At 55.3% G+C, this 57,671-nt stretch carries 39 protein-coding genes and 1 pseudogene (1 of these 40 running past the window's edge); 17 read left to right on the top strand and 23 right to left on the bottom strand.

Features of this window, described 5'->3' with window-relative positions:
* Nucleotides 1-1,539: the final stretch of a peptidylprolyl isomerase gene (locus AB1L30_RS14450; protein ID WP_367014143.1), read on the top strand. 1,881 nt of this gene lie to the left of the window's left edge; the window shows 1,539 of its 3,420 coding nt (coding positions 1,882-3,420); its start codon lies beyond the left edge, outside the window; its stop codon occupies nt 1,537-1,539.
* A gap of 30 nt (nt 1,540-1,569) precedes the next feature.
* Here the strand turns inward: AB1L30_RS14450 and AB1L30_RS14445 are convergent, their stop codons facing one another.
* Both AB1L30_RS14445 and AB1L30_RS14440 read right to left on the bottom strand, forming a co-directional pair.
* Nucleotides 1,570-2,976, bottom strand: a complete 1,407-nt coding sequence (locus AB1L30_RS14445) for a porin (protein ID WP_367014142.1) — start codon at nt 2,974-2,976, stop codon at nt 1,570-1,572.
* Between the two features lie 197 nt (nt 2,977-3,173).
* A complete protein-coding gene (locus tag AB1L30_RS14440) occupies nt 3,174-4,532 on the bottom strand; it encodes an outer membrane beta-barrel protein (RefSeq protein ID WP_367014141.1) in 1,359 nt (452 codons plus the stop codon).
* A gap of 72 nt (nt 4,533-4,604) precedes the next feature.
* On the opposite strand from AB1L30_RS14440, the gene AB1L30_RS14435 reads away from it, so the two are divergent.
* The 3 genes from AB1L30_RS14435 (at nt 4,605) to AB1L30_RS14425 (ending at nt 15,293) form a co-directional block, all read left to right on the top strand.
* A complete protein-coding gene (locus AB1L30_RS14435; protein WP_367014140.1) occupies nt 4,605-4,952 on the top strand; it encodes a hypothetical protein in 348 nt (115 codons plus the stop codon).
* 398 nt (nt 4,953-5,350) lie between these two features.
* Complete coding sequence (locus AB1L30_RS14430) at nt 5,351-13,981, top strand: cadherin domain-containing protein (RefSeq protein ID WP_367014139.1); 8,631 nt, start codon at nt 5,351-5,353, stop codon at nt 13,979-13,981.
* Between the two features lie 208 nt (nt 13,982-14,189).
* The gene (locus AB1L30_RS14425) at nt 14,190-15,293 is read left to right on the top strand and encodes a Xaa-Pro peptidase family protein (protein ID WP_367014138.1); all 1,104 of its coding nucleotides are present in this window, start codon (nt 14,190-14,192) and stop codon (nt 15,291-15,293) included.
* 66 nt (nt 15,294-15,359) lie between these two features.
* Here AB1L30_RS14425 and AB1L30_RS14420 read toward each other — a convergent pair whose 3' ends face one another.
* Together AB1L30_RS14420 and AB1L30_RS14415 are read right to left on the bottom strand one after the other, a co-directional pair.
* Complete coding sequence (locus AB1L30_RS14420) at nt 15,360-15,914, bottom strand: YqgE/AlgH family protein (protein WP_345085852.1); 555 nt, start codon at nt 15,912-15,914, stop codon at nt 15,360-15,362.
* A 32-nt stretch (nt 15,915-15,946) separates the two neighbouring features.
* Nucleotides 15,947-16,957 carry a ketoacyl-ACP synthase III gene (locus tag AB1L30_RS14415; protein WP_367014137.1) on the bottom strand — a complete coding sequence of 337 codons (1,011 nt, stop codon included), beginning with the start codon at nt 16,955-16,957 and terminating at the stop codon, nt 15,947-15,949.
* 492 nt (nt 16,958-17,449) lie between these two features.
* Here AB1L30_RS14415 and AB1L30_RS14410 point away from each other — a divergent pair, with 492 nt between their 5' ends.
* From AB1L30_RS14410 to AB1L30_RS14400, 3 genes are all read left to right on the top strand, one after another.
* Nucleotides 17,450-17,899: a hypothetical protein gene (locus AB1L30_RS14410; protein WP_367014136.1), complete on the top strand. Its 450-nt coding sequence runs from the start codon at nt 17,450-17,452 to the stop codon at nt 17,897-17,899.
* Nucleotides 17,900-18,263: 364 nt separating this feature from the next.
* A complete protein-coding gene (locus AB1L30_RS14405) occupies nt 18,264-19,241 on the top strand; it encodes a DUF1559 domain-containing protein (RefSeq protein ID WP_367014135.1) in 978 nt (325 codons plus the stop codon).
* Nucleotides 19,231-19,659: a hypothetical protein gene (locus AB1L30_RS14400; RefSeq protein WP_367014134.1), complete on the top strand. Its 429-nt coding sequence runs from the start codon at nt 19,231-19,233 to the stop codon at nt 19,657-19,659. The genes AB1L30_RS14405 and AB1L30_RS14400 overlap by 11 nt, the downstream gene beginning before the upstream one ends.
* A 39-nt stretch (nt 19,660-19,698) precedes the next feature.
* Here the strand turns inward: AB1L30_RS14400 and AB1L30_RS14395 are convergent, their stop codons facing one another.
* The gene (locus tag AB1L30_RS14395; protein WP_367014133.1) at nt 19,699-20,763 is read right to left on the bottom strand and encodes a hypothetical protein; all 1,065 of its coding nucleotides are present in this window, start codon (nt 20,761-20,763) and stop codon (nt 19,699-19,701) included.
* 149 nt (nt 20,764-20,912) lie between these two features.
* Entirely contained in the window at nt 20,913-22,250 is a 1,338-nt protein-coding gene (locus AB1L30_RS14390) for a nucleotide sugar dehydrogenase (protein ID WP_367014132.1), read from the bottom strand.
* 276 nt (nt 22,251-22,526) lie between these two features.
* On the opposite strand from AB1L30_RS14390, the gene AB1L30_RS14385 reads away from it, so the two are divergent.
* The 4 genes from AB1L30_RS14385 (at nt 22,527) to AB1L30_RS14370 (ending at nt 27,715) form a co-directional block, all read left to right on the top strand.
* Complete coding sequence (locus tag AB1L30_RS14385) at nt 22,527-24,224, top strand: serine/threonine-protein kinase (protein WP_367014131.1); 1,698 nt, start codon at nt 22,527-22,529, stop codon at nt 24,222-24,224.
* A gap of 278 nt (nt 24,225-24,502) precedes the next feature.
* The gene (gene leuC, locus AB1L30_RS14380) at nt 24,503-25,918 is read left to right on the top strand and encodes a 3-isopropylmalate dehydratase large subunit (RefSeq protein WP_367014130.1); all 1,416 of its coding nucleotides are present in this window, start codon (nt 24,503-24,505) and stop codon (nt 25,916-25,918) included.
* Between the two features lie 43 nt (nt 25,919-25,961).
* Nucleotides 25,962-26,561, top strand: coding sequence for a 3-isopropylmalate dehydratase small subunit (gene leuD / locus AB1L30_RS14375; RefSeq protein ID WP_367014129.1), 600 nt, complete (start codon nt 25,962-25,964; stop codon nt 26,559-26,561).
* Nucleotides 26,562-26,695: 134 nt separating this feature from the next.
* Nucleotides 26,696-27,715, top strand: a complete 1,020-nt coding sequence (locus tag AB1L30_RS14370; RefSeq protein WP_367014128.1) for a hypothetical protein — start codon at nt 26,696-26,698, stop codon at nt 27,713-27,715.
* Nucleotides 27,716-27,793: 78 nt separating this feature from the next.
* On the opposite strand, the gene bioB is transcribed toward AB1L30_RS14370, so the two are convergent.
* A complete protein-coding gene (bioB, locus tag AB1L30_RS14365) occupies nt 27,794-28,807 on the bottom strand; it encodes a biotin synthase BioB (protein WP_367014127.1) in 1,014 nt (337 codons plus the stop codon).
* Between the two features lie 160 nt (nt 28,808-28,967).
* On the opposite strand from bioB, the gene AB1L30_RS14360 reads away from it, so the two are divergent.
* Nucleotides 28,968-29,528 (top strand): PSP1 C-terminal domain-containing protein, encoded by a 561-nt coding sequence (locus AB1L30_RS14360; RefSeq protein ID WP_367014126.1) that lies wholly within the window; start codon nt 28,968-28,970, stop codon nt 29,526-29,528.
* 9 nt (nt 29,529-29,537) lie between these two features.
* Here the strand turns inward: AB1L30_RS14360 and AB1L30_RS14355 are convergent, their stop codons facing one another.
* The 3 genes from AB1L30_RS14355 to AB1L30_RS14345 are packed head-to-tail and all read right to left on the bottom strand — an operon-like array spanning nt 29,538 to nt 32,115.
* On the bottom strand, nt 29,538-30,263 hold the full coding sequence (locus tag AB1L30_RS14355; RefSeq protein ID WP_367014125.1) for an MBL fold metallo-hydrolase: 726 nt from the start codon (nt 30,261-30,263) through the stop codon (nt 29,538-29,540).
* Nucleotides 30,264-30,291: 28 nt separating this feature from the next.
* Nucleotides 30,292-31,035, bottom strand: a complete 744-nt coding sequence (locus AB1L30_RS14350; protein ID WP_367014124.1) for a hypothetical protein — start codon at nt 31,033-31,035, stop codon at nt 30,292-30,294.
* Nucleotides 31,036-31,083: 48 nt separating this feature from the next.
* On the bottom strand, nt 31,084-32,115 hold the full coding sequence (locus tag AB1L30_RS14345; RefSeq protein WP_367014123.1) for a putative zinc-binding metallopeptidase: 1,032 nt from the start codon (nt 32,113-32,115) through the stop codon (nt 31,084-31,086).
* 382 nt (nt 32,116-32,497) lie between these two features.
* Here AB1L30_RS14345 and typA point away from each other — a divergent pair, with 382 nt between their 5' ends.
* Nucleotides 32,498-34,306, top strand: a complete 1,809-nt coding sequence (typA, locus tag AB1L30_RS14340; RefSeq protein WP_367014122.1) for a translational GTPase TypA — start codon at nt 32,498-32,500, stop codon at nt 34,304-34,306.
* A gap of 75 nt (nt 34,307-34,381) precedes the next feature.
* Here the strand turns inward: typA and AB1L30_RS14335 are convergent, their stop codons facing one another.
* Nucleotides 34,382-35,731: a sulfatase gene (locus AB1L30_RS14335; RefSeq protein WP_367014121.1), complete on the bottom strand. Its 1,350-nt coding sequence runs from the start codon at nt 35,729-35,731 to the stop codon at nt 34,382-34,384.
* Nucleotides 35,732-36,077: 346 nt separating this feature from the next.
* On the opposite strand from AB1L30_RS14335, the pseudogene AB1L30_RS14330 reads away from it, so the two are divergent.
* A pseudogene (locus AB1L30_RS14330) lies at nt 36,078-36,362 on the top strand (integrase core domain-containing protein); the annotation flags it as partial.
* Between the two features lie 83 nt (nt 36,363-36,445).
* Here the strand turns inward: AB1L30_RS14330 and AB1L30_RS14325 are convergent.
* Nucleotides 36,446-37,546 carry a cellulase family glycosylhydrolase gene (locus AB1L30_RS14325; protein WP_367014120.1) on the bottom strand — a complete coding sequence of 367 codons (1,101 nt, stop codon included), beginning with the start codon at nt 37,544-37,546 and terminating at the stop codon, nt 36,446-36,448.
* A 296-nt stretch (nt 37,547-37,842) separates the two neighbouring features.
* On the opposite strand from AB1L30_RS14325, the gene AB1L30_RS14320 reads away from it, so the two are divergent.
* Nucleotides 37,843-41,340: a glycosyltransferase gene (locus AB1L30_RS14320; protein WP_367014118.1), complete on the top strand. Its 3,498-nt coding sequence runs from the start codon at nt 37,843-37,845 to the stop codon at nt 41,338-41,340.
* A 2-nt stretch (nt 41,341-41,342) separates the two neighbouring features.
* Here AB1L30_RS14320 and AB1L30_RS14315 read toward each other — a convergent pair whose 3' ends face one another.
* Both AB1L30_RS14315 and AB1L30_RS14310 read right to left on the bottom strand, forming a co-directional pair.
* Complete coding sequence (locus AB1L30_RS14315) at nt 41,343-44,741, bottom strand: tetratricopeptide repeat protein (RefSeq protein ID WP_367014117.1); 3,399 nt, start codon at nt 44,739-44,741, stop codon at nt 41,343-41,345.
* A gap of 953 nt (nt 44,742-45,694) precedes the next feature.
* Nucleotides 45,695-45,823: a hypothetical protein gene (locus tag AB1L30_RS14310; RefSeq protein WP_367014116.1), complete on the bottom strand. Its 129-nt coding sequence runs from the start codon at nt 45,821-45,823 to the stop codon at nt 45,695-45,697.
* A gap of 243 nt (nt 45,824-46,066) precedes the next feature.
* Between AB1L30_RS14310 and AB1L30_RS14305 the strand changes: the two genes are divergently transcribed.
* Nucleotides 46,067-46,399 (top strand): hypothetical protein, encoded by a 333-nt coding sequence (locus tag AB1L30_RS14305; protein ID WP_367014115.1) that lies wholly within the window; start codon nt 46,067-46,069, stop codon nt 46,397-46,399.
* A complete protein-coding gene (locus tag AB1L30_RS14300; protein ID WP_367014114.1) occupies nt 46,400-47,332 on the top strand; it encodes a hypothetical protein in 933 nt (310 codons plus the stop codon).
* Between the two features lie 370 nt (nt 47,333-47,702).
* Here the strand turns inward: AB1L30_RS14300 and AB1L30_RS14295 are convergent, their stop codons facing one another.
* The 9 genes from AB1L30_RS14295 to AB1L30_RS14255 all read right to left on the bottom strand — a co-directional run bounded on the left by AB1L30_RS14295 (nt 47,703) and on the right by AB1L30_RS14255 (nt 57,324).
* Complete coding sequence (locus tag AB1L30_RS14295; RefSeq protein ID WP_367014113.1) at nt 47,703-48,749, bottom strand: chemotaxis response regulator protein-glutamate methylesterase; 1,047 nt, start codon at nt 48,747-48,749, stop codon at nt 47,703-47,705.
* Nucleotides 48,750-48,764: 15 nt separating this feature from the next.
* The gene (locus AB1L30_RS14290; protein WP_367014112.1) at nt 48,765-49,322 is read right to left on the bottom strand and encodes a chemotaxis protein CheD; all 558 of its coding nucleotides are present in this window, start codon (nt 49,320-49,322) and stop codon (nt 48,765-48,767) included.
* A 31-nt stretch (nt 49,323-49,353) separates the two neighbouring features.
* Nucleotides 49,354-50,199 (bottom strand): protein-glutamate O-methyltransferase CheR, encoded by an 846-nt coding sequence (locus AB1L30_RS14285; RefSeq protein WP_367014111.1) that lies wholly within the window; start codon nt 50,197-50,199, stop codon nt 49,354-49,356.
* Nucleotides 50,200-50,278: 79 nt separating this feature from the next.
* Entirely contained in the window at nt 50,279-51,859 is a 1,581-nt protein-coding gene (locus tag AB1L30_RS14280; protein ID WP_367014110.1) for a methyl-accepting chemotaxis protein, read from the bottom strand.
* Nucleotides 51,860-51,954: 95 nt separating this feature from the next.
* Complete coding sequence (locus AB1L30_RS14275) at nt 51,955-52,446, bottom strand: chemotaxis protein CheW (RefSeq protein WP_367014109.1); 492 nt, start codon at nt 52,444-52,446, stop codon at nt 51,955-51,957.
* 38 nt (nt 52,447-52,484) lie between these two features.
* Nucleotides 52,485-54,170 (bottom strand): chemotaxis protein CheA, encoded by a 1,686-nt coding sequence (locus tag AB1L30_RS14270; RefSeq protein ID WP_367014108.1) that lies wholly within the window; start codon nt 54,168-54,170, stop codon nt 52,485-52,487.
* Nucleotides 54,170-54,544, bottom strand: coding sequence for a response regulator (locus tag AB1L30_RS14265; RefSeq protein ID WP_367014107.1), 375 nt, complete (start codon nt 54,542-54,544; stop codon nt 54,170-54,172). Before AB1L30_RS14265 ends, AB1L30_RS14270 begins: the two co-directional genes overlap by 1 nt.
* 292 nt (nt 54,545-54,836) lie before the next feature.
* Nucleotides 54,837-55,514 (bottom strand): hypothetical protein, encoded by a 678-nt coding sequence (locus AB1L30_RS14260; protein ID WP_367014106.1) that lies wholly within the window; start codon nt 55,512-55,514, stop codon nt 54,837-54,839.
* A gap of 799 nt (nt 55,515-56,313) precedes the next feature.
* Entirely contained in the window at nt 56,314-57,324 is a 1,011-nt protein-coding gene (locus tag AB1L30_RS14255; RefSeq protein WP_367014105.1) for an exo-alpha-sialidase, read from the bottom strand.
* Nucleotides 57,325-57,671 lie beyond the last annotated feature (347 nt).

Below are 57,671 nucleotides of genomic sequence, written 5' to 3'. Positions count from 1 at the left end.
GTGGCACCGGTGAACGACGAAGGGAAGGCGTATGCCGACTTCTTCTATGCCGATCCGCTGGGGGCAACACTGCTGCCCGTTTTGAAGAATGACGATCGTGGCGCGGTCAACGAGCAAAACGATGCGTTGATCATCTCGCTCCCTTCGTTGAGCACGAATGCTGGCGGAACAGTTTCCGTTTCGGGCGATCAGGTGCAGTACATTCCGGCAAATGGTTTCACCGGCACCGACACCTTCACTTACACCATCCACGACGGCGAGTTCACTTCGACGGCTACAGTGACGGTCGACGTGCGAGAAGTCTCGAACTTCTCGATCTCCGCAGTTACTTCGCCTACCGAAACCGAGGTTGATGGCTTCGTCGATAGCCTGCCGCAAAGCGATGCAGTGATTGGCGAATGGGATTCGTTCTGGCTGGAAGTCTGGGTGACTCCGGATGGTACCGGTGGCAATGGCATTACCGCCGCATCGGCCCAGTTGAACTTCGATCCAACGGTCTACCGCGCGAGCACGTTGATCATCGGCGAAGGCTTCCAGAATAGTGGCGCGACGACGCTGAGCAACAACCTCGGGTACGTTCGCCTCGACGCAACGTCGTCGATCGACGACTTTGGTGTCGGTGGACGTGTGCTGCTTGGTCGAATTAAGTTTGTACCGGTTGCCAACGGGATCGACGTTGCCTCGGTAGGTGAATCGCTCGGCGTTGGCTTCGACCACTTCCTCACGTCGATGACGAATGTCTCGCTGACGGTGGATGGGGTGGGAAGCGTCGCAACTCCTTCGTTCGATACCGATGTCGCGACCAAGCTGGTCCCAATGATCTATGATCTGGACGACGATGGTAAAGTTGGTCTGACCGACTTCAGTACCTATTGGCAAAGCTACGGCAACGAGAACGCTTCCGCTTTCGTCGACTTCGACCTCTCGGCCACGGCCAGTTCGGACGACTACACGCTGTTTCTACAGGCAATGGGTTCGCGTTTCGATAGCCTGAACAACACCTTCCAGATGGTGTCGGCGGTTTTCGATGCCGTAAGTTCGAACTTGATCCTGGCTCCGATTCAGGCCGCCGTCCCCGTCACCCAGTCGCTGACGCAGTCGGTCGTCGAACAAGTCACCGGCAACCTGCCGAACAGCGTGGTTTCGCCTTCGCTGACCAGCGACGCCCAGGTCGTGACAATTCAGATTGTCGACCTGGATGGCAGTCAACTGGCCAAGACGGTCGGCAACACGATCTATCTCGATCACAATGCTGCCGGCTGGGGCTGGTTCGTCGATCCAACGCCACAAGATTCGTCCGAGTTCCAATACGACTCGGAAAGCAATCGCCTGATCGCTTCCGCCGCAGCGAGTAAGATCGACCTGGTTTCGGTGCTGATGCACGAACTTGGCCACATCGCTGGGCTTGCTCATAGCGATGAAGGACTGATGAGCAGCGTGATCTTGCCAGGCGAGCGTCTACTCGATTTGCAAAGCGATCCGCTGGACGAGACCTTCTATATCGCAGCGGTCGATCAATTCTTCTCCGAGGACGACTAGTTCGCGTCCTCGGATTCTTACGATCGTTTTCTAAAAGACGGTGATCAGGTCGAAGCCAATCGTGAACTGATTGTCCGACGTGCCGTTGTTATAGACACCGCTGATCCCCGGGGCTTGGACGTCGCTCCAGTCCCAGCGAACTTCTGGTCGCAGGATGAACCAAGAAGTGGGATGGTAGTTGGCACCAAGCGTCAGCTCAAAGTAATTGCCACCGGTCGTGATGTTGTCGTTCGGCAATGCGAACACACGAGCGTTGTCGGGATCGTTGAACCACTCGAAGCGAACTCCCAGGTCCGTGCACGGATCGACCGTGTAATACAGGTAATTGCTGATCCCGTACCAGGTGGCCTGAGCCAAGGTATTCGAGGTGGTGAGCCGGGCATTCTGTTCGACGCCCAGGTTGTGTTCCATGACGTAGGTCCAGCACTGGTTGATTCGCTGCTGAAACACCAGGCTGTAGGTCGTGCGATTGTTCTCGCCAGTTGGGTCTTCGCTACCGGTCTGCAGCGTGAAGTTCAACTTGGTTGCTTCGTGAGGGCTAACCCAGCGGAAACCACCGAGAAATCCGACTTGACCGTTCGGCTGATCGAACGTGTTCCAGCCGCGGGTCACCCCACCGTACCAGGTAATGCAAGACGAAGTCGGATAGGAAGCCAGCACGCCGGTATGCGTGAACGGCTCGCCGTACTGCATCATGTACGAGTGCGAATAGAAGAAGTTTTCCGGAGCCATCACCGACTCGTAGCCCATGATGGTATAGAAGTGCCCTGCCTTGACGTTCAGGCCGTTGCCCCAAGGAACGTTGGCTTCCAGATAGAACTGCGGAAGAGCGAGCCCGTACAAGCCAGCCGTGCCAGCATTACGAGGCCCGTTGCCACTGTTCCACTTCTGTCCGTTGTTGTCGTAGGTTTCCAGACCGGTCGCTTGGATGAAGTAGTAGTCGGTACCGTACAGAACATCGACTCGACCGCCGAGGTCCCACTCGCAACTATCTTGATTCACGCTGCGGCCGAACGAGAGGTACAGCTGGTTCAGCATGTACTCGTTGGCCTGGTCGTTGAAGATCAGCGGACCATTCGTTCCGGCAGGCCCAAGCAGGCCGCCATCGGAATCGGGATTGCCGGTGAAACCTTGTTCCAGCCAGCCATTGAAGAACCACTGATCACACCAGTTCCAGCAAGGTGCGCTGCAGACCGATTCGCAGCCGAGACAGTCGGAACTGCCACAGCCACACGCCGGCATCGCTGCCTGCATCGAGGCATAATCTTGCTCGAGCGTTACGGCTGAGGTGGGCATCAGTGCCGAGGTAGGTTCAGCGACTGAACCAGCACGCCGCACCGGCATTCCCTGAGGGGACTGCGCAATAGCCGATGCGACTGGCAAACTTGCCAGAATGAACGACCATGCCACGACATGGAGATATAGTTTGTGCTTCATGGTACTTCTGCCGGTTGCGGTTCCGCGCAAACCTTGGGGGGGCGATCCTACAAATCGTATGATTCGTATCGGTCGCCCGGCCCCGACCGGTTGATACCAATTAAATGGATTTGCGCGATTGTCGCGACAGCACGTTTGATAGCACGAAGCTGATAGCGTAGCTGGTCGGGCTCGATTATCCCTCGACAGATCGTTGCTTAGAAGAACAGGATCACGTCGACAGCAAAGGTGTACTGGTCGTCTTTGTCGAAGTCGTTGAACACGCCGTTCTGGCCGGTCGGGTTCAAATCGGACCAATCGTACCGGGCTTCTGGTCGGACCAATACGTGGTCGCATGGCTTCCAGTTCGCACCGAGGGTGGCGTTGTAGTAATTGCCACCGGTGAAGGCCGTTTCGATTGGCACTTGCAGGATTCGCCAGTTGTCTTCGTCGCGGAACCATTCGAGTCGTCCCCCGAACGAAAGCGTGTCGGACCACTGGTAGTACAGATAGTTCACAAAGCTGTAGTAGAAGGCGTCCTCTTCGGTGAAGGTCGACGTCAGGAACGCGTCGTTCTGCACGCCGAAGTCATGTTCGAGGGCGAAGTTCCAGCGGCTGCTCAGTTTGCGGGTGTACAGAATCGTGTGGCTGTAACGGTTCTGCTTTCCGGTTGGATCTTCGCTGCCGGTGTGCATGGCGAACGAAAGTCCCGAGACACCATTGTTCCAGTTGGCACCAAACAGGAAACCATATGCTCCGTTGATGTTCTCGAAGTTGTCCCAGCCATTGGTCATGCCTGCTTGCAGGGTCAGGCAGGTCGTAGGGCTATACTCGCTCAGGAAACCGGTGTGGGTCTTAGGGTTACCGTAAACGTACGTGTACGAGTGCGAGTAAAAGAAGTTCTCTGGGGCCGGAGTCGTCTCGTAGCCCAGGATCGAGTAGAAGTGACCAAACTTGGCCTTCAAGCCTGAGCCGACCGGAATGAACGTTTCGGCATACAGCTGAGGCATCGCCAAACCGTTCAAGGCCCTGGTACCTGCCTGGCGTGGACCAGAACCGTTCCACTTGCGGTCGCCATTGCGTTCGCGTTCCAGGCCATTCGATTCGACAAAGAAGTAGTCGGAACCGAACAGCAGGTCGGTCCGGAAACCGAAGTCCCAGCCACAGCAGTCTTCGTCAATGTTCTTACCAAACGCCAGGTAAAGCTGGTTCAATTGGTAGTCATCGGCCCGATCGTTGAAGCCCATCGGGCTGTTGAAGTTGTTAGCCGGGTGGTCGGCGTTGGCAGTGTAACCCTGGTCGAGCCAGCCATCCAGGAACCAGTCGCCCCCGCAGCATCGGTTCCAGAAGGTGTTCTCGCAGCCGGTATCGCAGGTTGCATAGTCGACCATTTGCATATCAATGGCCTGCGCAGCAGCCATCTCGTTGGCCGAAGCTTCCTCGAAGTGGGTGGGATGGATCTCCCAACCGGCTTGGGTCATTTCAGTGCCGACTAGTTCCTGGGCAGGAAGCGAAGTCGTAGTAAGTCCTGCCAAGAGACCGATGGCCAGCGAGGCAGTCGTCAGTCGACGGAGCATATGTCCCATTCCTTGTACTTATGGTGGCACGTGCGGGCGGCCAAAGTGAAGTACAACAGTTAGTGTCGTCCAATGGCGGCGGTCGTCGGCGATAGTCGCATTTTCCGTATGGAAACGAACGAACGCATTGTCAGTATTGGATTCGGTAGGCTGACCACCAAAAGTTTGACGGAAGTGCCGGATATCACTTGGTTTACAAAAATCGCGGACGCAAACTCGACGCAAACTATCTATCTTGAACCGCTGCTGGAAGCGATGCTGGCAGGCGACTTTTACGGTTGCGTAGGCCGGGAAATTGGCACCATCCGGATATTCGATCCGATGAAAACCCCAGAACTAGAGGGTTCGTCCTCCCCTGATGCTTGTTTAGCGCAAACGCCCGGGGTTATATTTGCTAAAATCAGCAGAGTCGCCAAATAGCCTGTCTTGCGAGATCGTTGACTTAATGCATCACGTTGAGAGCGTGTATTTAGTAAGTGGTTTATCCGCAAAGAGTTGCGTTTTGTGCCGGCTTTTTGTCGAGGGAGCGAGTCAGGAGGAATTTGACGTTTAGCTCAGAATTGCTACGTCAAAAGGGCAAATTGGCGAGAATGGGCAATTAGGTGTCTAAGAATTCGTTGAATTTGATACAACCCCTGATTTTAATGGAACTACCTGATCCGAGCTTTCCTCTCTAACCCAGGTGGACTGTCTGTTCAGAAAACGGAGTCTCAGGGCTAGGCTCTCCTCCTCTTCCCTAGCCTTCGTAAATCCACAATCTCCACTCGACTGCAAACCGACCATTCCCCGGGAACTTTGATTGGCCGTTGGTGCAAAGCATGAAGAATACTACTCCTGTCCGTGACAATACCCTGGTCTCCAAGAAGCTTCGCAAGTCGCTCCGTCGCTCGCGTGCGATGAATCTTGAGACGCTAGAGATTCGCGATCTGCTGGCCGCGAACACGCTCGACATCGTCGATAATCTGGACATCGACACCGTCGGCGGAACTCGCGACCTGCAACTGGAAGTCGATCCGACCTCTGGTTCAGGTATCGTGGCCCTGCGAATCCACGGCACCAGCGGTTCGCTGAACCCTGATGTGCCGCTCGTCTTTATCCAGGACGCCGATCGCAATAATCCAGCCAATCACATCCCCCTGATCTCGGCGATGGCAGACGTCAACGGAACGACCGACAGCTATGTGCTGTTCGAGGTTGCTCCGGGGGACAAGTTCACCATCCAGGTTGGCGGTTCGTCCGGCACCGGTGGTTTCACCGCCGAAGTGATGCTGTTCGGTTCGACCGACTCGATCGCGACCGTCACCGAATACGAATACATGCAAGCAGTTGCCGCCGAACTGCAAGGACGTGGCGTTGGTAACCACAACACGGCCGCCTATTTCATGGCCACCTACGGCATCAACTTCAACGAGTCGCAGTACAACGTCGCGTTCGACTCGAACATGAATGGCAAGGTCGACGGCTTTGAAGTCGGCTACGTCCAGAAGAACATGCAGGGTGGCGGAACTATCATCGTTGACCTGATCGGCGACAACGAAGCTCCGGAAGTCGAAGCCGCGGTTGTGGTCGACACCGGCACCTCGGCCACCGATAACATCACCAGCGACACGACCGGCATCTCGGGTACCGTAACGGACTTCAGCCGCATCGTATCGGCGGTAGTATCGATCCAGGGTGGTTCGGGCAGCATCGATCTGGCCAACACCGTATCGCCGCCAACCATCAGTGCTCTGACCCAAACCGATAGCGAAATCACGTTCACCCTCAGCACGGCTGACCTTGATGCCCTGCTCGCCTCGGGCTCGGTTGTTGACGGTGGCACCTTCACGCTGCTGATCACCACCGAAGATGAACTGGGCAACGTCAGCGTCACCCCGTTCTCGCTCGATTTCAACTTCGATACCACGGCACCAGCCCAGCCTGTCGCCCCAGATCTTGTCGCCAGTAGCGACTCGGGTGCGAGCGACACCGACAACATCACCAACGATTCGACTCCAACTATCACGGTTACCACCGAACCTGGTGCGTCGGTCGGTTTCTACTTCGACAACATCCTGCGTGCCACCGTTGTCGCCGACGCTGCCGGCGTCGCCACTTTGACCCCAACGGTCGGTATCGTTCAAGGCACCTACATCGTCACCGTGCGTTCGACCGACGTGGCTGGTAACGAAAGCGTTGTTTCGAACGGCTTGACGATTACCATCGACAACCTCGATCCGACCCCGTTCTCGAATCTGGACCTGACCAACGATTCGGGTATCGACGATAACCTGACCGATCAGGCCATCGCGACCTTCAGCGGTCAGACCGAAGAAAACGTGTTGGTCGAAATCTTGCAGGATGGCAATGTCCTGGCTTCGACCACTGCCGATGGCACCGGTGCCTTCAGCTTCTCGGCCGCCGATAACCTGACGTTGGACCTGGGGGTCAACTCGTTCGTCTTCCGTGCGACCGACACCGCCGGCAACACGACGACCGAAGCGTTTGTTGTCTATCGCAACACGCTGCCAACGATTCCACCGAATCAGAACCTGTACGTCGAAGAAAACTCGACCCAGGGGACTTCCCTGTCGAATGTCTCGGCCACCGATGGTGACGATGGCAACGAAACGCTGACCTTCGAGATTGTCAGCATCGACGGCGTCACCTACGACGGTTCGCTGTTTGTCATCAACCCAACCACCGGCGAAGTGACGGTCGCTGCGAACGCCGACCTCGACTTCGAGGACCCAGCCAACGGCGACCATCAGTTCAACCTCGAAATCCGCGTGACCGACTCGTATGGTAATGGCACCGGCAATGGTAGCCTGTCGGTTACCCAGTTGGTTGTGGTCAACGTGACCGACGTGAACGAAGCTCCCGTTATCAGCAACACGGTCGACGAATACGAAATCCCAGAAAGCAGCGCCCCAGGCACGGTGGTCGTCGACATCGATGCCACCGACGTCGACGCTGCCGATACGGTCCTGGCCTACAGCCTGTCGGGTGCCGATGCGAACCTGTTCGAGATCGACAGCGACGGTGTGATCACCGTGAAGGCCGGTGCGGTCCTCGACTACGAAACCGACAATAGCTTCGACGTTACCGTTACCGTAACCGACCAGGGGGGCCCAGAAGGTGCCGGGTTCGAGCTGACCGATACGTTCGACATCACCATCACCTTGGGCGATGTGAACGAAGCCCCAGTCATCACCAGTGGCAATTCGTTCTCCGTGGACGAAAACACTGAGGACGACGTTGTCTTCGGTACCGTCACCGCAACCGATGAAGACGCCGACGACACCAGCCTGAACTACACCATCATTGGTGGTACCGGCCAGGCCTACTTCGCTATCGATCCAGCGACCGGCGAAATCTCGGTCCTCGACAACTCAATTCTCGACTACGAGAGTGGCGTCACCAGCTACACGCTGGAAATTCAAGTCTACGACCAGGTGGTCAGCCCAGAGACCGGCACCGTTATGACTGCCACGCAAATCGTGACGGTCAACATCAACGATATCAACGATGCTCCGACCACCACGCTGACGGGCACGTTCGAGATTCCTGAAGACGCTCAAGTCGGCGATGTCGTCACGACGGACGGCAGCACCGACGCCGATCTGAATGCCTTCTTCGCAGATGAAGACGCTGGTCAAACCTTGAGCTACCAGATTGTCGGTGGCGATCCGAACAACTACTTCGCAATCGTTTCCGATGGCAATGGTGGTTTCAATATCGTCGTGAATCAGTTGGGTGGCTTCGACGAAGAAACGCCTGCCCTGTCGAGCTATACCCTCATGATCGAGGCGACCGACACCGGCAATCCAGCTCGTACCGTCACCGGCACGGTTACCGTCGACGTCACCAACGTCAACGAACTACCAGCCGCAAATACAGTCGACTTGGGGTCGGTTCGCTACAACTCGGTCGACGAGGCAGGTGAAGTTGGAAGCGTAGTCAAGACGATCGGCCTGGTCGATCCTGATGTCGGTGGGACGCTGTCCTACGAAGACTTCTCGGCCAACTCGTACTTTACGGTTAACGAGTTTGGCCAAGTGGTGTTGACCAATGAAATCCCTTCGGGAGTGTTGGTCAACGACGAACTGGAAGTCACGCTCAATAATGTCGTGGTTACGGACAACGACGGTGCCTTCAAGACGATCACCGTTACCTTCAAGGTGGTGGTCAACTCGCCTCCAGAGTTCGTGGCGAATTCGCCAGCCGAAGGTACGGTCATCACCGTCAATGAAAACCTGCCAGATGGCGGAGCCAATAACCTGGGTGTGGGTGACGTCATTGACGAGGACCTCGACATCCTGGCGACCGACCTGGAAGGGGACAACCCGCTGGTCTACACGGTTGAACCGAATGCCTCTTTCACGAGTCCTGAGTTGGCCGCACTCTTCAATGTTGCCCTGGCCGACGACGCCGATATGGTCAATGGCGAGTACACGCTGGTCCTCGCTAACGCGGACAACCTGCGGTTCAACTACGTCAACAGCTTCGGTGCTTCGAACGGCACCTTCGATGTTGATCTGGTTGTTCGCGATGCCCTGGGTGGCGAAGTTCGCCGAGCGATCACGATCACCGTGGTCAACCTGAACGACACGCCAACCTTCAGCGATCCTGCTTCGCCGGTCTCGGTTGACGAACTGGTTCAGCACGCTGACGACAACGACAACAACATTCAAGCTGGCGAAGTTGTCTACAACTTGAACAACTCGTTCGCCGACGCAGACAACACCACGGCCCAGGTCAACTATCTGACCTACACCCTGGCAAATACCCCAGGCAGTGAAGCCTTCGAGATTGTCGGCAACCAGTTGGTGATCAAAGATCCAACCCTGCTCGATTACGAAGCACTGCAGGTCAACGGCGACGCCGAGATCACGCTGACGATCGAAGCAACCGATCCAGGCGGCAAGTCGGTCAGTGACAACATCACGATCACCATCAACCCAATGAACGAGCTGCCGATCTTCAGCAGCCCGACCGACAACTTCGACGTTCGCTACAAGTTTGTCGATACCGATACGGCCGACAACCTCACGAACCTTGGCAGCATTCTGTCGCTGCTGGACGATGTCGATCCAGAAACGATGGATCTCTCGACGATCGTCTTCAGCCAGCGTACCGATGGGCTGAGTGGTGAAGCTTTCTTCGCCCTCGACTCGGCAGGTAATCTGACGCTGACCAATCCGGTCAACTTCACCGAAGACGAAATGCTGTTCCAGTTGGCCTTTAACTACAGCGATGGCACTCTCGATTCGAACAGCGATCTTGGCTTCACAAACGGAATCGTGCTGAACATCCTGGTTCGCAAGAATCCAGCTCCTGTCTTCCAGACGCCAGACAACTTCGATCTCGACGAAAACACGCCTGATGGCAGCGACGTGATCTTCGATGTCGACGCGACCGACGAAGATGGCGAAACGGTTACTTACGCCTTCAAAGATCCGAACACGACCTTCTCGATCGATTCCGCGAGCGGCGAAATTCGCATCATCGATTCGGCTGCTCTCGACTACGAGACCAACACCGAACTGACCTTCACCGTCGTAGCAACCGATACGGCCGGAAACGACGTCGAACAGTTGATCACGGTGACGATCAATAACGTCAACGAAGCCCCTGTGATCACGACCGGTGCCAACGACTTCAGCGTCGACGAAGATGCCTTGGACAACGTTTCGGTTGGTACCGTGGCTTCGACCGATGAAGACAATAGCGACACGGCCGAATACTCGATCATCGGTGGTACCGGGGTCGGTGTCTTCGTGATCGATTCCGTGACGGGCGAAATCACGGTTCCAGACGCTTCGGTACTGGACTTCGAATCCACCCCGTCCTACACCCTGACTGTTCAAGTCGAAGACGCTGCCGGAGCAACCGACACGTTGGAACTGACGATCGCGGTCAACGATAAGAACGATGCTCCGGAATTAACCGGTGCGACGTTCAATCTGGGCACGGTTGACGAATCGGACACCAACCAGATCGACGCTGGTACGGCCGATGCCTTCTACGAAGTACGCTACGACGGAGCTCAGTTCCGCTCGCAGTTCAATGATCAGGACAACGACAATCTGACGCTGACGGTTGCCAACGCGGCTTACCTTCAGTCGCTCGATTTCATTCAAACCGTTGTCTACGACAACAATACCGACGAACTGATCATCGTCTTCCGTCACTACGATGCGACGCAGGATCGTACACCAGACCTCAACGATCAGGTTGGTTTGCCAGAAGCATTGAAGAGCTCTGGCCAGGCCTTCTTCCTGGAAATCACCGCCACCGAAACCTCCAGCGGCATGCTGTCGGCCAGCGATCCACTTTGGGTTGGTGTCGACATCACGTTGAAGAATACGGTTGACTTCCAGTTCATCCCGGTTGCCAGCCCAACCAACAGTTCCCTGGAAACGGCCGGTATTTCGGTAAACGAACTGCCAACTGCCCTGTCGCAGATCGCCGATGGCCAGACGTTCTTCGTCGAAATCTGGGGTACCAGCTTCGTGCCACGTGAATCGGTCACCGAGACCGACGACTACGTCAACGCCTGGTTGGAAGGTTTCCGCAACGTGTTGCTCGATTTCACGTTCAACACCACCTACCTGACCATCGCCGACGCCAGCAGTGTTGTCCTGCCATTCGGTACCGGTAACAACTCGGATCCACCAACGGTCAACAACACGACCGGCGAAATCAAGTTGTTCAATGCCTACTTCGGTATCGACGACGCTCCGGACGACTTCGAATCGATCGGTTACAACGGCGAATACGTTCGTTTCGGTTACCTGCAGTTCACTGCGAAGCAGGACATCGACTCGGGTGGTTCGCAGATCGGTGATCTGATCTCGATCGACTACAGCGGCAGCACGTCGATTACGATGGAACCAGCCGACACCGGCGACACCGGCGGCAAGCCAGTTAATCAGCCTCTCCTCAGCCTGGAAGATTTGAATCCAGCTCAGTTGACGGTCACGGCTCCTAGTGTCGAAGTGGTCGATGCCTACACCTTCACCGTTTCGAGCGGGCAAGCGAATTTATTGATCGGTGCGACCGGAAGTTCGGTTGCTAACACGCAGATCACGCTTCAGGCCAACAACACGAATGCTATCGACGTCAGCGGTGTGATCTACGTCACCTTTGATGACCCGATGAATCCGACAAGCATGACGATCATTGGCAGCGAGTTGGTCTTCGGTCTCAACGCAGGAGAAATGGAACCAAACATTCCAGGAAGTGGCAATATCCTAGATGAAGGTAACTTCGGGTTCGAAGTACAGAATGCCCAGGACGTCGACTACGTGAATGCTCTTCGCGAAACCACGTTGCGTTTTGGTGCTGGTTCGACGATTTCCTTAACGGGCGATCCTACGGTTTCGGCGGGTGCGACGTTTAGCACCAACGGTATCGATCTCGAATTCGCCAGTGGCTTGCTCGATGTCGCTCGTTACTCAAGCCGGACTGGGATCACGCAAATCGGTTTGGGTGGGTACTCCGTCGAAAGTCGCGCCAATGCCACGGAAACGGGTAAGCTGACTTCCAACGCAGCGGGAACTGCCTTTACGCTGGAAATCGACTTCTTCCGCACGCTTCTAAACGACTACCTGACATTGAACACTGGTGTCTCTGGAAGTCCGACTGCGGAAACTCTTTACAACCTGCTGACCGACATCACGGTTACCGCGACCTACGGTGGTGGTTCGGGTGTTGCTCTGCGAGGTACCGTTTACGAAGAAGACGGTCAGGTCCTGGAAGATGGGTCTGGCGTCTTCGTCACGGTCAACCAGGAACGCACCGCGACCGACGCCAATGGTCAAGTTGCCGAACTGCCGACCAATACCAAGTTTGCCACCGAATGGGATTCGCTATGGGTCGAAGTCTGGGGCAACACGGCTGACGCGGCAGGCATCTTCGGCGGCCTGGTCGACCTCGGCTACAACACCGACCTCTATACCGCGACCGAGATTGAATACGCTTCGTCGATGTCGCTCAATCGTACCGGAACCATCGACGATGCAACCGGCACGATCAGCGGACTGGGTAGCCAGTCGAGCAACATGACGCTGGGTAGCGACAAGTTCGTGCTGCTGGGCCGCGTGAAGCTGGAATCGATCGGTAGCGACGGGATCGACGTTTCGCTGGAAGATGACGAACTGTCGGAATCGCTCGATATTACCGTTTCGAGTGCCAAGCTGATGCTGACTGCCATCGGCGAACGCGATGCGACCGTTACCGTTACGCCAAACCTGGAAGTCTGGGGCGTCGCTTACGATGCCAACAACGACGGCAAAGTGGGCGTGCAGGACTTCAGTATCCTGACCCAGATGATGGGCCGTTCGTCGGTGACCGACAATCGCAAGATTGTCGATCTGATGGACTTCAACAACGACGGTAAGGTCGGTGTTCAAGACTTCAGCTACTTCCAGCAGAACATGGGCCGTAGCCGTGTCAACGGCGACAAGATCATCTACCCAGAAGCATTCACGCAGACCTGGGTCGGATCGAGCGTCGACGTTGCCGGGCCAAACACCCTGCAGGAAGTTTTCGATCAAGCCGTCACGGACTGGCAAGCTGCCTTGGGTTGGGAAGAACCAATCGATGTGAAGCTGGTCGTCAAGAACTTCGGCGACTCCCAACTGGGTGAAGCCCAACTGCTGGAACTGGACGAAGATGGCATGCCAGCTTTCGGCGTGCTGACCATCGACGACGACGGTGCCGGCTTGGGTTGGAGCACCGACCTGGAAGGCGGACCGGCAGAAGGTCAGTACGACCTGTATACCGTGATCCTGCACGAACTGGGTCACTTGTACGGCTTCATGTCGCACTACAGTGCCTTCGCTGAGAACGTCGTGACCGACTTCGATGGCAACCAGATCTTCATCGGGGCGGACTTCGTCGCGATGCTGGATGACTACGCTCAGCACTTGGACGACATCGAACACAACGGCGACGTGATGAACGCTGCTCTGGAACCAGGTCAACGCAAGACGATCTCGGCTCTGGACGTTCAGATCCTGGAAACGGCTTACGCTTCGGCTACGGCCAACTCGACCGTTTACCTTGGCGGTGCTGCCCTGACGGCCGCTTCCGTTTCGAGCGAAACGATTGTCGACGATGCTCCAGCGACCATCATCACCAACCAGCCAATGACCTTCGTCTTCAACGACGTGGTCGATGTCGAAACGGTCAGTGGCCGCACGGGCGTCGAAGCCCCGATCACTCCGGCTGTGTTCGATCAACTGGTACGCAACGGTGTACGAGTAACCACCTCGTCGTCGACGGAAGTACAGCAGCAGATGGACGAGATTGACTCGGCTGTCGCCACGCTGACCATCGACGACTCCTCGCTGCTGCTGGCCGACGCCGTGGAAGACGTCAACTACGCAGCCATCGAAGACGATTCCACCAACGTCGACGACCTGTTCGCCGACTGGGACCTTAACTCGGATCTGGAAGGTTAATCGCTCGACGGAAGTGATAGACCCTCAAGATCTACTGAAGAGCCGCGCCTTCCCGGGGGCGGCTCTTCTTATGCGCCCACCCCGATGGGACGGGTTGTGGGCGAATTGCGGGCTGGCCGTACTTTTCATCGCGGTGCTGGGCTGTTAGGTTGACCGGGGCAATGCATGCCCACCCCCACCGATACTATCATTGCGGAGAAAAGACATCATGCTGGGAATCGACGTCGAAGCTTGCCGTGGTCGGCAGAAACGTTTGTTAGCGACCCTGGAAGGCCAATCGCTCGACGCGATCGTTGTGACGCATAACGAACATGTGCAGTGGTTGGTTGGCCCGCGTTACGAGTTCAAGTTCTCGCCGGCGGCTGTCTTGTTTGCCGATGGCCGCGTGGGCCTGGTCGCCCCAAACGAAGCACCAGAAACCGCCGCTGCGGACGACGTGCGTACCTACGAAGCCCAGTGGCTTTGCACGCTGCGAAACGACCAGCGTGCCGCATCGAGCGACGCCGTGCTGGCGATCTTGAAAGAAGCTGGCGGCCTGAAGCGTCTGGGCGTCGAATACTCGAGCTACCCGGTTCACGTCTCGAGCCAATTCCCTGCGGAACTGGTCGACATCGAGCCGGAGATCTATCGCCAGCGTCGTAAGAAAGATGCGGACGAAATCGCCAAGATTCGCATGGCGATCAGCGGTACCGAGAAGATGTACGAGAAGGCTCGAGAGATCATCTGTCCCGGCATCAACGAACTGGAAGTCTTCAACCAGCTTCAAGCGGCTGCCGTCGCCCAGTATGGCGAGGCACTCACCGGCACCGGCAACGATTACGCCAGTGGCGAAATGGGTGGTCCGGCCCGAGATCGCAAGGTGGAAGATGGCGAACTGTACATCCTCGACCTGGGCCCTGCCTTCCGCGGATACTTCGCCGACAACAGCCGCGCGATCGCGGTCAACGGCAAGCCTACTGACGAACAGCTGGAAGCTTGGACCTACATCATGAAGGTCTTCGCCCACCTGGAGTCGGTTGTGAAGCCAGGCAAGAGCTGCAAGGAACTGTTCCTCGAAGTTCAAGACATTCTGAAGGCTGCTCCGATTGGCGAGTTTCCGCATCACTTGGGACACGGGATCGGTTTGTATCCGCACGAAGCTCCACACTTGAACTCGTGCTGGGACGATAAGTTTGAGGTCGGCGACGTGTTTACCTGCGAACCAGGTCTGTACGATGCCCGCTTGAAGTTCGGCATGCGACTCGAGAACGATTACCTGGTGACAGAAACCGGAATCGAGAATCTCTCGCCGTTCAAGATGGAACTGGCATAGTTCGGTCGTCTTAGAATTAGGCCGTCAGCCAGGATCGGTTCTCGCGGCCTGGCTGGCTGGACCTGGCTAGTTCATATTGGGATCTTGCGGCATACGCTTTAAATTGAGCGACTCGCGCATGATGTTCGATCCCACTTCTCCGGTCACGCTCTTCCACAACGCTTCGTTGTTCGTCTCGAAGACCTGCTCTTGTGTCGCCGGCAAGGTAAGCCAGCCACCGACCTGCATCTCGTCTTCCAGCTGCTGAGCGGCCCAGCCTGAGTAACCGAGGAAGAGACGGAACGCCTTGCGACCTTCGCGGATGAGTGGTTCGATGTTTTCGCGTTGGCTTGAAAAGTAAACGCCCGGCAGGATCTCAAGCTCGCTCAGTTCTTCTTCCTGATGGATGGCCATCAATGGTCCTTCGACCGGACCACCTTGCAGGACAAACTCAGGGGCGTCGATTTGCTCGCCAGAGACGTTCTTCCAGACTTGCTGCACGGTCAGATTGATCGGCCGAGTCAGCACCAGGCCCAATGCCCCCTCTTCGTCATGCTGCACCATCAGCACTACCGTCCGCTGAAAATTCGGATCAGGGAGATAGGGAGACGCAATCAGAAATTGACCGGCCAAAGATGGCATGGTGGCGAACTCCTCGTGATCGAGCCGAAACCTCAGGCCCCGCTGCCATAGTGATCGTGCCAGATGCAGCCACCCCAGGACCAGCCCACGCCAAAGCCAACCAAAAGGTGCTTCGAGCCCTTCTTCAAGCGGCCTTGCTTCCGCAAGTCGTGAATCAACAAAGGGATGGTCGCCGATACCGTGTTGCCCACGTTTTCCAGGGCGATTGGCATGCGGTCGCTATCGACCCCCAGGCTCTCCTGCAACTGCTCCAGCATTTTACGGGTCGCCTGGTGAAATAGATAGAGATCGACCGCGGAATTAGGAATTCCAGCGGCCGAGAAAATGTTCTGCACGAGCTGCGGAATTGCACCCACGGTGAAGTTGATCAGGGCGGGACCATCCATGTACAGCCGGCTATCCCAACGCTTGCGATGTCGAGGTGTGTGGGCGTCTTCCGGACGACGAGCTCCACCGTCGGTCACCATCAGCGTGTCGGCTCCGGTCCCGTCGGTTCCGAATTGGAAGCCATCGAGTGTTGGTTCGTCGCAGGCCTCGATCAGCGTGGCCGCGGCGCCATCGCCAAAGATCGTTCGCAGGCTGCGATCGTCGGCGTCGATGTACTTGGAATAGGTCTCGGCCGTGATGAACAGCACTCGGCGGGCGATGCCGGCTCGGATGAGTCCTTCGGCAAGCGAGAGTCCATAGATGAAGCCAGAGCAGCCGAGGTTGAAATCGAGAGCCCCGCACGAGACTCGCAGGCCCAAACGTTCTTGCATCAAGCAAGCGGTGGTAGGCAGTGGATAGTCAGGCGTCTGGGTGCAGAACAACAGGAAGTCGATCGATTGAGGATCGACGTTGTGCTCTTCAAAAAGTCGCTGCGCAGCCTGGACACCCAGATCGGAAGCCGTTTCGGCTGGCTCGGCAATATGCCGCGCGGCGATCCCGGTTTTCGTAAAAATCAGATCCATGTCCCAACCAGGGAATTCGTCTTGCAGTTGCTGGTTGGTCTCAATCCTTTGGGGGAGGAAAGTGGAGATGGGACCGATGGATGCGTATTTCACAAACGACACTCTTCACTACGGAATTGACTGCGGGCGGTGGCCTTAAATCGGAGTAGCTTGCAAAGGCCTGCCCCGGGGCGACTTGGCGCAACTTTTGGGGTCCTCGAAGCTTATCAATTCCGAGAAATGTGCGATACCCTGCCGAACGATTTCCCCAATCTGGAGGGTTTAAGGGCCGAGACGGCTCAGTCATTCCCGTGCCCCATTCACGGACTGCGTCTTTCATGCAGACAGGGTCCGGTTAGGTAAACAAGGGAAGGCTTACTGACATCAGCCCATATGCTGCCCACGATCGGGGGAAAAAATTGCGGACCGAGGCCACCATCTGCCGAATAGACGTTCGTATCTCAATAACTTCCAGGAAACTGGGCGTCGTTTTGAAGGGAATCAAAATTGGCTGCCGGGCGTGTTCTCCGTTATTTACTGAAGTCTTGGTTTTCGAAGCCGGTCCACCAGCGCGAGATCTATTCTTGGATCCGCCAAAATGCTCCGGTGGTCAAGATCGCCGAAATCGGCCTCGGTAAAATCGAGCGGGCGAAAGAAATCATCGAGTTTGCTCAGCTTTATGCTGAGGGTCAGCGCATCGAGTATCTCGGCATCGACATGTTCGAGGGACGACCTGCCGGCGACGGCATCGCGCTAAAGACCGCTCATAAGACCCTCAACGCCATGGGGGCCAAGATTCAATTAGTGCCTGGCGATGCGGCGATGGCATTGCCCCGTGTGGCGAATACCGTCCGCGACGTTCACCTGATGATCATCTCGGCCGATCAAGATGCCGAAAGCGTCCGCCAGGCGATCTCATGGATTCCACGCATGCTCAACGAGCAGAGCCTCGTGCTGTGGGAAGTCCAGGCCGCCAACGGATCGTTGAGCTTCGGCCGATACCGCAAGGCCCAGATCGAAGCGATGACTACCAGCACGGTTCGCCGCGCTGCCTAAGCATTCGCTGGCTGGCTTGGCTCGATTTCACGAAAAGGCCGCGTTACCTCGCGCGGCCCTTTTGCTGCGCGAATGACTGATTGCTAGCGGCATTTTGCCAGTCGTTCCTTAACAGATCACAGGCTTCAAAGCCGATCGTTTGACAAGCCGTCACTCAGCGGGGCGTATTTCCCCCGGATACTTCGGAATGTCGCTCCGTACGACAGGCGTGTCGTGTACGTCGACATTGTTACGTTGCGTCGAATTTTGAAGGTATGGCTTTTCTCGGGGATTTATCGTTGAGAATCTTTGCGACCCTGCTGGTATGCAAATTGCATCTGTGCGGGCTGATTCTTTGGCAAAGCTCTCCCCCGGAACAAGACAGATGCAAAAAGCCCGAGGTTTTACCCTCGTTGAACTGTTGGTCGTGATTGCGATCATCGGAATCTTGATCGCCCTGCTCTTACCTGCCGTGCAGCAAGCTCGCGAGGCAGCTCGCCGGATGCAGTGCTCGAACAATCTGCGTCAGATGGCATTGGCCTGCCACAACTATCACGATGTGTTTGGCTCGTTCCCGACCGCTCGCCTTTCAAGCGGTACCAAGAAGTTTGGCCATATGGTCGGCTTGCTGGCGTTCCTGGAACAAGGCAATGTCGACGCCATGTTCGATCGCGATCTGGAAGGTGGTTTTGCCGCGCCGGCACATCAGACGATTCAGAACCTCGACATTCCGATCATTCACTGTCCGTCGAATCCTAACAACGACCTGGTGAAGCTGCGGAATTCCAACTACGGCAATTTCTTCACCACGTCCGGGGATACGTCAGACGAGACCGACCCGAACATCCTGACCGGGCGGGCACTCGATTACTGGGTGAACCATATCATCTGGTCGGCGGCCTATAACCTCGTTTCGACCAGTGGCGAATCCCCCACGCCGATCTTCGCCGGAAACTTCCCAAAGATGGCCCAGGTCACCGACGGCTTGTCGAACACCACCATGCTGATGGAACACGCCGGCTGGGATAAGCATTATGTGAAAGGTGTTGGCATGCCGATGCCTGATACAGATCGCACGATGGATCAGCCAGGGGCCTGGGGCTCGTGGCTTGGATGGTGTGCGTTCCGATTGCAGACCTACGACAATTACTCGCCGACGACCTATCCGACCGGAACCACGCCTGCGGGTTCGCAGTGTGCCGTCAACTGCAACAACTCGCAGGGACTTTTCGCGTTCCATCCTAGCGGTGCCAATGTTGGCATGGGGGATGGCAGCGTCCGGTTCTTCACGGAAAGCACCCCCCCGCGCGTTCTGCTTTTCATGGCTTCCCGCGACAGTGGCGAGGTGGTCGGTGAAGAGTAGTTTGAAGCAATGGGCTGCCCCGGCATCGGTCTCGGCGGCAGTCATCCTTCTGGTCACGATCTTTCTGGGAGGCTGTTCGAGCCCGCCCGAGAAGATCCTGGTGACTGGCAAGGTACTGATCAACGATAAAGAGGCAGACGGGGCCTACGTTCTGCTCTACAACGAAGGACAGGAAACGGAGGTCGCTGCCGCTTCGGCCCGAACGATCAACGATGGTTCGTTCAAGCTGGAAGTCGCCACGCCGGGCAATTACTTGGTAACCCTGATGTGGCCCAAGAAGGTGATGGACGACGGTGCGCTAATCGAAGGTGACGACCGATTCCAAGGTCGCTACCGGAATCCGCAGAAACCGGTTGCCAAGATTGAAATCCACGAAGGTGAGAACTCGCTCGAGCCGTTCACGCTGAAGGCCCGTTAACAGACAGGGCCTTTACTCGGCACTATACGATCGGAAACGCTACGACCCTGCCCTTTCGATCGCGATCGCATATGTCACGCCCCGTTCGGGATTGTCGGCAAATGTTTTATCGGGATCGTTGATCTGCAGAATGATCTTCTCGTAATCCTTGTCGGCTTGCCAGGTAAACGGCGTATCGGCCGTTCCGCCAGGGACCAGCGTCAGGGTTTGGACCTGATTGCCTCCGCTGATCGAACAGATTGCCATGCGGACCTTATCACCGCCGGCCGGTGCGTCGGCGTCAGGCGATTCCGAAGCCAGGTTCCCCCAAGACTTCCACTTGCCAGAGACGTATCGAAGTTTGAGAGTGTCCCCTTCTCGCATGGGACCGACGTCGTAGCCGATCTCTTGCTTCGCGGTGACGGGGATCCCCTTGAAGTCGAACGATTCGAGCGGTTCGTCACTGCTGCCAGGCATGGGAGAAGTGTCGGACGTAGTTGCTGCTTTCTGTGGACGAAGCTCCGTCGCAGCGATCCAGGCCGGGCGTCCCTGGCCGTTCATGTTGAACGTCACGTAGTAATGGTTGTCGCTTGGGCGGACCACAATCACCCTGCCCGGATACCACTTTCCATCAACCATCACATCGACCGAAGCCCCAGGCGCGTACGACTGTGTCGGATCGCCCGTTTCGGGTTCGGTTGGCATCGGTTCGGCTGGATCAGTCGTGCCCTCGTTCATGGCGGTATCGTCGGTCGAGGGACCTGCGTTGTTAGCCATGCCGCCGGTCGGAGGTGTCGTGCCTGGCGAAGAACTCCCAGCGGCAGCGGTGATGCCTGGCGGCAGCGGACCGCTTCCTTCCAGATACTTGAGATACGCCAGATCTTCGTCGCTGAGGTACTTCACCGGCAGCGTGATCTCGAAGTTGTCGGTCGTGCGGAAGGTGACGTAGTTCCCTTCCTTCTTGGTCGCCTTGCCATTGAACTGAAAGTTGCCGTGCTTGCTCTTCCAGACATGGCTCGTTTGCCGCTGGTTGAACGTGCTGGTCTGAGCCATGGCGAGACTTCCGCCGAAGGCAATCAGAACCAGGCAAAGCGTCGTCAAGAATGGAATCTTCGTTCGTTTCATCGTGCGGATTCCCAGCGTCCGAACCAAAGCAAGTGAAGCAGGCAGCTCTTTAGTATACATCCCAGGGGGATCAATGCTCCCCTGGTTCGACGGCGCGGAAGTGATTTCTTGGGCACCGATCTCCGCCCGTCGCTGGCCAGCAAATGCGACTAAGCTTTGCGAATGTTGCTGCGGTCGGCGATGTTGACCAGCGCGTTCCGGGTGTCGACGATTAGCTTCGAGTGCTTCGCAATGAACTCCCAGTCGTAGTCGTTGTGATTGGTGACAATCAGCACGACATCGGCCGCCGCCAGCGTTTCTGGACTCAGCTCGACGCTTTGCTTCTTTGAGAACTCGAAGCTTCGCATCGATGGCAACTGCGGGATGTAGGGGTCGTTGTAAGAGATGTTGGCGCCCAGCGGTTCCAGCAATTCCATGATGGCGAAGGCAGGGCTTTCGCGGGGATCGTCGACGTTCGGTTTGTACGCCACCCCCAGCATCAGAATGTTGCTGCCGCGGATCGCCTTTTCCTGCTCGTTCAGGGCCAGCATCAGCTTCTGGACGACGAACTGCGGCATGCTGGTGTTGATCTCGCCGGCGAGTTCGATGAATCGCGTCGGCATCCCTTCCTTGCGGGCGAGCCAACTCAAATAAAACGGATCGATTGGGATGCAGTGGCCACCCAGGCCAGGCCCAGGATAGAAGGCCTGAAACCCGAATGGCTTTGTCTTCGCGGCTTCGATCACCTCCCATAGGTCGAGGTTCATGCGATCGAAGAGCACTTTCAGTTCGTTCACCATCGCAATGTTCACAGCGCGATAGGTGTTCTCGAGGATCTTACAGGCCTCGGCAACTTCCAGGCTGCTGACTGGGATGATCTCGACGATCGCCTTTTGATAGAGCTGACAAGCCAGCTGCAAACTGTACTCTTCCAGCCCGCCGATCACTTTCGGGATGTTGGCGGCGGTGAACTTCGGATTGCCGGGGTCTTCGCGCTCGGGACTATAGGCGACGAAGAAATCAATTCCGGGCTTCAGACTAGACTTTTCAAGAATCGGCAGGACGATATCCTTCGTCGTACTCGGGTAGGTCGTGCTTTCGAGAACGACCAACTGACCTGGCCGTAGTGATTGGGCGATCGCTTCCGCGGTTCGTTCGACATACTTCAAGTCTGGGTCACGAGAACTGTCCAGCGGAGTTGGTACGCAAATCAACAGAACATCCGCTTCCGCCATGCGTACAGTATCGGTAGTCGCCGAAAAACGTCCCATCTTAACATTCGTCGCGATCCATTCGCCGGCGATATGTTTGATGTAGCTTTCCCCCCGGGTCAGCTTTTCAACCTTGGCAGGATCGGTATCGAATCCAAGGCAGCGATAACCACAGTCGGCAAAGGTTTTTACGAGGGGTAGCCCCACGTATCCCATGCCGATGACACCCACGATGGCCGTTTGATCCTCGAGTTTCTGGCGGAGAGTTTCGAAAGAAGGAGGAACATTTTGAACCATCTGCGTGTCTTTTCGAGTAAGCGTTACTAAAAGGAATAGGTCCGCTCCAGGCTTTCGCAGCAGCTGTCCCTTGAGGGGAGAATTGCTGCCGGTAATACTTAATCAACGGGGGTGATTTTGGATGCCCCGCTTGCCTGGGCAATTCGAGCTTAGCCCACGTCTGACAATTTAATAATGTGGGGCGTTTTAAGATTCGCCTATTGAAGTCGAAGACGTTAATATAAATCGACGGAGGGATGCTCCGCTAGAATTGCGAGAGGCTTTCTAAAACACTGTATGAGCAACGCAACTCCACCTAATTCGATGGATCGGCATTTCGAGGAGACGGTGATTGCGCCCGGGAATTCCGCGGTAGATCGAACCACGTCTTCTTCGCCACACATTGCCTTGGTGGAAGGTTCGTCGAGTCCTCACTTCTCGCGAGTTACCCAGTCGCTGCTGCGATTCCGTCTGCGGGTTGCCACGATCACGATGTTGGGCATCTTTGCCGTCTACTTCGTATGGCATCTCTACCAGTACTTCTGGGGTGGAGACATCGCGGAAAAGAACTCGATCTTGCTCGGCTTTCATGCTGGGGTATTGGTCGTTCTGGCTCTTTCGGGTTATTTGCTCTGTCCGAAGTGCGATGTCCGGCGGGGCGTGCTTCGCATGCAAGAGTGGGTTGTCTTCGGTCTGCCGGCAGTCTTCCTGTTGATGTCTCAATATCACTCAATGCAGCTTTGCGTCCGTGAATATGGCATGTTCCAAAATCCGGCCCCAGGCTGGTTGCTGTTAATTTTCATCTACGCATTGTTCATCCCAAATACCTGGCAACGGGCCGCCGGGGTGATTTCGGCGATGGTGGTCGCTCCTTTGGCACTGTTGGCGTACGCGTATGCCACCGATCGCCTTTGCTACGACATCATCTATGGCAATCCCGAGATGCTCGGTGAAATTGGTCTGAAGATGGTGATCTGCGGTGCCGTGGCGATCTTTGGTGTTTACACCATCAACGTCCTGCGGACCGAAGCATTCCATGCCAAGCAATTGGGGCAATACCGCCTCAGCCGCAGCCTGGGTGCGGGGGGCATGGGCGAAGTCTACCTGGCTCATCACTACCTGATGAAGCGTCCATGTGCGATCAAGATCATCCGTCCTGAAAAGGCGGGGGACTCGAACGTTCTGGCCCGTTTCGAGCGGGAAGTCCACGCCTCGTCGAAGCTTTCGCACTGGAACAATATCGACATCTTCGACTACGGCCGGACCGAAGATGGCACGTTCTATTACGTGATGGAGTACCTGCCGGGTTTGAATGTCTCGGACCTGGTAAATCGCTTTGGTCCGCTGCCAGCCGGCCGGGTAATCCACCTGCTGCGTCAGATCTGCGATGCCCTGAACGAAGCTCACTCGCAAGGCATGATTCACCGCGACATCAAGCCGGCGAATGTGTTCGCCGCGAAGCGTGGTGGTTACTACGACGTTGCCAAACTGCTCGACTTTGGTCTGGCCAAGCCGATCGCCTCGACAGAAGACTCGCAGTTGACCCAGGAAGGGATGATCACCGGTTCGCCGTTGTTCATGTCTCCGGAACAGGCCAGCGGCGAAAGCGAACCTGACGCCCGCAGCGATATTTACTCGGTGGGTATCCTCGCTTACTTCATGCTGACGGGGCATGCCCCGTTCGAGTACGATCGTCCAATAAAAGTGATCATCGCCCACGCTCACGAGGCGGTGGTCCCACCCTCCGAGCTGCTCTCGTCGATCCCGCACGATCTGGAAGCGATCGTGATGCGATGCTTGGCCAAGGATCCGGACGACCGGTTCCAGTCGATCCTCGACATGGCCGACGCCCTCGATAAGTGCGAATCGAGCGGTACCTGGAAGCAGGCCGACGCCGTGAAGTGGTGGACCGAGAACGAAACGATCGCTGAATGCCCTCAGCCCGAGGACGAGCACTCGCAGGCCGAGACCCGAATCGCAGAGATTCGCGGTTAAGAAGGTCCGTGTCATTTCTTCCCCTGGTCTCTGTAATTTTGTCAGAACCAGGGCATCTTCCCGGGTGTCATTGGGCTTGAATGGTCCGCAAAGAAGCCCCCTCAAGTGGTGGTTGGTCGCGGCCCCTCCCCGTTTCCAAAAAATCCAGATATAATGCTGGACTATCCTTATGCCTTGCCAGCCAAGTAGTTTGCTGGGGAACAGGCAATCCGAGCGATGCCCTATCTCGCTCGTGAATCTCTCTATGGACCTGACCGTTGCCGTTAGGGGAAGAACGAATGATCGCGGAAAATGCCCCCCGTACCATGTTCCAGAAAATCTGGGACAACCACGTTGTCGATGCGGAATCTGCTTCGCAGGCACTGCTGTACATTGACCTGCACCTGGTGCACGAAGTGACCAGCCCGCAGGCATTCGAAGGCCTGCGTCTGGCGGGTCGTAAGGTTCGCCGCCCAGAACTCACCAAGGCGACGCCGGACCACAATGTCCCCACCACCGATCGCTCGCTACCGATTGTCGATCAGATCTCGAAGCAGCAGATCGACACGCTTCGTCAGAACTGCGAAGACTTCGGTGTTCAACTGTTCGACCTGCACGACATCAAGCAAGGTGTGGTGCACGTGATCGGTCCGGAACTCGGCCTCACGCAGCCTGGGGCGACCATTGTGTGTGGCGACAGTCACACGGCGACCCACGGTGCCTTCGGTGCGTTGGCCTTCGGTATTGGTACGAGCGAAGTCGAGCACGTCCTCGCCACGCAGACCCTCATTCAGTCGCGTCCGAAGACGATGGAACTTCGCGTCAACGGCAAGCTGGCGCGTGGCGTCACGGCGAAAGACCTGGTGCTGTATCTGATCGGTCACCTGACTACCGCTGGCGGTACCGGCTACGTGCTGGAATACACCGGCGAAGCGGTCCGCAACTTGACCATGGAACAGCGCATGACTGTCTGTAACATGTCGATCGAAGCAGGTGCGCGTGCCGGTATGATCGCACCGGACGAGACCACCTTTGAATACATGCGTGGTCGCGAGTTCAGCCCGAAAGACATCGAAGCTGCCATCGAGCGTTGGAAGAACTTGCCATCTGACCCAGGTGCCAAGTACGACAAGGTCCTCGAGTTCGAAGCGAAGGACATCGCTCCTCAGGTTACTTGGGGCACCAACCCAGGTCAGGTTTGTGCGGTCGATCGCAACATTCCTTCGCCGGGCGATTTCGCCGACGCGACCGAACGTCGCTCGACCGAAGCGGCCCTCGACTACATGGCCTTGAAGGCAGGCGCTCCGATCACCGACGTTGAAATCAATCGCGTCTTCATCGGTTCGTGCACCAACGGTCGTATCGAAGACCTGCGTGCCGCGGCGAGCGTGGTTAAAGGTCACAAAAAGTCCGATCACGTGCATGCGATGGTCGTTCCTGGTAGTGGCCAGGTTCGTAAGCAGGCCCAGGAAGAAGGTCTCGACAAGATCTTCACCGAAGCGGGCTTTGAATGGCGTGAAGCAGGCTGCAGTATGTGCCTGGCGATGAACCCCGACAAGCTGGAACCAGGCGAACGTTGTGCTTCAACCAGCAACCGCAACTTTGAAGGACGTCAGGGACGTGGTGGTCGCACCCACCTGGTCAGCCCCGAAATGGCCGCCGCCGCGGGCATTGCTGGTCACTTCGTCGACGTCCGTCAGTGGGACTTCAAATAGTCTCCGGTCCAGACTCCAAGCAAATCTTTTTGAGCAAACGATCATGCAACCATTCATCAAAGAGACCGGCCTTGTGGCCACCATGGATCGGGCCAACGTGGACACCGATCAGATCATCCCCAAGCAGTTTTTGAAGCGTATCGAACGAACGGGCTTCGGACAGTTTCTGTTCTTCGACTGGCGTTACCTGGAAGATGGTTCGACTCCGAATCCTGAGTTCGAACTGAACAAGCCAGAAGTCGAAGGGGCTTCGATCCTGGTGACCCGTCGTAACTTCGGCAACGGTTCGAGCCGCGAACATGCTGTCTGGGCGATCGACGACTTCGGTATTCGCGCGGTGCTGGCACCAAGTTTCGCCGACATCTTCTACAACAACTGCTTCAAAAACGGCGTCCTGCCGATTGCCCTGACCGAAGATCAGATCGAAGAGATCTTCCAGCGTGCCGACAAGACCCCAGGCTACAAGCTGACTGTCGATCTGGAAGCACTGAAGATCACTGACGCTGATGGCCTTGAAATTCCGTTCCAACTGGACGAGTTCCGTCGCCACAAGTTGCTCAACGGTCTGGACGATATCGCCCTGACCCTCAGCCGCGAAGAAAAGATCGCCGCCTACGAGCAGGCCCATGGTATCGGTGCTTAAAACCCGCACCATGCAAGCATAAATTGAGGCGAACTTCGGTTCGCCTTTTTTTGTGCGCCCATGGTTGGAAACGCTCCATCGCTTCGCCAAACTATAGAAGAGTTGCTTCTGCGAACATGAGAACGAGAACTATCATGCTAAGTCGATTTTTGCTTTCCACTCCCCTGCTCTTTCTTTCCGCGATGGTCGCCCAGGCCGAGATCAAACCGGAAGTGATCCTCGAAGGTTTGAAGTGCCCCAGCGGCGTCGCCATTCAGCCCGAGACCGAAACGGTCTTCGTCGCTGAAACGGCCGCATCACAGATCATTCGCGTCGTGGATGGCAAGGCGGAAGTCGTCGTATCGGAGTTTCCCGCCGACGAATACGGCAAAGGCCCAACCTATCAAATTGGTCCTTTGGGACTCGCCTTCCTCGACAAAGAACACCTGGTGGTGGGCGATGGCAGTTTGAAGGATGGCGAAGAAGTCGTTCGCGTTTACACCATCGGTGAAAATGGCGCCGAAGTCCAAAAGGCGGACGCCGGTAAGAAGACCAACCCACTGGAAGCCGAAGGGGAGATGCCTGGTGAAGGAAACTTCTACAGCGTCGCGGTCGATATCGACAACGTTTACGTCACCTCGAATGGCGACGACAAGAAGGGCTGGATCGCACGGGCCTCGCTCGAAAAGGATGGCCTGGGCGAACTGACCCGTTACATCCCGACGAAAGACAGCGTCGACGTCGATGCCCCTGCCGCGATCACCATCAGCCCGCGCCGTGAAGTGGTCGTCGGCCAGATGGGCGAGATCAACGATCAGAAAGATAGCCTGCTGACCTTCTACGATCAGAAGTCGAAGAGCCTGCTGCTGAGTCTGCCGGCGGAACTTTACGATGTCGTTGGTTTGGCTTACAGCCCGAAGACAGGGCGTTTGTACGCAGTCGATTACAGCTGGGCCGATCCGAAGCAAGGTGGTCTGTATCGCCTCGACGCGGTGCGTCGCGATGGTCAGCAAATGGTCAAAGCCACCAAGCTGATCGACTTGGATCAGCCAACCGCACTCGCTTTCAATCAAGCAGGCGAACTTTACATCACGCTGTTTGGCAATGGCGACGGTAAAGATACCAGCAAGACGCCAGCGACCGGCAAGCTGCTAAAGATCGGCGAAGGTTTGTAATTCGCGATCAAGAAACAAATAAGGGCACGACCGATGGTCGTGCCCTTTTCTATTTCGAGTGTCCGTTGCTGGTGGCGACTAAGCCGAGCCAACCGAGACTTCTTCGGTCTTAGTAACGGTGAAGCCAAGATCTTCCAGCATCTTGTAATCGTCTTCGGCGGTCTGGCCTGGCGTGGTGAGATAGTCGCCCAGGAAGATCGAGTTCGCGGCGTACAAGCCCATCGGCTGTAGGCTTCGCAGGTGAATCTCGCGGCCGCCAGCGATGCGGAGTTCGCTGCTTGGATTCGCGAAGCGATACAAAGCCAGGATTCGCAGGCACTGACGTGGGCTCAGGTCTTTGCCCAGGCCTTGGAGCGGCGTTCCGTCGATTGGATTCAGGAAGTTGACCGGAATCGAGTGGACGCCCAGGTCGCGAAGTTCGAGAGCCATCTTTACGACGTCTTCGTCCGCTTCGCCCATGCCGACGATCCCACCGCTGCACATTTCGAGGCCGGCGTCTTTGACAGCGTTCAGCGTGTTGATGCGGTCGGCGTAGGTGTGGGTCGAGCAGATCTTTTCGTAGTATTCGGCACTGGTGTTCACGTTGTGATTCACGCGATCAACACCACAAGCCTTCAGGCGATCGGCTTGTTCCGAGCTCAAAAGACCCAGGCAAGCACAGATCTTCAAGTCGTACTTTTCTTTGATCTCGGGCACGATCGTTTCGACCGCCTTCATTTCGCGTTCGTTCGGACCGCGAGCCGAGATCACGATGCAGTAAGTCTTCACATCCCGTTCAGCAGCGATCCGGGCACCTTCCATCAGCTTATCGCGGCTGAGGAAGTTGTACTTCGGGATCTCGGCGTCGGAGACCTTCGACTGCGAGCAGTAACCACAGTCTTCCGGGCAGAGGCCGCTCTTGGCGTTCATCAACTGGTATAGTTGGACGGTCTTGCCGAAGTGCTGTCGACGAATCTTGAACGCGGCGGACATCACATCCAGCAACTCATCGTCGGACGAATGGAGGATCGAAAGACCTTCTTCGAGCGTCAATTGATGGCCACGCAGAATTTCGTCGGCCAGAGCGGACCAGGATAGCGTCGATATCGACATCGGCGGCGTTCTCTTCATTACAATCGGACAGAACATCAATAAACCGGCCAAAAGGCCAGCCTGACATTCTAAAACGCCTGGGCACGAATTGTAAGGTGAGTCCCCATCGCGACTTGGCAGCAGGGTGGTTTTGGGGAAGAATGCAGGCAAGGAGAAGCCATTGATCCAGGAAACGCCCGTCGGTCGCCATCATTTCGTTCGTATCAGCGTGCTAGGCCACGTTGGCCGATTCACATCGGTTGACGCTGTTACTTACGGACGAGGCATGCGCGTCATCTGCCGCACTTCCCGAGGATTAGAGGTCGGCGAGATCCTGTCGCCTGCCAGCGAAGCGGAATCGCACGACTCGGACGGCTCAATTTTGCGAGGCGTTACGGTCGAAGACGACCTGCTGATTGCTCGTCTGGAACGCAATCGCCAAGAGGCGTTTGCGGCTTGCCAGCAAGAATTGGCCAGCCGGGGGATTCAAGTTCCCCTCCTGGAAGTCGAGCAGTTGTTCGATGGCAGCTCGTTATATTTTTACTTCTTGGGAGATGTTCCCGCCGAGGTCGCTGATTTAACTTCTCAATTGGCCGAGACTTACAACGCAGCGGCCGGCATCAGCCAGTTTTCGGACCTGCTGGAAACGGGCTGTGGTCCTGGTTGCGGGACCGCCGAAAAGGCAGGCGGCTGCGGCGGTGCTTGCACCAGCTGTGCGATCGCGGGTGCCTGCAAGAAGTAATGAGTTCGCTTATTCGCCGTCGAAGTTGACCCGAATCACTTCGGCCAGGTCGAGCAGCAATTGGTCCCCTGCCCCTTGGAAGGAAGCTCCGTGCATCACCGCCAAGGTTTCTGGCTTCAAGTCGGCGAGCTTCCTCAGGACTCCTTCGGTTTGCGACGTATACGGCATGTAGCCAGCCAGTGGACCTTGCCGCAGGAACTGCATTCCTTCGGTCGTTGGCTCGATCAGCGAGTCGGTCGTCAGCGGGGCCACATCGCCAAAATGGTGAAACAGGTCCGAGCAGAAAAGTGTCTTCGTCGTTTCTTCGAACAGCACGCCGGCATCCCAGCCATGCGGAATGTGAGGCGAAGGGTAGAACCGGTAGCGATATTTGCCGGTCGAAAGCACATCGTCCGGCAGCATGCCTCGGGCGGGCCGATCGGAAAAGTCATCGACACTGACCAACTTCCCCACGAGCGTGCAAACTGGCTCGGCATTCGGGGCGATCTCGAGCCATTGATTCAAGGCGCCACATTCGTCCGACTCGAAGTGGCTCCAGGCAATGTACTTCAATGCGGCTGGATCGACGATCTTCGAGACCGCTTCCAGCAGCGGCGGGAACATCGCTTTCAAGCCGGTGTGGAAGAGCAGCGGCTCGTCATCCTTCACGAGAAAGTGATTGAACTGCATGTTCAATTGCGGCACAAACAGCGACAGTCGATACAGATCGGGTGCGATCTCGGCAACGTTGACCATCAAAAGCGGCCTTTCGCGAGGCGGGACTTTAGCTTATTTCAATACCCAGCGAAAAGAAGTGTAGCCGAAACAGAAGCTGCAGCAGAATACAAACTTCGCGATCTTCTTCGCTCAAAGATAGAGCCTCGTCCGCCAGCAAAAAGTCGGCATCCCCGCGAGGTGATGTTGCTCGATGCTGAACGTTGGCGTGCCGACTGGCGAAGATCGGGATGTCGTTCTGGCCCGGCCGGCACCACGCAAACGTTGCATTCGTGGTGCTGGGGGCAAACGGCACATCAATGTGCCCGAGCGATTGTTCGTCTCGGCGAATTTCAATCCGAAACGGCCGAAATCCTAACATCCACTCGGCCCATGCCATGCCGCGCTGAAACAGCGACTTCGAGTCGTCGGCATGTTGCGATTCGTCGATGGCAAACGCCTTCAACTGACCCCGAGGCATCTCACCGCAGTAAAGCTGAATCGTCTGCGGTGAGCTTTGCTCGGCGAATGCCGTCAGCGCCGTTGCCTTTCCCACGAGGCAAGCCAGGCACCAGTCCAGCGGATCGTTCTCGTTGCCGCCGGAAGCGTAGTTGACCTCGCCGATTGGCGACTGTTTTTCGCGGGAAGGATCGTACGAAAGCAAGCCGATGCTTGAGCCCGATCCATGGTGAGCCGCCAGAATCAACGAGTCGAGCGGTATCGCCGTTTCGGTCGGCGGACACCATACCGACCGGGTCGTGGCTCTGGTCGCTGTGGGACTCTGGGCGAACAAGTTGGCAATCCGTTCCGACATGGGGCGTTCGCTGAAAAGGGAGATGGAGTATCGCCGGGGATCTTCATCCTACCGAACGTGAGCAGGTCGTGCCAACTTACTGGGTTCTTTCAGCGATGCCATGAACCGCAGTTTCTCGACAACCGGTTGCGTGAACACTTCCGGCACCAGATCCAACAGGCCGATGTCGCGATTGAACTCGTTCGCCATCACACCGATTTCGCGATAGGTTTGCAGCCACTTATCGAAGTCATCGGCCGGAACCTCCGCTTCGATCCGCGGAAACGACTGGGCCGTGATTACGATCGCCGTCATATCGAGATAGGCGGCAAAGCTCTCGGCGAAATCTTCCCAGGGGTGCATCGTCGCATACCCAGAAATGAACTGTTGCTGCCAATCAGACTGAGGCCCATTCTTATAATAGGCCTGCTGGGCTTCGGCGTAGGTTGGGTCTTCTTCGTTGCCAAACAGTTCTCGGAACTCACTGAGAAGCTTCGGTTTGACGATCAGGTCCCAGTAATAATGGCCCAGTTCGTGGCGGAAGTGCCCGACCAGGGTTCGCTGCGGTTCGCCAAACTCGACACGGGTCTGTTCGCGATGGACGCTGTCGGCTTCCTTTACATTGATGGTGATCACTCCGTTGGCGTGCCCGGTCGAAACGGGCTGGGCGTCGTCCGCTTTGAACTCGAACCAAAGTGGCAGCAGTTCGTTTTGTGACGGCATGCCAATCGGAAGCCCAATCGACTCGATGCCATCGAGCACACGACGCTTAGCCGTTTCAAGTCGACGCCATTTCTCCAGATTGCCAGGAACCTTCAAGTCAGGGATGACGCGATTCAGCCGGCAGTAGGTGCAGCGTGGCTGATCTTCTTCTTCGATCTCGACGCCGCGATTGCAAACCTCGTGATCGACCCGGTTCTGGCACATCTTCAACACGTGGCCGCAGCCAGCGGCGGTGCATTTCCAAGAGCCATCTTTCTGTGGAGCCATCGCCGCGACGTTTCGGCAACAAGGGCACATGGCAACCGTCGCATCGCAGGCAACGCATCGAGTACTTCCAAAGAACAACTTGCGACCACACTGGCAGCGAAAGGTCCGCATGGCGAACTCACTTTATGGGAAAGGAACAGAAAAATGGGGTATCAGAACGTTGGCCTTCACTGATGCAATTCCTGGTCCAGTGTAGAGGAAAGATGCCTGGAAGCTTGTGATCGAAAGAGATTCATCGGGTCCCTGCTGGCGGGTGGTACTGCGGGAATTTGTTGTTTTCGAGGCTCGATTTTGTTGAAAGCCAACTCGACGCAGCTTCACGATTTGGAAACTTTGTGGCCTCTGAGAGCAGAAAGGATGGCAAATTCATCACCCTTTCATGTGGATTTGCGAATGTAAGGGCGGCTCCCCTACCCCAAAAACAGGTGAATCTGATAGGATTTTCGGTTCGTGAACGGAAGATTAGGCCTGTTCTATAACCACTAGACTCAAAATGCGACGCGACGACCTTCGGAACATTGTGATCATTGCCCACGTCGACCATGGTAAAACAACCTTGGTTGACTGCCTGCTGCACCAGAGCGGCCAGTTCCGAGAGAGCCAGCTTTCGAGCGAGCGAATCCTCGACTCGAACGATCTGGAAAAGGAACGCGGCATTACGATTCTGGCGAAGAATATCGCCCTCCCTTACAACGGCGTGAAGATCAACATCGTCGATACCCCTGGGCACGCCGACTTCGGTGGCGAAGTCGAGCGCGTGTTGAGCATGGCTGACGGTGCCGTCGTGCTGGTTGACGCCGCGGAAGGCCCAATGCCACAGACGCGGTTCGTGTTGTCGAAGGCGTTGGAAGTTGGTTTGAAGCCGATCGTGCTGATCAACAAGATCGACAAGCCCGATGCCCGTCCGCACGAAGTTGTCGACGAAGTGCTCGACTTGTTCCTCTCGCTGGGTGCCAGCGATGAGATCGCCGAGTTTCCTTACCTGTTTGCCAGTGCCAAGGCGGGCTTCGCTTCGGAAGATCCAACGGTCCGCGAAGGGGACATGCGTCCATTGCTCGACCTGGTGCTGAAGCACATCCCAGGCCCCGACGTCAATCCAGACGGTCCCCTTCAGATGCGTGTCACGACCCTCGACTGGTCGGAGTACACCGGTCGTATCGCGATCGGCCGCATCAAGTCAGGCAAGATCAAGAAGGGCCAGTCGGTGATGGTCTCGAAGGCGAACGATACCTTCGAACGTGGCCGTGTGGTTGCCCTGCACGTCTTCGAAAACCTCGGTCGTGCGGAAGTCGATGAAGTGGGCGCTGGTGACATTGTTGCCGTGACCGGTATCGAAGACATCGACATCGGCGATACGATCTGTGCGGTCGACAACCCAATGCCGCTACCACGCGTGGCGGTCGATGCCCCGACCCTTGAAATGATGTTCACCATCAATACCTCGCCACTGCTGGGTAAGGATGGCAAGTACGTTACCTCGCGTAACCTGCGAGATCGTTTGGAAAAGGAGCTCGAACGCAACGTTGCCCTGCGAGTTCGTCCTGGCGATTCCGGCGATAGTTTCCTCGTGAGTGGCCGTGGTGTGTTGCACCTGGCAGTTCTGATTGAAACGATGCGTCGTGAGGGTTACGAACTGGCCGTGGGCAAGCCGCAAGTGATCATGCGTACCGTGGACGGTGTCAAGGAAGAACCTTACGAACAACTCGTCATCGAAGTGCCATCCGAAAAGATGGGCCCGGTGATGGAACTGGTTGGCGAACGTCGTGGCGAGCTGGTCGAAATGCAGCCTCGTGGTGACTACAGCCAGGTGATCTTCACGATCCCTTCGCGTGGTCTGATCGGGCTGCGAACCAAGCTGCTCAACTCGACCCAGGGCGAAGCAATCGTCAACCATCGCTTCGAGTCGTACCGTCCGCTGTCGGGCGAAGTGCCTCGTCGAGCCAACGGTGCGATGATCTCGATGGTGTCAGGCAAGGCCGTCGGTTTCGCTCTGTTTGCTTTGCAGGAACGTTCCGACATGTTCGTTCGCCACGGCGACGAAGTGTACGAAGGCATGATCGTCGGCGAAAACTCGCGTGGCGACGACCTGACGGTGAATCCGACCAAAGAAAAGAAGCTGACCAACATGCGAGCTTCCGGTTCGGACGAAAACATCGTGTTGCGTCCACCCAGAGAAATGAGCCTGGAAGTCGCGCTCGAGTACATCGAAGATGACGAACTGGTCGAAGTGACGCCGAACCACATCCGTCTGCGAAAGATCTTGTTGAAAGAAACCGATCGCCGACGTCAGAGCCGCAAGTAAACCTTCCGGTCAAGAGACAACAACGAGGCCGTGGTATGGGGAACATCCCTACCACGGCCTTCGCGCTTCTTGTTACTAGATTCGCCCGACCGGACGGTTCTCGGATCCTTTGATCTTACGATGCGAATCTCCTAGCTTCTGACGAATGCCGTCGGCCAGCTTCTCTAGCTGCTCGACCACCTGGGGATGATCCGCCAGCACATTGGTCGTTTCACCCGGGTCCTTTTCCAGATCGAACAACGCCAGATCGGTTGTTGCCTGCGAGTAAGCAGCCGGCAAGCCATCTTTGCCCCCTTCACGTCCCGCCATCGTGCGATACTCGTGCGGGAAGACAAGCTTCCATTTGCCGCTGCGGACTGCCTTCAGGCCGCTTCCGTAATAGAAGTAGTACGCTTCGTGCGGCGACTTGGCTCCTTCTTCCCCTACCATCAACGGCCAGATATCTTTGCCATCGATGGGGTGCTCCGGCAGATCGGCTCCGATCAGCTTGGCAACTGTCGGAAAGATATCGATCGTCATGGCAGGCGTGCTGCAAACGGTGCCCGCGGGAATATGCCCTGGCCACCACATGATGGTTGGCTCGCGGCAGCCTCCTTCCCACATCGTCCCCTTCCCTTCCCGCAGCGGACCCGCGCTACCGGCGTGCTCGCCGTACGACAGCCAGGGGCCGTTGTCGGAAGTGAAGATGACCAGCGTGTTGTCTTCGATCTTGTTGCGACGAATCGCATCCAGGACCTGGCCGACCGACCAGTCGACTTCCATCACCACGTCGCCGAACAGACCTGCGCCCGACTTGCCCTTGAACTTGTCCGACACGTAAAGCGGCACGTGCACCATGCTATGAGGCAGATATAGGAAGAACGGGCGAGCTTTGTTCTCGTCGATGAACGAGACCGCCTTCTCGGTGTACTGCGTGGTGAGTTGCTCTTGCGCTTCCCCATCGACCTTCGGATTGATTACCTTGTTGCCATCGTACAGTGGCAAGTGAGGCCAGCGCTTGATGCGTTCTTCTTCCGAGAGGTGACGCACGCCTGGATGATACGGCCACATGTCGTTCGAGTACGGCAGGCCGAAGTAGTCGTCGAAACCGTGCTGCATCGGTAGGAACTCTTGACGATCGCCGAGATGCCACTTGCCATAGCAGGCCGTCGCATAACCCTTCTGTTTGCACAGCTCCGCCATCGTTATCTCGTCCGGGTTGATGCCGATCTTCGAATTCGGACCGAGCGCTCCTTGAATACCGACGCGAACGTTATAGCAACCAGTCATTAGCCCGGCACGCGAGGCCGAGCAAACCGCCTGGGTAACGTAGAAGTCGGTAAAGGTCCGCCCCTGAGCTGCCATCTGATCAAGATTCGGCGTCTTGTACGCCTTCGCCCCAAACGGCCCGATATCGGCATAGCCCATGTCGTCGATGAAGATCACGACGATATTCGGTGCACGGACGTGTTCAGCTGAATGTGCGTGATTGATTGGGTATAGGGCAGCTGATGAAAGAGTTAGGATAAAAAGAAGGGTAGCAAATCTGTGTAGTAACTTGCGGCTAGAGTTTTCGCTGGTCGGTTTGATCAAGCCATGCATCGTCTTAGCGGCTCCATGAGATATTCTGTTCGGTGGGATGGGTGATAGGCAGCACCAGTATCGTCGGCGGCGAGGACAGGGTCAACGATTGTATGGACATGCCGTCGTGTTGAGGGAAATGAGTTACGGCCGACGAATACAATTCGCTGGTCGATCCCATGAATCAGTTCGTGGAAAACATCCTGGGGGCGAATACGGCCCCGAGTTCACCTCGAAGGGACCGGATCAGTGGGCCTACGGGAACCAGGTCGTGCTCGACTTCAGTCGGCCTGGAAAGCCAACGGATAACGCCTTCATCGAATCGTTCAACGGCAGCGTGAGGACCGAGTGCCTGAACGAAAATTGGTTCTTGTCACTCGGCGACGGCAAAGAGAAGATCGAATCGTGGCGTCGCGACTACAACGAACACCGACCACACAGCAACCTGGCCTCCAGGGAATTCGCTTCATCTGGCCAGACTAGCCTGGCCAGATGAAGATCTTGGACTTTCTCATTTAGGTTGGTACGGAAAAGCGGGAGCAGGTCAGCCTGCCTAAACGTCTGATAGAGAGGCCTGCTCTACCGCATGTTGTCGACGACCATTTTCATCTGAGCTGGCAGCGTTGCGTCGAAGCTCTTCGGCTGGACTGATAAGCGATAGTCGCCCCACCATTCCCCTGCGGCCCAATAGCTGACAGCGGCATTGGCTTCATGGATCAAACGACAGGCCTCGGCCAACAGTTCCAGCCATTGGGGTTCGTTTGGAACGCCAATTTCACCAACGAAGCCATACACGCGATTGAGCTGGCACCACTTTAAGAAGGGCTCAAGCGTCCGCGACGGGCGATCGGCAATATCGGGATCAAGTTTCGCTTCTTCTGCGAAAGAGGCAACATACTTGCCACTGGCATCGGAATCGAAGTAGGCATGGGCTTCGTACATGGTTCGCCGAGCGGGATCGTTGATCCAGGCATTTTGGCCGTTGACTTCCGCAAACCGCTGGGAGCTTGCCCAGTCGATGCCAGAGACCGAGATCCAACGCTGCTGGTCTACCTCACGGATTGCGGCGACAACCTGATTTGAAGCGGAAGCCCAATCTAGCCCGTGGAGGTTGTGCGGTTCGTTCATGATTCCATAGGCGGCAATCGAGTAGTGTCCTTTCAACTGCTGAGCAATTCGTCGCCACACGTTGGCGAGATCCTCTACCGAGAGCAGTTCTTTCCCTCCCTTCGATTCCCCCAAGACTGCCTCGACGGGACGACCATCGATCGACCGCCTGTATCGCCCATAGTTATGCAAGTCGAGGATCGCGTTCCCACCGACGTCGGTAACCCATGAGAGCAGCCTCTGGAGGCCGCCAAAGTAAACGACGTCGAGTTCTCCTCCTAGTTTCGGTTGGAGCCTTTCCCAACTGATTGGGATGCGAAAACTCTTCACGCCGTGGTCGAAAAAATATTGAACCGTTTGGCGGGAATTGAACGTGTAATCGCGTCCAAGCGTACCGGGATTCGCTTGCGAGAACTGGGGATCTTGCGTGCCGAACTCTGGTCCCGCCAAATTGACGCCCACACCCAACGGCGGAGCAATATCCTCGCTGCTCCCCCGCGCGAGATCTCCAAGGCTCCATAGTCCCAGTGTCGTCGCAGCCCCAACGGTGAACTTTCTTCGATCAAGCTTCATTCTTCTTACATCTCTCAAACAAGACGTACGTCTTAGTTTCGTCGGTAAGAGAAAACTAGCTTTCCGCCAGCCAGATGGCTCGAAAGCCGTTCAATACTGCCCAAATTGCTAACAGATCGCTGCAATCCCTATCGCTTGCATAACCCCGATAGGCGTCAGTTTGCTTACGCCTGTCTGGCTGCATCTAAGTTTTGTGGTTCTGGAACTGCGCAAAAGATAGTCGTGACGTATTTTAGAGACGAATAAGTCATCGATCGCACCCTAGCTCGCGGATGCCATTGCGAGAAAGCTCCAATATGACCGACCGACAAACACAATCGCATTTTTCTCAAGGTATCCGCCAACTGATGATCGTGTTGGCGGTTGTTTCGGCAACCACCTACCTTACTTATCGCGTGCTGTACACGATCAATTTCGAGAACACCTACGCGGTCATCGCCTCGGTCATGCTGCTGGGAGCCGAATTCTGGGGCGTGTTCTTGATGTACCTGTACTTCATGCAGGTTTGGCGGCAAATCGATCCCGAGCCGATACCGCCGCTCGAAAACCGATCGGTAGATGTCTTCCTTCCCACGTACAACGAAGATGTACAACTCTTACAGGGCTCGATCAATGCGCTCAATCAGCTCGACTATCCGCATACGACTTACGTACTGGATGACGGACATCGCCCTGCGGTTGCTGAATTGTGTCGTGAGATGGGGGTCAACTACATCTCACGCGATACAAACATTCACGCGAAAGCGGGTAACCTGAACCACGCGTTGGATCAAACTAACGGGGAATTCGTGGTCATTTTTGACGCCGATCATATCGCTCGACCGAATTTCATCTCTCGTACGCTGGGTTATTTCGCCGACGACAAGCTGGCCTTCGTGCAGACACCGCATGCGTTTTACAACTTCGACAGTTTCCAATCGCATGTCGACTTTAAGCGAGGAATCTATTGGGAAGAAGGGCAGCTGTTTTACAATGTAATCCAGCCAGGCAAGACCGCTTGGAATGCGAACGTGTTCTGCGGAAGCGCGGCGATTTTCCGCCGCAAGGCTCTGGAAGACGTTGGCCTGATCGCGACTGAAACGATTACTGAAGACATGCATACCGGTCTGCGGCTGCATGCCAAGGGTTGGAAGTCGTTGTTTGTGAACGAGCGGATGATCGCCGCCCAAGCCGCCCCGGATATCACGACCTTCGCGGCGCAGCGCCTACGTTGGGGTGAAGGTAATCTCAGCATCTTCGCTTACGACAACCCGTTGACATTAAAGGGACTTACCCTTGGACAGAGGTTGAACTATCTAGGCTCGATGCTCGGCTGGACGACCGGTCCGGCAAAGGCATTGCTTTACGCCGCGCCGATCCTGATGCTATTGACGGGCGTCTCTCCTGTGGGGCAGTTCACACTAACGCTGTTGGCCGTGACACTGACCTATCTGTTGATGACCTGGACGGCAGTGAAAGTGGTAAGTAACGGATACGGTCGATTATGGGACATGGAAGTTCAGGCAATGACCAACTTTTGGATTCAATGCTGCTGTTTGTACCGCGCGATAATTCATCGCGGACGCGGAAAGTTCGTGGTGACGAACAAACGTGGGCGGCAAAGCACCAAGTTCACCATGTTGATCGCTCCGCACATGACCGTAATCATCATGGGTATCGCAGCGATTGCCTGGGCCGCGGCAAAAATCTACTTTGGTGCCAGTAACGACTACGTGGCATTGGCCGTAGGTGGCTTGATTATCACGGTCCAATCGCTGATGGCCTTTGAAGTTGTCCGCAAGGCGTTTCGTCCTGTGGATGGGCGGTTCTCGTGGCGTCATCCAACCAATGAAGTTCACATTCAGTACGAAGGAGATGGTTTGAAAGGTCAGGCCATCAGCGTCGATGTGAACGAATCGGGCCTGGGAGCGATCGTCTATCAACCGATCCCCGTGGGGGCGATCGTCACATTGAACATTTCTTCCGGCACTCGGCAATTGACTTGCCAGGCTGAGGCTCGCAATTGTTGGCAGCTAACGGAAGGACAACCAGGTTTTCAGGCATTCCGCGTAGGCTTTCATTTCTTAAACTTGTCTCATTCGCAGGTTTGTGATCTGTGGTCGATATCGGCGGAAGCAGCCGTCGACGATCAATACAAACGCCTGGGGCCCAATGCGGCTCGTCGCCGGCGTAAAAATGTGATGCGACTGCCCATCGAATTGGCAACGAGTGAGGGAGTTCCGGCTTCGATCAATGTGGTTTCTTCGGTTCTCGAAAATGAGTCGATCCTGTTTGATTCGACGTCACGTTTGGAACTGACCCCTCAGGTCTTTTTCCGAATCAACTCTCCGGTCGGCACGATTAGCGGTATGGGAAAGTTGGAGGAGACAGGGCGTGCCGAGGAATATCGCTTGCGTTTGATCAAGTTCGATAACCAATCGCGGAGCTTGCTGAAGAGCCTGCAAGCGTCGGAGCGGCAATCGAAGACGGCATCGGCGTTGAATCCAATTTCCAAGACGGCCCCGCGCCCCTTGGTTCGCCCGTTGATTCATGGAGGCTGGATGGCCTTGGCGGCATCTGTGATGTGCGTGCTGTGCGCCTGGCATCTCTGGAAAGACAACTATTTTCTGGCGACACTAGGCCAGGACCGTCAACCAATCAGTATCCACCAGCGTGATCAGGCGAACGCCATTTTGGCGAAGATTATGGATGCTCCCTTGGAAAAACAAAGCCCGGCACTCCTCTTCGAGGCACGTCGGGTGCTGGAATTGCTGGGTGAGAAGGAGCGACTGGACAAGCTTGATCAGGTTCTCGCCAAGGAATTCCCGGACGACGTGGGCTTGAAGCTGGCTCGTGCCAGTGAACTGAGTAATCAAAAGGAGTTCGCCGCGGCATACGACACGTTCAAAGAGATCGGAGCTGCCGCGTCAGCTGGAGAGATCAAACCGAGCAAGACGCAACAATTCCAGATTGATGTCGGCCTGGCTCGCAGTGCGATTTCAGTCAAAAAGCCAGAGATCGCCGTGGCTGCGTATCGCAAAGCCTTGAGCATCAAGCCCGACGCTGAGGTCTCGCTTGAACTGGCTAACGTGCTGTTCGATCAGAAGCAATTCGCCGCCGTCAGGGAACTGCTGGCCGAACTGCCTCCCAGCTTCGGTGCCCAGGAGGTTCAAGCTCGACTTGAGATGGCCGAAGGCAAACCGGAAGCAGCCGTCAAACTACTGAGCAAATTGACCGAGCAGCATCCTGAAGCCAATGAATTACGAAGCCTGTTCGCCAATGCCCTTGAGGATGACGGCGAATACGAACAAGCAATCGCACAGCTACAGAAGTTGCTTGACCAGGATTATCAACTCACAGAGACCAAACTGCGGCTGGTCAATTTGTTGATGGCCGACCAAAAGTTCCAGCAAGCCGTTCCGCTGCTGGACGATCTATCGCAACAGATCGTTCACGACTCGTCGCTTTGGCCATCGTATGTGAACACGGTGCGTCACTTGAAGCGGCCTTCGCCCCAGATGCGAAGCAATCTGGAAGCGATCTACGATAAGCTGACGACCCAGAACGGCTGTGAACCACTGAAGGAAGATCTTGCGGAGTACTTTGCCTCGGATGATCAATTGGATCGGGCAACGAAGCTGATGTCGCAATGCGTGCGAGATCAGCCTGACAACTTGCATCTTCGAAAGCGATATGCGGAATTGTTGCACGACGCCGGCCAGTATGTGGCCGCCGACGAGGAGTACCAATTGCTTTTGAAGCTAGTTGGCTCTCCGGATACGCAGTCCGTTTCTATCCAGCGAGACCCAAGCTGATTCTACGGGAACCAGAGGATCAGGTAGGCATAAGCGACGTCGTTGTTGTAGACCGCTGAGCGTGTAAGGCTCGTTTCGACTCCGGCGGCCAGACGGCCGTAGATATCGCAATAGCCACGCACGCGTCCAATGTTATAGAACTGCCCTTGCGAGTCCCACTGCCCACGATACTCGAGCGAGACCCAACGCTGTGGTGCGCCTTCGAAGTCGTAGCGGCTGAGGTGCAGCTTATACTCGAGCCCGAGGCTGACTTGCGAGAAGCCGGAGGGAGCAAAGTAGGGGTGAACCGTCCCTGCGATGCCAGGACCTGGACCGAAGATCGAATCTTCGTCAAATGACAGGAAGTCGTAGTCTGCCAGCAGATTCAGTTCATGCGGAGATTTCATCAGTTGGATACGATTGTGCAGGAATAGATCGTGCCGGAAATTGTGATCGGAGTAGCCGCTGAATCGATATTGGCTTTGGACAGTCCACCACGAGGTCGGCATTATGCATCCAGCCAAACGACCGCCCCCCATGTAGATGTCTTGGGCGATCGACTCGCTATTCTCGGCGACATTCTCGAGGAAGCCGCCGATTTCAAACCGGCCATCGCAACAGGTGTCTACCGACACGCCGGTGTTAAAGAGCGGCCGTGGCGAGAATCCATCATCGAAGACTTGGACATCCATCTCGGCGAAGTAGCGATAGTCATCCCAGAATCGCTGGTGAATGCCCGCTCCGAAGGAATTCCCCAAAACGGTGTCGGTCGTCTTCGGATCGTAAATCAGATGAGCGTAGTCGAAGCGAAGGAACTGATCGACATCGCCTAGCGGAATCTCCGCTCCCCATTCCAATGAGGCGCGATTGATATTGGCCAGGCCGTTTCGTCCGCTTTGTCCGAAGTAGAGGAAGTCAAACGTACCTCTTGGCTGCACGTCGCGGCTGATGCCTGACAAAGCGATTCTAGCTGGCTGGTTGCATGGGTTAACGTAGAGTAGTTCCTTGTAGGTGTTCATCGCCGCGCATGTGCGTTGCTTTGCCAGGTATTGCTGTCCCAGATCGAAGTAGGCATCTTCATTCGCTGGTTCCTCGGCGATCAACGATTGGTAGTCACAGATTGCCTGGCTTGGTCGCCAATCCTTCCAAGACTTCGCATGGCGTTCCAGGGAGATCGCGCTGGTCACGTCCATCGGATCCGGCTGTCGAGCGGAAAGCGTTAAAGCCGGCCCGATATGCATCGGTTGAACTGGCATCGAATGAGCCGACGGAGCAACACGCAGCAGCGCCGAATAGACCGCGTCACCGGCCTTGCGGCCATCAACCGCATAGGTCACACGAGCATACTCTCGGCGGGCGGTTACAAAGGTCGGCATGTCTTGATTCAGCCGAGCATATACGGCCAACGATTCGACCGGTTGATCCATCTTTAAGAGAACTCGTGCGAGCCCTATCCGGGCTCGGGCATTGGTGGGCGAAAGAGCTATGACGCTCCGATAGAGCTCCGCCGCCCGACACAAGTCCGGCATACCACTGCCGGCCGCATAGGCATCGGCCAACCGAACGGCGATCGAGATCTGGCTCGAACTTATTTGACTGGCTTGCTCGAGGATACACGCCGCCAGCGAGTCGAGACACTGCGCGAGTGCCTCATCCGACATCCGTATCGAGAGTTCCAGAGACTGCCCGCAGCACCCCAACAAGCTTACCTTGGCGGCTTCAATCTGGCTTGGTTCGCCAATGAAACATGCGGCCTGGTACATCACCAGGTATCCGTCTGGCAGCTGCGTTCGTGAGGCAGGCTCATGATTTCTCAGCAGTTCCATCGCTTCGATCGCCTGACCGAGCTTCACCAATAGAAGCCCTTGTTCAATGCGAAGCGTTGACATCAGCAGCGGCTCGAAGGGACGCGTTCGCTGCAGTTGATGAATCAATTCCGCGGCTTCGTCGTAGCGTTGTTGACGAATCAATAGCCTTAGCAGCCCACGGTAGGCAAATACGACGCCCGGCTCTTCGGCGATGATCTCTTGATAGATGAACTCGGCTTGATCAAGGTGCTGCTGGTCGATCAAAAGTTGGGCCAAGCGGAATCGTGGTCCCAGTTCTCGAGGAAAGGCCTGAGAGTAGCACCGCAATGTCGCTTCCGCGGCGTCATACTGTCCCAGCGCTTGCAGCAACTGGGCTTTCCCATAAATGGCTCGCCGGTTATTCGGTTCGTCCAGCAGCATCTGTTCGAAGTCGGAGATCGCCTCGAGATAGTTGCCGGACCGCTGCAGAATTTCGCCCCAAAGCAAGATGCGATCTCTTTCTGGAATCAGATGTTTGAACTCTTCGAGCATCAGTTGGGCGAGCGGCAGCTGATATTGAGCAACGCGTGCTCGAGCCAGGAGCATTAAGACCTCGCTGTCGGGAGGGACTTGCGTCGCAATAGTTTCCAGGATTAAGAGTGCGGCTAAAGAATCTTCTTCGTCCAGTAGATCAGAACTCAGTTCGAGCAGCGTGCTGATGTTGTCCGGCTTAGCCTCGATATACTGCGCAGCGAGCTGCTGCATAGCATCGTAGTTGCCCAACGTTACCTGACATCGGAGCGTCAGCGAAAGTCCAACGTGGCCGAGGGCTTGATGCTGGACCAAAGGGTCTAGCATCTGCAGCGCCGCGGCCGGATCGTTCAAGGCACGTAGTACCTTCGCAGCCGCGATGCGATCCGCGTTGGAGAGCTGGTTCTTCAAGACCGACCGATGGAGAGTTTCCATCGCTGCAGCGCGATTCCCCAGTTGAAGCAAGACACTCGCCAAACGGAGTGCCACGGAGACGTTGTTCGGATCAAGGTGACGTTGACTGGTGAGAAGTGCGTTTGCTTCGTCGAGCTGATGCTGACCGATCAGCAAGTCGGCCAGCGTGAGCGAGGCTTGTGTGTTCCGCGGATCTAACTTAAGAACCTGGCGATAATTATCAATCGCTTCCTGTTGGCGACCCAAGCGAAGAAGTATTCCCGCAAATTCCAGACGTCCTTCCAGATCATGGGGATAGCTATTGAGCAGCGTCTCGAAACGCTCAGCCGCGACTTTCAGATCGCCCAGGGCCACCGCATTGCGGGCAGCTTCCAATAGCACTTGATGTTGAAGGTCATTGCTGATCTTCGCATCGGTTTGCAGGGGATGCCGAATTGGGTTGCTCGGCAAAATCTCTTCAGCAACGGGCGCGGTATGGCGAGGCCCCAGATCCGAGTTGAATTCGCTTGGAGTCGACGAAGGTGCCTGCGAATTTAAGGAACTCTCATCATTTACCGCATTACCAGGAGGTATGAGCGGCAGCAGAATGTCTTTTTCCTTACTCACTTTCGGCAGCGATGTTGGTACGGGAAGTCTTCGCGGCGCACTTACTTCCGCCGGCGGAGCTGCTTCAACGATCCACGCCGACATCAACAGAAAAACGAAAGCGACAGAACGAGAAATGGTGGATGCTAGCGAGCTTTGCCAGCAGCAAGAGCCTTGTTCTAGCTGGTCTGGATTGCCTAGTTCTGGATTGAGATTCCTCTCCATCGCGCCCCACTTCTCGCTTCCTGAATCGACGTTGCTTGCATAGCCTGCCAATTTTTTCGACTCTCGGTATCGGCGGATCCAGTGAAAGGCTGCAGAATTGGCGCAATCCCGACAGCTAGCGGTCTCAGACGCGTGTTGTGCAAAACGCATTGATTCAGAAGACTTTTCGGGAGGACGCTAGCAGGCCATTCCGTTCCTGTCTTGCGTTTGCTCGTACCATCGGTCACGCCACGCAAAATTGATTTTCAGTCGGGCTTTGTAATTTCTGTTGCCATGCAAGAGTGCTGATTCAATTGCCTTACCGTGTTGTACTCGGCACGCCTCTGTTCGATAAACGCTTTTGCCTCCCACAGCGTGTCGACGATCTCTCGATCGAGTTAGTTCGTCTCGCAACTTTCCGTTGAATGATTCGATATGGTCTTTCTCCCACAGACTGCCTGGCTCGATGGACAAAGTGTTCACCTCGCCGCGTTCCAGCCAGTCGCGAACCTTCATGGCCGTAAACCCAGTGCCGAAATCGCTCCGGATAAAGTCAGGCACGCCGCGTCAAACGAACTGGTCGCTAAGCCGCTCTAAAACATCCTCGCTGGTTAGTTATCGGGTGACGTCGATTGCCAAGCACTCGCGAGTATACTCGTCAATCAGCGTGAGCATCCGGACGATTCGCCGTCGCTTGTCGAGTCATAGAAGTTTCCCGAAGCGGCCTCCTTCAGGATCGCCTTGTCGAGTTCGGCGTCCGCCAACAAACACTTGAGTCGCGCATTCCCGTTCTCCAGGTCCTTCAATCGCCTGGCCTGATCTGCGTGAACACCACCGTACTCCTTCCGCCAGCGTCAATAAGTCTGCTCGGTGACACCTATCGACTTACAGGCTTGTCCAATCGTCTTCTCGTAAGAAAGCAGCACCTCCGCTTCGCGGCGATGCTGCACATTCTGTTCGGGCGTGAAGCGTCGTCGGGGCATAAGAAATCTCCCTTCAAATGGGGAGGCATTCAGCAATAAATTTATTGAATGGACGCAGTTGAAGGGGACAGGTCACTTGCCCCATTGTACTCATAAAACTCTTCTATTATGCGATTTTCTACACCTATGCTTGGAGAATACTCTTCGCGAAACGACTCGTCGACTCCACTGCTCCCCAGTGGCACGCTTTTACCGTTTATCCTGTTGACCACATGCTTCGCGGCTTAGGGCCTGGCAAACAACATGACCGATCCATTGGTCAAGGTGTTCAGCCGCGTCTTCACAATGACCAACCTGCAAGCATCGCTGGTTCAGTTCTGCTTTTACGGCGCGTATTTCTGTCTCGCCATACCGGCGGCCCTGATTATCAAACGCTTCACGTACAAGACGGGGGTACTGGTTGGACTCGGGCTGTTCGTACTCGGCTCGTTTCTCTTTTACCCAGCCAGCCTGAGCATGCAGTTAGGTAGCTTCCTGGCTGCGATCTTTGTCTTGGCAAGCGGCCTTTCCATCCTCGAGACGAGCTGCAATCCTTACGTTTGTGCCCTAGGTCCTGACGATACGGCCACAAAGTGATTGAACCTTGCGCAGGCATTCAATCCGGTCGGCAATAACGTCGGTATGATCCTGGCGGCCTGGTTCATTCTGCCGAATATCAGTCCCTTAAGTGAATCAGACCGTCTGGCGATGGACGCCCAGAAACTACTGAGCATGAAGTCAGAGGAGCTGACCAGCGTCATGGGACCGTACCTGGCAATGGGGGCTTTTCTACTTGTGTTATGGGTGGCGATGGCCGCCACCAGAATGCCTCAAGCCTCCGACCCGGGCACCTCGATCGACTTTGGGCCCACGCTGGGTAGGTTACTCCGCAATCGGCATTATTTGTTTGGCGTCATCGCCCAATTTTTCTACGTCGCCGCTCAGATTTGCGTCTGGACATTCACTATCCACTACATCAGTTGGCTCGTGGAATCGGGCATTGCAGAGCAAACGCTGCGGTCCGTCCTCTCCAGATTAGGAATCCCAGACACCGCCGCGATGACCGGCGACGACATCGCAGGCAAATACCATTTCGGAGCGATGATTCTCTTTCTGGTCGCCCGCTTCGCATGTACAGCCCTGATGTGGGTTTGCCGACCGAGCGTCATGCTCGCTTTCCTGGCGGTACTTGCCATTGGATTTTGTGCGGTTGTGATCACCTTGCCGGGGTTCGTGGCCGTCCTCTGCCTGATTGGCATCTCTGGCTGCATGTCGATGATGTTTCCCACGATTTACGGTATCGCTCTGCAGGGGCTGGGTGATGATACGAAGTTGGGAGGAGCTGGATTGGTGATGGCAATCCTGGGAGGGGCCCTATTCCCAATGCTTCAAGCTTGGCTCATCGATACTCGTGGCGTGGCAGTGTCCTATCTGGTACCGCTCGCATGTTTCGCGGTCGTCGCTGCGTATGGAATGTTCGACATCGTTTTCTCTCGTCAGCACCACTGGAACGATGGCTCCGTCCAGTAGGACGATACCTGACAAACATAAGAAGTGAGATAACGCTTGGTGCCACTCTCATTGGGATGGTGGCCAACGCTGGCGGGAAGGAACTACAAGTAGCCAATCTGAACTACTTAGCCTCGCCTACGGGCTATGGTAGTCCATCACGGTCAGCCGCCAGCTACAACAAGCCGCGATGCTGCTTGATGTAGGCATACTTCGTGTCGACTCCTTCGCGAAGGATGACGTGACTTGTTTTAGAATTCGCGTTCCCTCTTGGTCTGCTTGAGCTGTCTGCGAAGCCGCTTCAATTCGGCCTGCGGTTCTTGGTTGGTCGCTTTGTCGCCACATGGCTCTGGCGACGAAACCAGTTTGGCATGCCAACTTCACACGGCTCCTACGCCAGGCTGCGAATTAGTTCTCTGGCAATTTGACCGAGGGGGCTTATCGTGGCGGCGCCGCCAGCCGCTATAGCCTCTTTGGGCATGCCAAACACGACGCACGTCTCTTCATCCTGCGCGATCGTATGGGCGCCCGCTTGGCGCATCGCCAACATTCCTTTTGCCCCATCCCTCCCCATGCCAGTCAAAATGGCGGCCGAGACGTGAGGTCCGAGCTGGTTGGCACATGAATGGAATAAGACATCGACCGAAGGCCGAAATCCATTCACTAGAGGCTGATGGTTTAATCTAACGTAATAGGCCGCTCCCTGGCGAACCACCTCCATGTGTTGATCTCCAGGGGCTAGAAGTACCCTGCCACGAAGAATGCGATCTCCATTTTCCGCCTCCTTTACTCGCATTCGGCAAAGACCGTCCAGGCGATTCGCGAATGCGGTGGTAAAGTTCTTGGGCATATGTTGCACGACCACGGTTCCCGGGGCATCGCCTGGCAATGCCGGCAAAATCTGCGCTAATGCTTCTGTTCCCCCTGTGGAGGCACCAATTGCGATGACCTTGTCTGTCGCCTCCTTGAGGTTGACATTGCCCTTTGGCATGGACGATTCAGCAACCTGAATCACATGATTGCTTCTGCTGCGAACTTTCGAGGATGCCGCGACGAGCACTTTCTCGACTATTTCTTCGCTGACTTGAGCGGTGCCGTTCGAAATGTCAATGGAAGGCTTTTCGACGAAATCAATAGCTCCGAGCTCCAGCGCTTTCAGGGTTGTCTCCGCTCCGCGCAATGTCAACGACGACACCATCACCACCGGCATCGGCCGTACGGCCATTAACTTGGAAAGAAACGTAAGCCCGTCCATCTTGGGCATCTCGACGTCGAGCGTCAGGACATCGGGGTGGTGCTCTTGAATTTTCTTCCAGGCAATCATCGGGTTAGCAGCAGTTCCGACGACTTCAATGCTTGGCTCCGCACCGAGAATCTTTGTAAGCAGTTGACGTATTAATGCAGAGTCGTCTACTACCAGCACTTTTATTTTACGCATTGGCCTGCACTTGGGTTAGTCAAACAGGGTGACAGCGCCTGCTGCCTGGGCCGCTGTTTGATTGGGCTCTCGTAGTGATTGCACTTCCTGTCGAATCATGTCGTTCATTTGACGATTCGCAACAGGCTTAAGCAGAACTTTTCCGGTGTCAGTGTAGAAGCAGATCTTCACTCCCTGGTTTCCGCCCACGCGTTCCGCAACGAGTTCAATTCCTTCGTCGGCCAGAAACTGGTGGACAAAAGCAACGTTCCTTGTGCCGACCTGGAATCCCTCAGCACGCAAATCAAGAACGTTACCGCCTCCGAATACCTTGGCTTTAAATCGGCGACGATCACCCCCGAGTGACATGATTTTGTTGATCAATAGCTCCATCGCATGGATACCGTATGCGGCGCTTGTCGATTCGCGTTTCGCCTGAGGTAGCATAAAGTGATTCATGCCGCCAATTTTTGCTATCGGGTCAAACAGGCACGCGGCCACACACGAACCGAGCACGGTGGTCACAATTGAAGGGTGATCGCTGGCGAACACTTCTCCAACAATGATCGATCTGTGGTGAAAGTGATTATGCATCTTCGGAGCTTTCGGTGGCTAAGGTCACCATTCAGCCAAGCTGAAATATGGTTTGACCTAACGATCTCAAGGGGCATGGCGTCCATTGGATACTCTCGGAGTGTCCGAGCATTAAGAATCCACCTGGCTTTAAGTAGCGAATTAAATGTTCGACCACCTTTCGCTGGGTGGGTAGATCGAAGTAGATCATCACATTTCGGCAGAAGATAACATCGAATTTCGTTTGAATGGGCCACGAACTCTCGATGAGATTGATTTGTCGAAAGGTTATCAAATCGCGTAGTTCGCGCTTGGCACGGACTTTACCCGTTTGCGAGCCGGTACCGCGATCGAAATTTCGATGCAATTGCGTTTTTTCGAGAACCGATAGTTCATCGGCCGGGTATACGCCCTCACTAGCTTTCGAAAGCACCCGCGTATCAATATCAGAAGCCAGAATTCGGATATCCCAGGATGAATCGAAAGCAGGGTAATCACGTACGGTCATTGCCAACGAATAAGGCTCATGGCCGTTGGAGGAGGCAGCACACCAGATTCGCAGCTTTCTTGGCCCCCCTTTTAATGAATGATTCGTCAAAGCCGGGAAGCAACGCTCGGTTAGAAAACGAAAGTGATGCGGCTCCCGCATGAAGTCCGTTTTATTGGTGGTGATGCAATTGACCAGCTCTTGCATCTCAGGCCCTTCGCTACCTTGGCTTGTGACGAGCTTGAAGTACTCGGCAGGCTCATCGATCCCCAGCGTGCGTAAACGCTTTGAAAGCCGGGTCGACAGAAGGCAACGCTTAGATTCGTTCAACGAAATTCCGGTTTTCTCATAAATGAGTCTCTTAAAATCACCAAAACATTTCTCCGATATCAACTCAGCCGCGAGAGCCATAATTCAATGCTCCTAAAGGAAAAGCCCGCGAGCGGTCAGAGAACGCTCGCGGGCTATCGACTATTCCGTCAATACCGTTTTAAAACTCTTCAAATCCATCGTGGCCGATTCCGGCACCGACGAGATCAAATTCATCTCGGCGAGGTGCTGTCGACTTCGCGACGCCATACTGCTTCTTTGCCGAACCGTTGGACCGGCTCGTGTAAGAAGTTTCGTGAGCTGGCAATTGGCGCGGCTTCGACTTTGGTGCGTGATTGATGGTTTCTCGATTCAAATTGAACTGAGAAACGACAACCTTCAATTGCTCCGCTTGTTCCGAGAGAGAAACGGCGGTTCCGCTCATCTCTTCCGTCTGAGAAGCATTCGACTGCGTGACCTGGTCCATTTGAGCAACAGCCTTGTTGATCTGTTCAATACCGGACGTCTGCTCACGGGAAGCCGCTGCAATTTCCGCCACGATGTCGGTCACACGCTTGACGCTCGTCACGATTTCTTCCAGCGTTTCGCCTGACTTGTTGACCAGATTAGAACCCGCTTCGACTTTCTCGACCGAATCTTCGATCAGTGTCTTGATCTCACGGGCTGCCGATGCACTGCGTTGTGCCAGATTACGGACTTCACCTGCAACAACCGCAAAGCCTCTTCCTTGCTCACCGGCACGAGCGGCTTCGACAGCAGCATTGAGAGCCAGCAAATTCGTTTGGAAAGCGATCTCATCGATCGTGGTGATGATATCAGCAATCTTGCGCGATGCTTGATTGATTTCACCCATGGCGGTAACCGCATTGGCAACCACAGCACCACCTTTTTCAGCCGTTTCACGCGAGTTGTTTGCCAACTGATTTGCCTGGTCGGCGTTGTCGGCATTTTGTCGCACGGTTGCGGTGATTTCTTCCAGGCTCGAAGCGGTTTCTTCCAAGCTCGAAGCCGACTGCTGTGCTCCGGAACTCAACTGTTCCGATGCGGCTGCAAGCTGCTGGGAAGCCGAGGCGACCGATGCCGAAATGTCATCCACTTCCACAATCGCACGGGTGAACCAGCGGCTAATCCAAGTGGCGATACCAATTCCGAGCACGACGTTAATGCCGAGAATAATCAAAGTGACGTTTCGCCCTGTTTGATAAGAAGCAATCGCCTTTTCAACTTCTTTGTCAGCCCCCTCAGTATTTAAGTCAACTTCAGAACGGGAGAGCTGACGCAGCTTTTCGGCCTGTTCGAAAGAGGTCGTTTTCAAGACGATTTCCGCCTCATCGTTCTTGTTGTCTTTCGAGAGCGGCATCCACTTATCGGTTTCCGCAAAATAGCCGGCCATGGCTTGCCCCATTGCCTCGAGTAGTTCTGTTTCTTTTGTACCCGATGTGGCTGCTTTAGCGGCCTGCAACTTTTCTTCCATGTTGGCCCTCAGATCGGCTAACTTCTTTTCTGCTTCCGCCATCTCCTGCGGGTCTTCCGAAGTGAGGTGGGTATATTCCAATGCGCGGTAGTTGTTCAAATCGCGACTGATTTCGGAGGCTGCCATCACGCCAGGAAGCCAGTTCTTGGCGATCTGATCCGCACTTTCATTGAGCGACATCATTTTCCAGATGGCAACGCTTCCCATGACCAGCATCAGAATCAATAAAAACGAAAACGAAGCGAAGAGTTTTTTTCCAACACTCATGCTATTAAACCAAGACATTGTTAGTAAATCCTGTATAAGTAAGAGTCTTACGCCAAACGACGTACCGTGAAAAATGTAAAGTGATATAACTGGGGCTAAGCGGCTGTATCGATACCAGCAATGGCAGCCATGTTGACAAGCCGAGAGGTGTCTAGCAGCATGACAATACGTTCATCAAGCTTGCCCATCCCGGTAATAAATGCGTTGTCACCACCCGTTGCCAGGTCTGGAGGATCGGCAATCGAGTCATGCGGAATGTTAAGGACGTCGGAAACCGTATCGACAATCAGACCGACGACCCGAGTTCCGATGTTCACTACAATGATGCAAGTGAACTGGTCGTATTCTTTTTCCGACATCGAGAACCGACAACGCAAATCGATAATAGGAACCACGGTTCCGCGGAGATTCATGACACCTCGGATGTAGGCAGGTGCATTCGGAATCGGCGTGATCTTTGAGAAACCTTTGATTTCCTGAACCTTCAGGATTTCAATGCCATACTCTTCGCTCTGTAGTGTGAACGTGAGAAATTGGCCGTTATCTGCTTCGGACGTCATGCTGCCGCCCGCTCGTTCTTCATTCACTGGAAAGCCTCCAAAAAACTAGTAAGGAACATGAAACTTCAACTAGCCAGTCGTACAATTCCGGCTAGGTCGATAATCATCGCTACACGACCATCCCCGAGGATGGTCGCACCGGCAATTCCATTCACACGTCCATAATTCGCTTCCAAGCTTTTCATGACGACCTGCAATTGACCAATCAGTTCGTTAACAACGAATCCAAACTTTTTGCCGTTGTGTTCGACCACAATCACCAGTCCTTCGCATGGATCGATGCTGCCAGTCTTCGCGCCCAGTAGCTGATGAAGAAACACAAGCGGTACCGTTTCGCCACGTACGCTGATGACATCGCGACGGTTAGGCATGTGGATGATCTGCTTCGACGAAGGTCGAAGGGATTCGACGATACTTAATAGGGGCAGGATGTAGGTCTCTTCACCGATCCTTACCGCCATACCGTCAAGGATTGCCATCGTCAGTGGCAATCGAATGCGAAAGCAGCTCCCTTGCCCTGGGGTGCTACTAATCTGAATCGAACCACTTAGTGCTTCGATGTTTCTTTTGACCACATCCATTCCGACGCCGCGTCCTGAAACATCGGTTACTTTTTCTGCGGTCGAGAATCCCGGCGACATGATCAATGCGTATGTTTCATCATCACTTAGCACCGCGTCAGCGCTGATCAAGCCGCGTTCAATCGCCTTGTTTCGCACACGCTCAGCATTGATCCCCGCACCGTCGTCAATGACTTCGATGACAACGTTGCCTGCTTCATGCAACGCCCGTAGTTGGATTCGAGCTTTTGCTGGCTTGCCTGCTGCTGTACGTTCGGCTGGCGAGCCAACTCCGTGATCAACAGCATTCCGAATCAGATGAGTTAGTGGGTCGCTGATTTCTTCAATGACCTGCTTGTCTAATTCAATCTCCTGGCCAGAGATTTCCAAGTGGATGTCTTTGCCAAGCGCCAAGGCCAGGTCCCGCACAATGCGCGGAAAGCGACGAAAGACGGTGCCGATAGAGATCATGCGCACAGCCATCACTTTCTCTTGCAGCTGCCTGGTGGTCAGCCCCATCTCCGTGATGGCCTCTTGCAGCTCGTGAGACTCTCGCTTGCTGTCGATAAATGCTTGTTGAACCATCGAGTTCGAGATCATCAATTCTCCGACAAGGTTGATGAGCTCTTCAACTTTGCCGACCGAAACCCGAATTGATTCGGAGCTCACGGAGCGGCTTTCTCGCTTTTCTCTTCCACTTCTTGAAGTTGCTTCAGGAGGACCCGCGGTCAATTCTTCATCGAATAGGGAAAACTCTTCGACTTCGCCTTGAGGCATGTTGAAGTCTGTAGCTGGATCGGAAATTGCCTCCAGCTCGAATTGCAATAGCTCTGTCAATGAAACGATGTTGTCAGGCTCATCAATCTCTCCCTTCGCTGCATCGATCAGGCCAGTCAGCGAGTCGGTTGCCAGTAGCAGCAGTTCGATCCGCTTGCTACTTGGAGAGAGCTTCCCGATTCGCATTTGATCGAGCAGGGTTTCGATATGATGCGTGAACCCGGCAATTTTCGTGAACCCTAATGCCCCCCCGGTACCTTTAATCGAGTGAGCCGCTCTGAAAATGCCATGGATTAATTCCTCGTCTCCTGGGTGAGATTCAAGCTGCAACAATCCGTCTTCCAGGCTCTGAAGATGCTCAGCGACTTCCTCAAAGAAGGCGGCCTGAAACTCGTCAAGATTGATTTCCATCATTAGACTCCAGACTTCGCCAGAACAGTTTGTATTGCTCGAACGAGAGTCTCTTCTCGAAAGGGCTTTAATAACCAGCCACTGGCGCCTGCCGTTTTAGCTTCCGCTTTACGAGCAGCAGAGGTTTCTGTCGTCAGAATTAGAATCGGACGATCTGCGGTAGCGGGCAGGCTTCGCAGCTTTCGAGTCAACTGCAAACCATCGATCCCCGGCATGTTGAGGTCTGTAATGACGAGATCGAAGGTCTGCTTGCTCGCTTCCTGCAATGCTTCTCCACCGTCCTTGCATTCCAAGACGGTGTGCCCTTCAGCAGTCAGCGACGAGCTCATCATCCTTCGTATCGATAATGAGTCATCCACGATTAATATCATTGCCATGACAATACCCTAACGGATAACTGATATGCCATTTATCATGCGACCATTTCGAGGGCAATCGCTTTCGCTGTGGGTGAGACACCTCGTGCAAACGACTAGCCGGCAATTGAAAGGTCGCGAAAAGATACTGCTGCGGCCGGTGTTGTCAACCGGGACGCGAGTGGATGCGAGATAATTATGTGTGGTGGTATATATATACAAACAAGGTGTTGATTGCGGCATGCCGCAATTCGACAGCGTCCTTAGATTATTGTTGCTCTGTTGAACACCCAACCAAGTAAACCTCTTCCGACTAACGCCGCAGTGCGTAGGCAAGGACATTAAAATCGACTTCGTTCATCATGGCGTTGGGCTTCCTCAGTGACAGGGCCGAACTGACGGTTCGTTTCAGGCCGCTCGTAAACGATTCGATTCTCCAACGTTGGATGTATCCTGACTGCTTTAAGTGTGCCTCGGTCATTAACGGGAGATATTCGCCGCCGAGCGTTCCGTCTCGCGGTGGGATCCAGGTTTTCGCCTTCCACACCTCTCGAGAGAATACTTGGACCCAATCGGCATCGTAGTCTGCGTCGGCAAACTGTTTCTTAGGCATAATGGCCTGGGCCGACCTGCCCATCAACTCCATCGCTTTCCACTTGTCGTTGCCGGGAATCCAGGTCAAAACCAGGCCTGCCGAAAGAAGTGAGCCGATCAAAACACAGAGCGACAACTTGACGAACTTCTTTCGCTTGCTGCCGCTGCGGGCTTGGAAGTGAACGCTTGCCGAAGTGGTATCCAGCCCAGCCGAATCGATTGCTAATTCCTCGTCTGCCGGAGCGAACTTCGCAACGATTTCCACTAGCACGGCATCGGCGATGTCGGCTACCTGAGTGCGATTAGTGAGGTAATTCAGGGGCACGTAATGCGGCAAATGCCCAGCGAAGTCAAGCGTTTCTCGTAGCTTGTCCGAGGCATCGATGATCTCGATCACACCCCGGTAAGTCGTTTTGAGATATGCTTACAGGACCACGCAGGTCAGCAACTGCGGCTGCGTGTTTTGATTGGTCGCCTGCTCGTGCCAGTAAGGCCGTATGAACTTGCCTGCCAGCTTCGTGCTGAGGCGAGCCGCGGCGATCAGATTGTTGTGCTTCGCGCTCGTGCCTGATAATACAGCGATAGAGAATCGAAAACGGAAGATTGGTATTCAACAGAGCACATTATTGTTAATGACGGTTGCGAGCGAAGTGCCATTGATATCCGGGCAGTCAATTAAACAGAGGGTACGACTTGTTGGAGAGGGCGACCAAATCCCGTTAGAAAGCATCGTCGACACATTGTTTTCCAACACCGTTGAATGGATGCCCATTTTTAATTGTTCCGAGGAAGTTTCTGGTTCGCTTCTCGACACAGGATTGGCCCCCGTGGCATTCTTTCGGTTATTGTTGTAGTCCTATCAAGCTTCCGTTAACGCGGAAAGTGGAACAATTGCGACCTATACCCGATCAGCCTCAACCGGCTTCAGTGGTGCCGCGTCTCAATGAACACAGAGTGGCCGCCCTTCTAAGTGTTTGAAGATAGATACCAAGGTACGTATCGAAGCCGACCGTCTACGCATGGAACGCGGTCTCACGTTTTCCGAAGTCCTTCTCCGCCCAAAAAACGTTCGCAATCATCGCCCGGCCAGATACCTTCGCCATCGACCAGCGTTCCTTCAGGCGTCGTTCCATCGAGCGAATCGATTCACGACTCCTGACTCTGTTTGTCAATCACGATAGAAAGCAATCTTTCGCCTAAGGCTGGGAAGGAATCACCGAAGTGGCTGGCAGTTCGAGCTGCGAAAGGTAGATGCTGGTTTTCCCTTCGTGCGAAGAGTAATAGCTAACCCACAGTTTGCCGTCTTGTTCGACGAAGCCCGGATAGCTGGTGTCGCCGCCGGATGGAAGCGTCGCCAGATGATGTAGCTTGGCCTGAGCGGGATCGAGTTCCCAGATCGCTGTCTTTGCGCCACCTGGTGACAGGATACGTCCCCCGACGAGAAAACGTCCGTCACTTGTTTGCATCAATTCCGGGCCGCCAACATAGGTGCCGAGATCTTGCCATTTCCATTCAGTGTAGGGTGCCTGAGCAGTGCCGAGCATCGCTGTCTTTGAGGTGCCATCGCGGCGAAGCAGGCACATGGCCGACCCATCTTTCAGGAAGATCAAACCGGTTTCGTTAACGTAGCCATTCACTGCGAAGTCTTTGCCGACCTGCTGAAACGAATTGCCATCTTCGCTCTTATAGAGTCGAGCTGCATGGCGGTTCACCGTGTTATAGCCCACGCCGTAAGCGGCACTGTCGTGCCAGGTGATTCGCCAGATCCAGAAGTTCGGATCGCCGATCGCGATAGGGTCGCTCCAGTTTTCGCCATCTTCGGAGTTCCAGATAAACGACTGATGCTTGGCATCGGCCGGTTGATGCAGGGCCCCTGCACCGGAAAGGCACAGCTTGCCGTCGGGCGTGACCGAGATCTTGGCATCGCGAAGGTCTGAGGTATCAGACGTTATCAAAGCGGCTGATTCCCAGTTGGTGCCATCGTCCGAGCGAAGAATGCGGAGCGAGCCGGTCTTCGAAACGTGCCCGTCTCCTTCGCGGAAGACGCAGTAAAACTTGTCTTGAAATCGAATCAGATCGGTAAACGCATTATGCCGGGCCTGATCCCAGATTTTCCGGGTGTCGATAATCTTGGTTTCGGAAGGCTGCTCGGCAAACGCGAGCGGTGCCCAGATCGTCAGAGCCAGCATGCAAGCAAAGGTTCGCATTGTTAAGCCTCTTATTGAGCCGGTCGCGATAGCTTGCGTTGCGTCGGGAGAATTCGAGGCCAAGCTTCGCGAAGCCGATTTGTTTGGTTGAAAGTTGATGATGAGTGATAAATTCAAGCCAGTTCGCAGCCCGAAATCATCTCTTGCCATAACGGCAAAGCCGGGAAAGGCAAAGGAATCCTTAATTGAAAACTTCGCTTAACATTCTAGAGGCTGTTTCAAAACCTACGTAAACAAATGAGCCCGCACGCTACATGTATGAAGGCTTGGTAAATCCACGAGTGATGTTCGTACCGCACGACCAGTCGACGGAAGTTGCCGATCCACGAGATCGTTCGTTCGACGAT

The sequence above is a fragment of the Bremerella sp. JC817 genome (assembly GCF_040718835.1).
Classification (GTDB): domain Bacteria; phylum Planctomycetota; class Planctomycetia; order Pirellulales; family Pirellulaceae; genus Bremerella.
This window is presented reverse-complemented; position numbering and strand designations above follow the sequence as displayed.

What these genes read in the sequence shown, in the direction of transcription:
- leuD (WP_367014129.1), top strand. Translation starts at nt 25,962, where the DNA reads ATGCAACCATTCATCAAAGAGACCGGCCTTGTGGCCACCATGGATCGG.
- AB1L30_RS14295 (WP_367014113.1), bottom strand. Translation starts at nt 48,749, where the DNA reads ATGCGTAAAATAAAAGTGCTGGTAGTAGACGACTCTGCATTAATACGT.
- AB1L30_RS14310 (WP_367014116.1), bottom strand. Translation starts at nt 45,823, where the DNA reads ATGCCCCGACGACGCTTCACGCCCGAACAGAATGTGCAGCATCGCCGC.
- AB1L30_RS14435 (WP_367014140.1), top strand. Translation starts at nt 4,605, where the DNA reads ATGGCGGCGGTCGTCGGCGATAGTCGCATTTTCCGTATGGAAACGAAC.
- AB1L30_RS14385 (WP_367014131.1), top strand. Translation starts at nt 22,527, where the DNA reads ATGAGCAACGCAACTCCACCTAATTCGATGGATCGGCATTTCGAGGAG.
- AB1L30_RS14390 (WP_367014132.1), bottom strand. Translation starts at nt 22,250, where the DNA reads ATGGTTCAAAATGTTCCTCCTTCTTTCGAAACTCTCCGCCAGAAACTC.
- AB1L30_RS14405 (WP_367014135.1), top strand. Translation starts at nt 18,264, where the DNA reads ATGCAAAAAGCCCGAGGTTTTACCCTCGTTGAACTGTTGGTCGTGATT.
- AB1L30_RS14315 (WP_367014117.1), bottom strand. Translation starts at nt 44,741, where the DNA reads ATGTCGGCGTGGATCGTTGAAGCAGCTCCGCCGGCGGAAGTAAGTGCG.
- AB1L30_RS14265 (WP_367014107.1), bottom strand. Translation starts at nt 54,544, where the DNA reads ATGGCAATGATATTAATCGTGGATGACTCATTATCGATACGAAGGATG.
- bioB (WP_367014127.1), bottom strand. Translation starts at nt 28,807, where the DNA reads ATGTCGATATCGACGCTATCCTGGTCCGCTCTGGCCGACGAAATTCTG.
- AB1L30_RS14290 (WP_367014112.1), bottom strand. Translation starts at nt 49,322, where the DNA reads ATGCATAATCACTTTCACCACAGATCGATCATTGTTGGAGAAGTGTTC.
- AB1L30_RS14350 (WP_367014124.1), bottom strand. Translation starts at nt 31,035, where the DNA reads ATGTCGGAACGGATTGCCAACTTGTTCGCCCAGAGTCCCACAGCGACC.
- AB1L30_RS14305 (WP_367014115.1), top strand. Translation starts at nt 46,067, where the DNA reads ATGACCGATCCATTGGTCAAGGTGTTCAGCCGCGTCTTCACAATGACC.
- AB1L30_RS14425 (WP_367014138.1), top strand. Translation starts at nt 14,190, where the DNA reads ATGCTGGGAATCGACGTCGAAGCTTGCCGTGGTCGGCAGAAACGTTTG.
- AB1L30_RS14370 (WP_367014128.1), top strand. Translation starts at nt 26,696, where the DNA reads ATGCTAAGTCGATTTTTGCTTTCCACTCCCCTGCTCTTTCTTTCCGCG.
- AB1L30_RS14355 (WP_367014125.1), bottom strand. Translation starts at nt 30,263, where the DNA reads ATGGTCAACGTTGCCGAGATCGCACCCGATCTGTATCGACTGTCGCTG.
- AB1L30_RS14280 (WP_367014110.1), bottom strand. Translation starts at nt 51,859, where the DNA reads ATGAGTGTTGGAAAAAAACTCTTCGCTTCGTTTTCGTTTTTATTGATT.
- leuC (WP_367014130.1), top strand. Translation starts at nt 24,503, where the DNA reads ATGATCGCGGAAAATGCCCCCCGTACCATGTTCCAGAAAATCTGGGAC.
- AB1L30_RS14395 (WP_367014133.1), bottom strand. Translation starts at nt 20,763, where the DNA reads ATGAAACGAACGAAGATTCCATTCTTGACGACGCTTTGCCTGGTTCTG.
- AB1L30_RS14420 (WP_345085852.1), bottom strand. Translation starts at nt 15,914, where the DNA reads ATGCCATCTTTGGCCGGTCAATTTCTGATTGCGTCTCCCTATCTCCCT.
- AB1L30_RS14320 (WP_367014118.1), top strand. Translation starts at nt 37,843, where the DNA reads ATGACCGACCGACAAACACAATCGCATTTTTCTCAAGGTATCCGCCAA.
- AB1L30_RS14345 (WP_367014123.1), bottom strand. Translation starts at nt 32,115, where the DNA reads ATGCGGACCTTTCGCTGCCAGTGTGGTCGCAAGTTGTTCTTTGGAAGT.
- AB1L30_RS14440 (WP_367014141.1), bottom strand. Translation starts at nt 4,532, where the DNA reads ATGCTCCGTCGACTGACGACTGCCTCGCTGGCCATCGGTCTCTTGGCA.
- AB1L30_RS14430 (WP_367014139.1), top strand. Translation starts at nt 5,351, where the DNA reads ATGAAGAATACTACTCCTGTCCGTGACAATACCCTGGTCTCCAAGAAG.
- AB1L30_RS14270 (WP_367014108.1), bottom strand. Translation starts at nt 54,170, where the DNA reads ATGATGGAAATCAATCTTGACGAGTTTCAGGCCGCCTTCTTTGAGGAA.
- AB1L30_RS14445 (WP_367014142.1), bottom strand. Translation starts at nt 2,976, where the DNA reads ATGAAGCACAAACTATATCTCCATGTCGTGGCATGGTCGTTCATTCTG.
- AB1L30_RS14255 (WP_367014105.1), bottom strand. Translation starts at nt 57,324, where the DNA reads ATGCGAACCTTTGCTTGCATGCTGGCTCTGACGATCTGGGCACCGCTC.
- AB1L30_RS14325 (WP_367014120.1), bottom strand. Translation starts at nt 37,546, where the DNA reads ATGAAGCTTGATCGAAGAAAGTTCACCGTTGGGGCTGCGACGACACTG.
- AB1L30_RS14285 (WP_367014111.1), bottom strand. Translation starts at nt 50,199, where the DNA reads ATGGCTCTCGCGGCTGAGTTGATATCGGAGAAATGTTTTGGTGATTTT.
- typA (WP_367014122.1), top strand. Translation starts at nt 32,498, where the DNA reads ATGCGACGCGACGACCTTCGGAACATTGTGATCATTGCCCACGTCGAC.